At 39.4% G+C, this 57,671-nt stretch carries 46 protein-coding genes and 2 pseudogenes (1 of these 48 running past the window's edge); 7 read left to right on the forward strand and 41 right to left on the reverse strand.

Going from position 1 to position 57,671, the window contains the following annotated elements:
- Window positions 1-25: 25 nt before the first annotated feature.
- Together LFLEISCH_RS04845 and LFLEISCH_RS04850 are read right to left on the reverse strand one after the other, a co-directional pair.
- Window positions 26-2,551: a GH36-type glycosyl hydrolase domain-containing protein gene (locus LFLEISCH_RS04845; protein WP_007473610.1), complete on the reverse strand. Its 2,526-nt coding sequence runs from the start codon at window positions 2,549-2,551 to the stop codon at window positions 26-28.
- Complete coding sequence (locus LFLEISCH_RS04850; RefSeq protein ID WP_007473613.1) at window positions 2,548-4,704, reverse strand: glycoside hydrolase family 3 N-terminal domain-containing protein; 2,157 nt, start codon at window positions 4,702-4,704, stop codon at window positions 2,548-2,550. The genes LFLEISCH_RS04845 and LFLEISCH_RS04850 overlap by 4 nt, the downstream gene beginning before the upstream one ends.
- 343 nt (window positions 4,705-5,047) lie before the next feature.
- Here LFLEISCH_RS04850 and LFLEISCH_RS04855 point away from each other — a divergent pair, with 343 nt between their 5' ends.
- From LFLEISCH_RS04855 to LFLEISCH_RS04870, 4 genes are all read left to right on the forward strand, one after another.
- Window positions 5,048-6,295, forward strand: coding sequence for a sugar ABC transporter substrate-binding protein (locus LFLEISCH_RS04855; protein ID WP_007473615.1), 1,248 nt, complete (start codon window positions 5,048-5,050; stop codon window positions 6,293-6,295).
- A gap of 49 nt (window positions 6,296-6,344) precedes the next feature.
- Window positions 6,345-7,232 carry a carbohydrate ABC transporter permease gene (locus LFLEISCH_RS04860; RefSeq protein ID WP_007473617.1) on the forward strand — a complete coding sequence of 296 codons (888 nt, stop codon included), beginning with the start codon at window positions 6,345-6,347 and terminating at the stop codon, window positions 7,230-7,232.
- Between the two features lie 17 nt (window positions 7,233-7,249).
- Entirely contained in the window at window positions 7,250-8,080 is an 831-nt protein-coding gene (locus tag LFLEISCH_RS04865) for a carbohydrate ABC transporter permease (protein WP_007473619.1), read from the forward strand.
- 171 nt (window positions 8,081-8,251) lie between these two features.
- The gene (locus LFLEISCH_RS04870; protein WP_007473621.1) at window positions 8,252-8,716 is read left to right on the forward strand and encodes a hypothetical protein; all 465 of its coding nucleotides are present in this window, start codon (window positions 8,252-8,254) and stop codon (window positions 8,714-8,716) included.
- Between the two features lie 408 nt (window positions 8,717-9,124).
- Here LFLEISCH_RS04870 and LFLEISCH_RS04875 read toward each other — a convergent pair whose 3' ends face one another.
- From LFLEISCH_RS04875 to gltB, 5 genes are all read right to left on the reverse strand, one after another.
- Complete coding sequence (locus LFLEISCH_RS04875; protein WP_143211942.1) at window positions 9,125-9,805, reverse strand: HEAT repeat domain-containing protein; 681 nt, start codon at window positions 9,803-9,805, stop codon at window positions 9,125-9,127.
- Window positions 9,806-10,486: 681 nt separating this feature from the next.
- Window positions 10,487-10,777, reverse strand: coding sequence for a hypothetical protein (locus tag LFLEISCH_RS04880; RefSeq protein WP_007473626.1), 291 nt, complete (start codon window positions 10,775-10,777; stop codon window positions 10,487-10,489).
- Window positions 10,778-11,149: 372 nt separating this feature from the next.
- Window positions 11,150-11,449 carry a hypothetical protein gene (locus tag LFLEISCH_RS04885; protein ID WP_007473628.1) on the reverse strand — a complete coding sequence of 100 codons (300 nt, stop codon included), beginning with the start codon at window positions 11,447-11,449 and terminating at the stop codon, window positions 11,150-11,152.
- Window positions 11,450-12,207: 758 nt separating this feature from the next.
- Window positions 12,208-13,677, reverse strand: coding sequence for a glutamate synthase subunit beta (locus tag LFLEISCH_RS04890; RefSeq protein WP_007473630.1), 1,470 nt, complete (start codon window positions 13,675-13,677; stop codon window positions 12,208-12,210).
- 15 nt (window positions 13,678-13,692) lie between these two features.
- On the reverse strand, window positions 13,693-18,279 hold the full coding sequence (gene gltB, locus LFLEISCH_RS04895; protein WP_007473632.1) for a glutamate synthase large subunit: 4,587 nt from the start codon (window positions 18,277-18,279) through the stop codon (window positions 13,693-13,695).
- Between the two features lie 182 nt (window positions 18,280-18,461).
- Here gltB and gltC point away from each other — a divergent pair, with 182 nt between their 5' ends.
- Window positions 18,462-19,352, forward strand: coding sequence for a glutamate biosynthesis transcriptional regulator GltC (gltC, locus tag LFLEISCH_RS04900; RefSeq protein ID WP_007473634.1), 891 nt, complete (start codon window positions 18,462-18,464; stop codon window positions 19,350-19,352).
- A 34-nt stretch (window positions 19,353-19,386) separates the two neighbouring features.
- Here gltC and LFLEISCH_RS04905 read toward each other — a convergent pair whose 3' ends face one another.
- From LFLEISCH_RS04905 to LFLEISCH_RS04955, 11 genes and pseudogenes are all read right to left on the reverse strand, one after another.
- Window positions 19,387-20,757, reverse strand: coding sequence for a M24 family metallopeptidase (locus LFLEISCH_RS04905; RefSeq protein ID WP_007473636.1), 1,371 nt, complete (start codon window positions 20,755-20,757; stop codon window positions 19,387-19,389).
- A 9-nt stretch (window positions 20,758-20,766) separates the two neighbouring features.
- The gene (locus LFLEISCH_RS04910; protein WP_040504768.1) at window positions 20,767-21,282 is read right to left on the reverse strand and encodes a GNAT family N-acetyltransferase; all 516 of its coding nucleotides are present in this window, start codon (window positions 21,280-21,282) and stop codon (window positions 20,767-20,769) included.
- A gap of 1 nt (window position 21,283) precedes the next feature.
- Window positions 21,284-22,387, reverse strand: coding sequence for an iron-containing alcohol dehydrogenase family protein (locus LFLEISCH_RS04915; RefSeq protein ID WP_007473641.1), 1,104 nt, complete (start codon window positions 22,385-22,387; stop codon window positions 21,284-21,286).
- Window positions 22,388-22,408: 21 nt separating this feature from the next.
- Window positions 22,409-23,458, reverse strand: coding sequence for a sensor histidine kinase (locus LFLEISCH_RS04920; protein ID WP_007473643.1), 1,050 nt, complete (start codon window positions 23,456-23,458; stop codon window positions 22,409-22,411).
- A gap of 6 nt (window positions 23,459-23,464) precedes the next feature.
- A complete protein-coding gene (gene ade / locus LFLEISCH_RS04925) occupies window positions 23,465-25,207 on the reverse strand; it encodes an adenine deaminase (RefSeq protein WP_007473645.1) in 1,743 nt (580 codons plus the stop codon).
- A gap of 14 nt (window positions 25,208-25,221) precedes the next feature.
- Entirely contained in the window at window positions 25,222-25,683 is a 462-nt protein-coding gene (locus LFLEISCH_RS04930; protein ID WP_007473646.1) for a hypothetical protein, read from the reverse strand.
- Window positions 25,684-25,699: 16 nt separating this feature from the next.
- Window positions 25,700-26,590 (reverse strand): NAD-dependent epimerase/dehydratase family protein, encoded by an 891-nt coding sequence (locus tag LFLEISCH_RS04935; RefSeq protein ID WP_007473649.1) that lies wholly within the window; start codon window positions 26,588-26,590, stop codon window positions 25,700-25,702.
- A gap of 79 nt (window positions 26,591-26,669) precedes the next feature.
- On the reverse strand, window positions 26,670-27,347 hold the full coding sequence (locus tag LFLEISCH_RS04940; protein ID WP_007473651.1) for a response regulator transcription factor: 678 nt from the start codon (window positions 27,345-27,347) through the stop codon (window positions 26,670-26,672).
- 57 nt (window positions 27,348-27,404) lie between these two features.
- Window positions 27,405-29,387, reverse strand: coding sequence for an ABC transporter permease (locus LFLEISCH_RS04945; protein ID WP_007473654.1), 1,983 nt, complete (start codon window positions 29,385-29,387; stop codon window positions 27,405-27,407).
- Window positions 29,374-30,143 (reverse strand): annotated as a pseudogene (locus tag LFLEISCH_RS04950) (ABC transporter ATP-binding protein). Before LFLEISCH_RS04950 ends, LFLEISCH_RS04945 begins: the two are co-directional and overlap by 14 nt.
- 145 nt (window positions 30,144-30,288) lie before the next feature.
- The gene (locus LFLEISCH_RS04955; protein WP_007473658.1) at window positions 30,289-30,792 is read right to left on the reverse strand and encodes a hypothetical protein; all 504 of its coding nucleotides are present in this window, start codon (window positions 30,790-30,792) and stop codon (window positions 30,289-30,291) included.
- A 127-nt stretch (window positions 30,793-30,919) separates the two neighbouring features.
- Between LFLEISCH_RS04955 and LFLEISCH_RS04960 the strand changes: the two genes are divergently transcribed.
- Entirely contained in the window at window positions 30,920-31,423 is a 504-nt protein-coding gene (locus LFLEISCH_RS04960; protein ID WP_007473660.1) for a shikimate kinase, read from the forward strand.
- A 133-nt stretch (window positions 31,424-31,556) separates the two neighbouring features.
- Here the strand turns inward: LFLEISCH_RS04960 and LFLEISCH_RS04965 are convergent, their stop codons facing one another.
- The 13 genes from LFLEISCH_RS04965 to LFLEISCH_RS05025 form a co-directional block, all read right to left on the reverse strand.
- On the reverse strand, window positions 31,557-32,096 hold the full coding sequence (locus LFLEISCH_RS04965; RefSeq protein ID WP_394798125.1) for a molybdate metabolism regulator: 540 nt from the start codon (window positions 32,094-32,096) through the stop codon (window positions 31,557-31,559).
- 71 nt (window positions 32,097-32,167) lie between these two features.
- On the reverse strand, window positions 32,168-32,647 hold the full coding sequence (locus tag LFLEISCH_RS04970) for a GNAT family N-acetyltransferase (RefSeq protein WP_007473664.1): 480 nt from the start codon (window positions 32,645-32,647) through the stop codon (window positions 32,168-32,170).
- Between the two features lie 10 nt (window positions 32,648-32,657).
- The gene (gene rlmD / locus LFLEISCH_RS04975) at window positions 32,658-34,022 is read right to left on the reverse strand and encodes a 23S rRNA (uracil(1939)-C(5))-methyltransferase RlmD (protein ID WP_007473666.1); all 1,365 of its coding nucleotides are present in this window, start codon (window positions 34,020-34,022) and stop codon (window positions 32,658-32,660) included.
- A gap of 56 nt (window positions 34,023-34,078) precedes the next feature.
- The gene (locus tag LFLEISCH_RS04980; RefSeq protein ID WP_007473669.1) at window positions 34,079-34,834 is read right to left on the reverse strand and encodes a hypothetical protein; all 756 of its coding nucleotides are present in this window, start codon (window positions 34,832-34,834) and stop codon (window positions 34,079-34,081) included.
- A gap of 87 nt (window positions 34,835-34,921) precedes the next feature.
- The gene (locus tag LFLEISCH_RS04985) at window positions 34,922-35,878 is read right to left on the reverse strand and encodes a glycosyltransferase family 2 protein (RefSeq protein WP_007473672.1); all 957 of its coding nucleotides are present in this window, start codon (window positions 35,876-35,878) and stop codon (window positions 34,922-34,924) included.
- 34 nt (window positions 35,879-35,912) lie between these two features.
- Entirely contained in the window at window positions 35,913-36,857 is a 945-nt protein-coding gene (locus LFLEISCH_RS04990; RefSeq protein WP_007473674.1) for a diacylglycerol kinase, read from the reverse strand.
- A 133-nt stretch (window positions 36,858-36,990) separates the two neighbouring features.
- Entirely contained in the window at window positions 36,991-38,421 is a 1,431-nt protein-coding gene (gatB, locus tag LFLEISCH_RS04995) for an Asp-tRNA(Asn)/Glu-tRNA(Gln) amidotransferase subunit GatB (protein WP_007473676.1), read from the reverse strand.
- A gap of 15 nt (window positions 38,422-38,436) precedes the next feature.
- Window positions 38,437-39,888: an Asp-tRNA(Asn)/Glu-tRNA(Gln) amidotransferase subunit GatA gene (gene gatA, locus LFLEISCH_RS05000; RefSeq protein WP_007473678.1), complete on the reverse strand. Its 1,452-nt coding sequence runs from the start codon at window positions 39,886-39,888 to the stop codon at window positions 38,437-38,439.
- Window positions 39,889-39,906: 18 nt separating this feature from the next.
- A complete protein-coding gene (gene gatC, locus LFLEISCH_RS05005) occupies window positions 39,907-40,200 on the reverse strand; it encodes an Asp-tRNA(Asn)/Glu-tRNA(Gln) amidotransferase subunit GatC (RefSeq protein WP_007473679.1) in 294 nt (97 codons plus the stop codon).
- 122 nt (window positions 40,201-40,322) lie between these two features.
- Window positions 40,323-41,441 (reverse strand): CamS family sex pheromone protein, encoded by a 1,119-nt coding sequence (locus LFLEISCH_RS05010; protein WP_007473681.1) that lies wholly within the window; start codon window positions 41,439-41,441, stop codon window positions 40,323-40,325.
- 3 nt (window positions 41,442-41,444) lie between these two features.
- Entirely contained in the window at window positions 41,445-43,454 is a 2,010-nt protein-coding gene (ligA, locus tag LFLEISCH_RS05015; protein ID WP_007473683.1) for an NAD-dependent DNA ligase LigA, read from the reverse strand.
- Window positions 43,455-43,469: 15 nt separating this feature from the next.
- On the reverse strand, window positions 43,470-45,665 hold the full coding sequence (gene pcrA / locus LFLEISCH_RS05020) for a DNA helicase PcrA (RefSeq protein ID WP_007473684.1): 2,196 nt from the start codon (window positions 45,663-45,665) through the stop codon (window positions 43,470-43,472).
- A 28-nt stretch (window positions 45,666-45,693) separates the two neighbouring features.
- Window positions 45,694-46,392 (reverse strand): geranylgeranylglyceryl/heptaprenylglyceryl phosphate synthase, encoded by a 699-nt coding sequence (locus LFLEISCH_RS05025; protein ID WP_007473686.1) that lies wholly within the window; start codon window positions 46,390-46,392, stop codon window positions 45,694-45,696.
- 541 nt (window positions 46,393-46,933) lie between these two features.
- Between LFLEISCH_RS05025 and LFLEISCH_RS05030 the strand changes: the two are divergent.
- Window positions 46,934-48,284, forward strand: a pseudogene (locus LFLEISCH_RS05030) (sodium-dependent transporter).
- Window positions 48,285-48,335: 51 nt separating this feature from the next.
- Here the strand turns inward: LFLEISCH_RS05030 and LFLEISCH_RS14610 are convergent.
- The 10 genes from LFLEISCH_RS14610 to purL form a co-directional block, all read right to left on the reverse strand.
- Window positions 48,336-49,652, reverse strand: coding sequence for a toxin Cry1Ac domain D-VI-related protein (locus LFLEISCH_RS14610; protein ID WP_007473688.1), 1,317 nt, complete (start codon window positions 49,650-49,652; stop codon window positions 48,336-48,338).
- A 109-nt stretch (window positions 49,653-49,761) separates the two neighbouring features.
- The gene (locus LFLEISCH_RS05040; RefSeq protein ID WP_007473690.1) at window positions 49,762-50,016 is read right to left on the reverse strand and encodes a hypothetical protein; all 255 of its coding nucleotides are present in this window, start codon (window positions 50,014-50,016) and stop codon (window positions 49,762-49,764) included.
- 83 nt (window positions 50,017-50,099) lie between these two features.
- The gene (locus LFLEISCH_RS15830; RefSeq protein WP_040504769.1) at window positions 50,100-50,351 is read right to left on the reverse strand and encodes a hypothetical protein; all 252 of its coding nucleotides are present in this window, start codon (window positions 50,349-50,351) and stop codon (window positions 50,100-50,102) included.
- Window positions 50,348-50,656, reverse strand: coding sequence for a YerC/YecD family TrpR-related protein (locus tag LFLEISCH_RS05050; protein ID WP_007473697.1), 309 nt, complete (start codon window positions 50,654-50,656; stop codon window positions 50,348-50,350). The genes LFLEISCH_RS15830 and LFLEISCH_RS05050 overlap by 4 nt, the downstream gene beginning before the upstream one ends.
- A 229-nt stretch (window positions 50,657-50,885) precedes the next feature.
- Window positions 50,886-52,148, reverse strand: coding sequence for a phosphoribosylamine--glycine ligase (gene purD / locus LFLEISCH_RS05055; protein WP_007473699.1), 1,263 nt, complete (start codon window positions 52,146-52,148; stop codon window positions 50,886-50,888).
- A gap of 15 nt (window positions 52,149-52,163) precedes the next feature.
- The gene (purH, locus tag LFLEISCH_RS05060; RefSeq protein ID WP_007473701.1) at window positions 52,164-53,681 is read right to left on the reverse strand and encodes a bifunctional phosphoribosylaminoimidazolecarboxamide formyltransferase/IMP cyclohydrolase; all 1,518 of its coding nucleotides are present in this window, start codon (window positions 53,679-53,681) and stop codon (window positions 52,164-52,166) included.
- Window positions 53,682-54,242: a phosphoribosylglycinamide formyltransferase gene (gene purN, locus LFLEISCH_RS05065; RefSeq protein WP_007473703.1), complete on the reverse strand. Its 561-nt coding sequence runs from the start codon at window positions 54,240-54,242 to the stop codon at window positions 53,682-53,684. It lies immediately after the preceding gene.
- Window positions 54,239-55,288 carry a phosphoribosylformylglycinamidine cyclo-ligase gene (purM, locus tag LFLEISCH_RS05070; protein WP_007473705.1) on the reverse strand — a complete coding sequence of 350 codons (1,050 nt, stop codon included), beginning with the start codon at window positions 55,286-55,288 and terminating at the stop codon, window positions 54,239-54,241. The genes purN and purM overlap by 4 nt, the downstream gene beginning before the upstream one ends.
- A 14-nt stretch (window positions 55,289-55,302) precedes the next feature.
- Entirely contained in the window at window positions 55,303-56,739 is a 1,437-nt protein-coding gene (gene purF, locus LFLEISCH_RS05075; protein ID WP_007473706.1) for an amidophosphoribosyltransferase, read from the reverse strand.
- Window positions 56,724-57,671, reverse strand: the end of a protein-coding gene (gene purL, locus LFLEISCH_RS05080; protein WP_077907955.1) for a phosphoribosylformylglycinamidine synthase subunit PurL. Its footprint extends 1,215 nt past the window's final position; only the last 948 of its 2,163 coding nucleotides appear in the window; its start codon lies off the right edge, out of view; its stop codon occupies window positions 56,724-56,726. Before purL ends, purF begins: the two co-directional genes overlap by 16 nt.

Consider the following 57,671-nt stretch of genomic DNA (forward strand, 5'->3'; position numbering starts at 1 on the left):
CCCGTCTGGATGAAGTAAATGCTCTTCAATAATATTGTAAATTTTTCTTACGCTGTTTATCACTTACAAGTTCAGCAATTACGCTTCTTGTAAGCGGAATAAGACGATAATCAATTTTGGTTTCTTTATCTTTTGGATGAATCATAAATTCTGCTGTGTGTTCATCTTTCATATAAATAAAACCAGGAATCACATCTGTATCTTGTAACATATACGTTTTAAAATCTTCTTGAATGGCGCTAGCAAGTATTTCGTACCTGGCTCCTTCTGGCATTTCTTTTCCAAGTGCGGTCATTACTTGATAGGTTAAAGCGACTGTCCAGCTGGATACCATTCGTTTTTTCAGCTCGTTATTAGCCGGTTGAAGTGTATCGTCCCAATCGCCATCGCCGTAATTGGAAAGTGACGTCCCTTTCATAAAGCGACTTTCAATAGTCGAAACCGCTTTTTCGATATGGGCTTTTAATGTTTCTTTTTGGTCTGTATAACTTTTCGTTGTCACCGAAATATACGGGATGCTTTCTTCCAAAATGCTTGTATCTCCTGAATAATGGAGGTAATCACCGACCATTTTAAGTGGCCATACGATAACATCGCCGTGACTTTCTTCTTGCTGAATATTTTCGTATTTATCAAACATGAACCACTGAGGCCAGTCGCCCGTTTCTTTGTATTGGTGAGAAAATACTTTTAAAATAAGGGAACGTAGCACGTCTTTATGACCAGTGGCAAGGAAAAATTCAAATGGTCCCTGAGACACATCTCGCGTTCCCCAAGCAGCACCACTTCCTTGCTCGAGCCCGTGCGGTGAGGCATAATGAATCAACATTTGATACGCATACCAGTAGGCCGTAATATTGTATTTTTCAGCAAAAGTGGAGTCATGAGCAAGCTTAAATTTCGAAAGTAGCGCTTCGTAAAATGCTTCTGTCGTCTCTTCTTTTTCTGCAAAAAATTCTCCGTCTAGTGTTGCTTGAATGTCCAAATGGGCTACTTCTTTTTGCGTGTAAATAAAGCAATCTAAGTCCGCTGTTCCTACTGCCGATTCCGCGATAAAACGCTCATCTGTGACTTCATCAAAATCACCAGAAACATGGTAGGCTAAATTGGGATAACGTGGATTATCTTTTGGTGTATAAAATAAAGTCCCATTTTTTTCAACTCGTGAAAATTCATTTTCATATTCATTTGGCCCCATGCTAATTTGATTTGTCATCACAAAATCATATTTTTTACCTTGTTCAGAATAAATGGCAACTGACACCATTTTACTGCCATTTGAAAGCTTCGTTTCAACAACTAGCGTATCATCCGCTAACACATAAATCCATTTAGCACGATTTGTCTGCATTTCAAACGCAGTTGGCATTGTAAGTAAATGGAGCTTCTCGTTTTCGCGTAAATAAATACGCAGACCACTTGTTTGTAACAAATTAAGCGCATTTCGTTGATGCGAGCTAAACTTATTCATATTCGTATTCCCAAGTGTCACATGTGAATGGAAAACGCCACTCATATAAACCGTTGCCGCAAGCGTATTTTCAGGATGAAGCAAGTCTACTTGGTCAAGTAAAATCGTACCGTGATGACGCTCCACCAGGCGTTCTTTCTCCTTTAGAACCACATGCGTTTTTTCTGGGGTAAAAAAGCTCAACGTTTGATCGTCCGACTTCTCTTCAAACTGGCGTGCCGCATAGTGTGCATTCAGCCAGTTTTGTGATGCCGCGTTTCCCCTTACTTCACTTGAAATTTGGTAACGGCGCACCGCCTTAACGCCCGCTTTAAAAGGCTTATGCGTCAGACCTTCAAAAATGGCGTTTAGTGTTTCAACCGACGTCGCAAAGTGTGTCGCCTCCACTTGATTACGCGTTAAAAAGCCATAAAAAACCGTTTTTTCTTGGCCATGTAAAAGGTCCGTTTGAAGCCCGACCATCGCCATTTCATATTGCCATTTTCGATTTTTAAGCCCTTCGCCAATTAATCCTTGTGGTGATTCCCCCAATTTAATCCCCGTACCATAAAAATCAAATCCATCCGTTACAAATCGTTTAATGGTACGAAAACCGCCTAGTTCAACAGCCGGAAATTGATTCCCACTTTGCGGCTGATTTTGCCGCGCTAAAACCACTTTTCCGCGTTCTGTATCAAGCACATTGTAGTCAATATACTGGGCCATATAAGCCTCATTCGTCCTAACCGCGCCGACATCCGCAAGCCCTAGATCCTGAACATAAATCAAATCATAACTCGTTTCAATATCCGTTTCACATTCATAAAACCAGCCTGACTCATGAATTCGAAAAGTAACCGTATACGTCCCGATAGGTAACGTTCCCTCATAACGAAAAGCCTCTTCATGATATGAAAATGTCGCCTCTTCGTTTAACAAAGGATAAAATGCCGCCTCCGTTCGCAAGAAAATTTGCCCTAAACGTGTTTCAAGCGGATTTTGCAACACTTGATTAACTAAAACCCCATCAAACAGAAGCGCATGCATGTGCCCCGTCTCAAAAAACTTTGCTTTTACTAAACCTTTTTCCGTCGTAATCATCTAACCACCCTAACCTCAAAACTTTTCACATCGCAACTACTCGTACCCACGAAAACATGGTGGATACCTTCTTCTTGCACAACTTTTAAATCCGGTAAATAAAATGAAAAATCTTTTTCGTTTAAAATAAATGAAAGTGTTGTCTTTTCGCCCGATTCTAAATACACTTTTTGAAACGCCTTCAATTCTTTTTGCGGCCTTGAAACACTTGCCGTGACATCAAAAAGGTACACTTGAACAACTTCACTGCCGGCGCATTCGCCCGTGTTTTGAACTGTCACATCAACCGTAAGGGATTCACCCACCGCTATTTCCTTTTTCATTTTGATGTCGGTTAAGGCAAAATGTGTGTAGCTTAAGCCAAAACCAAATGGAAATAACGGTTCATTAGGTATATCCAAATACTGCGACAAATATTTTTCACCCGCATTTTGTTCTGTTTTCGGGCGACCAGTACGTAACTCATTATAAAAAATCGGAATTTGCCCTGTTGTTTGAGGAATCGTCATGGAAAGTTTCCCCGAAGGATTGACTTTTCCAGTTAATAAATCAAAAATCGCATTTCCAGCTTCCGTTCCTGGGAAAAAGACATCTAAAACGGCTTCTGAATTTTGAACTAACTCCTTTATATCAAGCGGCCTACCGTTAAATAATACGGTGACAACAGATGAATTAGCGGCGGCAATTCGTTTGCAGAGTTCATATTGCGCCTCCGGTAATCGAATGGTGGCAAGGCTTGCCGCTTCACCGCTCCACTCACTTTTCTCACCTACACATAAAACGATGACATCTGCATCTTTAGCAGCATCTTCAGCGCGTTTGTAGTCCGCCTCAGAAATCGTTTCATAGTCGGTTGTGACAAATTTTGTTTCGCTAAACTTTCCGGAAAAAGCATCATAAATGGATACAGCGTCACTTTTTTCGCCATACACCACCCATCCGCCTAGTACATCTTTACTTTCTGCAAGCGGTCCGATAAACGCGACTTTTTGGTCTGTGGAAAGTGGTAAAATGTTTTGATTATTTTTGAGAAGCACGGCTGATTCAGTCGCTACTCGTCTTGCTGCTTGGCGATTTCTAGCGGATAATATGTCCCCGGTTCGCTCACTCACCTTTAACCCTCGATAAGGGTCTTCAAAAAGGCCTAAATCATTTTTTAAAACTAGCATCCGCATGACGGCTTCATCTACTAAGCTTTCTGCTACTTCTCCGCTTTCTACGAGCTCTTTTAAGCTTGTAATGTAGCATTCGGTCATCATTTCTAGGTCTACCCCAGCGAGAACGGCGCCTTTAGCGGCTTCTTTTGTATTAGCTGCTGTCCCATGATTAATCACTTCTTTTACAGCTCCCCAATCCGAAATGAGGACGCCTGAAAACCCTAGTTCTTTCCGTAAAACGTCACGATTTAGCCATTTGTTCATAGTGGCTGGAACGCCATCAAGTACATTAAAAGATGTCATCACCATTTTCGCTCCTGCTTCTAGTGCAGCCTCATAAGCAGGTAAATAATTTTGATAAAACTCGCGCATACTCATGTCCACTGTATGATATTCACGCCCACCCTGCGGTGCCCCATATGCCGCAAAATGTTTCACACAAGCAGCGAGTCGCGTATGATCTTCTAATAAATTTTCACCTTGATAGCCCTTAACCATTGCTGCACCTAAACGGCTGTTTAAATGAGGATCTTCTCCGGTCGATTCCATCACACGCCCCCAGCGAGGATCACGAACTAAATCGACCATCGGGGAAAATGTTACATGATGACCACTTGCTGATGCTTCAAGCGCTGATACTCGGGCCATTTCACCAACTATTTCTTCACTAAAGGATGCGCCTAGTGCTAGCGGAATCGGAAAAATAGTTTTATGCCCGTGAATAATATCTGCCATAAAGATAAGTGGGATTCCTAAACGATTTGTTTCCATATGTGCTTCTTGAATTTGCAACATATCTTTTTTAGAACTCGAACCTAAAACTGAACCCGCATTTTTAATAATTTCTTCTGTTAAATGAAGTTCCTCCATTGGGCCAGTAATTTCACCTTGCATTTCTGTTCCTTTGAAAAAAATAGGTGAAAGTTGCATCATCTGACTAATTTTTTCATCAAGCGTCATTTTTAAAAGTAAGTCTTCCAAATATTTTTTATCCATAACAGCCTCCTATAACAAATGGTAAATCGAAACGTTTCTATTCAAATATAACAACAGTATAAGCGCTTTCTTTTTTATAGTCAATCTTTTTTGTTGTTTCACATTCATTAATCCTCTATTTTTTTATTTTCTACTATTAAAATGGCAAAAAAAGTTTTTTAACAAATATAATAAGTTTTTATAAAAAAGTATTATATACAGCCGTTTTACAAGCTTTTTTTTATTTTTTTTAGAAAAAAACAGTTGAAACCGATTACATTTCATATTATAATAATCCCATCGAAACGTTTCTATAAAGTTATAAGTTTGTGAAAATGCGTCATAAAAAACGGAGGTAAAAATAATGAAGAAGAAAATGAGTATTGTTTTGTCTGTTTTAGTTTTATCCTTAAGTTTAGTTTTGGCAGCTTGTGGTTCTGGGAGCGGGAGTGACTCTAGCGACAAAGATACATTAACCGTTTGGGCAATGGGAGATGAAGCAAAATCACTAAAAGACCTAGCGAAAGATTTTACTAAAGAAAGTGGTATTGATGTAAAAGTTCAAGTTATTCCTTGGGCCAATGCACATGACAAGTTACTTACAGCTGTTGCATCAAAAAGCGGACCCGATGTTCTTCAAATGGGAACTACATGGATGCCTGAATTTGTAGAAGCTGGCGCTATCCAAGATATTTCGAAGGAAGTCAAAGCGAGTGACAACATGAATCCGGATAAATTTTTCCCAGGTTCAGTAAAAACAACCGAATTTGATGGCAAATACTACGGTGTTCCTTGGTATGCTGAAACACGCGTTTTATTCTATCGTACGGACTTACTTAAACAAGTAGGCTACAATGAGCCCCCTAAAACATGGGATGAGCTTTCTGACGCTGCGCTTAAACTTTCTAAACGCGGTAAAGATATGTACGGCCTCAATGTAGATGCTAATGAACAAACTTTAGGTTTTATGTTCGGACGCCAAAACGGCTCTGAATTAATTGCAGATGACAACACAAAACCTGTTTTTAATCAAAAAGAATTTGTAGACACCGTTAAATATTTAGATTCCTTTATTGAAAATGGCTCTGCACCTAAAACAGATTTAGGAATGGATGCGGCACAAACATTTGGCGGTGACGGAATTGTTCCAATGTTTATTAGTGGACCTTGGATGGTGAATACTGTCAAAACAACAATCCCTGATATTGAAGGAAAATGGGCTACTGCTGTTCTACCTAAAAAAGAAAATAATATTTCTAGCCTAGGTGGCGCAAACTTAACTGTCTTTAAATATTCTAAGAAACAAAAACAGGCTATTCAATTTATGGAATTTATGAGTAAACCAGAAGTTCAATTAAAATGGCTAAAAGATACAAATTCAATGCCAGCAAGTAAAGCAGCATGGGAAGATAAAACGCTTAAAGAAGATCAGTTCTATCAAGTATTTGGTGAACAAATGAAAGACGCTGAACCAATGCCACTTATTCCGCAATTTGAAGAAATTGCACAAACTTATTTGAAGAGCTGGGAACAAATTTATCGCGGCGGTGCCGATCCACAAAAACAAATGGATACGTTTAACCAACAAGTCGTCGATTTACTCAAGAAATAAAATACCGCGGGGCGCAGTCTGCCCCGTTTTTTCATAAGAAAGGAGCGCCATGAAACAGTTTTTAAATCGTCATACACCTTATTTTTTTATTTCGCCAGCGCTAATTTTACTTATTCTTTTTTCACTAATCCCGATTGTTGTGGCATTCGTTATTAGCTTCACTGATATTAATTTAACGGGTCTGGCAGATTTTTCAAAGATTAATTTTATTGGTTTTGAGAACTACGTGAATATTTTACAAGATCCAATTTTTATAAAATCAATTGGAAATACCCTTTTCTATGTGATTATCGGTGTTCCTCTTGTTATCGTTTGTTCTCTTGCCATTGCGATTATGATTAATTTTTCGCAAGCCAAGATTTTTCAATTTTTCCGTTTAATTTTCTATACGCCTTCTATTACAAACGTTGTAGCGGTAGCCGTCGTTTGGAGTTATTTATATAACCCGCAATTTGGTCTATTTAACTACTTACTATCACTCATCGATCTTCCTCCAGTTCCGTGGTTACAAGACCCTACGATTGCCAAAATATCACTTATTATTCTTGCTGTTTGGCGCGCCATTGGGGTGAATATGATTATCTTTTTAGCCGCACTTCAGGGCATTCCAAAAGAATATTACGAAGCAGCTCAACTAGATGGTGCAGGTAACTTCCAACAGCTATTTAAGATTACTGTGCCCCTTCTTAGTTTCGCTATTTTCTTTGTTAGTGTGACAACTTTAATTGGTTGGCTACAATTTTTCGAGGAACCATTTGTTATGACAAAAGGTGGGCCACTTGATAGCACAAACTCGGTTGCCTTATTTATCTATCAAAATGGTTTCCAATTTAGTAAATTTGGTTATGCAGCAGCAGGATCATTTATTTTATTTATTGCCATCATTATCGTCACCCTTCTGCAATTCCGTTTACAAAGAAAAAACAATACGATGTAATTTGAGAGGAGTAAAAAATGAATCCATATACTGAGAAATCACGCATGTCAAAACTAATTGTTATTCTTATTTTAACGATTGGCGGATTTTTTATGATTTTGCCGTTCATTTGGATGGTTCTCTCCTCCTTTAAAACGGATGCGGAAATTTTAAAAATTCCTCCAACAATTTGGCCAGAATCTTTTAACTGGGAAAATTTTAAGATGCTCTTTGTAGAAATGAACTTTAGTGTGTATTTAAAAAATACACTCGTCATCGTCCTTTTCTCGTTTGTCGGCCTCTTCTTTAATGCTATGGCAGGTTATGGCTTTGCTAAATTTAAGTTTAAAGGTAAAAACAAGCTCTTTTACCTAGTCCTAGCGACCATGATGATTCCCGGACAGGTCACAATGATTCCTGTATATTTAATTTTAAATGCGATGGGGTTAACGAACACCATGACAGGGATTATCCTCCCCGGTTTAGTCGGCGCCTTTGGAATTTTCTTATTCCGCCAATTTATGTCAACCATTTCCGATGACTTACTTGAAGCAGCACGACTAGACGGCGCAAGTGAGTTCTATATTTTTTGGCGGATCATTATTCCGATTTCACGTCCCGTTCTGGCTGTGCAAGGGATTTTAACCTTTATCGCTGGATGGAACTCATTCTTATGGCCCCTCATCATCGCGAATGATGAAAAATATTACACACTTTCAGTTGGGTTGCAACTACTGAAAGGTCAGTATAGTAGTAATTATGCTTTACAAATGGCTGGTTCAACCTTCATGGTTATACCTGTTATACTTATTTTCATGATGTTCCAAAAATATATTTTAAAAGGATTCAATGTATCAGGAATGAAATAATATCAATTTTAGGACTATAGTTTGTCGTCCATGTGACAAACTATAGTTTTTTTCTTTTTTTTGTACCTTTATTTAATTGACATAAAAAATAGGCTACGTTATGATGACTTCGTTAGATTGATATTTGATTCACAAATAATAAAAATCACTTCAAGAAGGGTTGCGAAAAGTATGAAATCTATTACATTACAGGATTTAAAAGACAAACTAATCGGACTTGAAATTGAACTATTTCCATTTTCAAGAGAAAAAGTGAGCCAAAGAAAAGCTGAATTAGGTGGCATGCCCAAACAACTGGAAGACTATTTTTTAACCATTGGTTGGTTTGATGAAATAAGTGATTCTGGGATGGGCTGTCATATGGATGATTTAGACGATATTAAAATCGAAACAGCTGACTATATTAAAAAGTTTTGGAAAGTTGTTCCAGAGTCTGCGAATGAAAAAGATGATTATTTGTTAATTGGACGTGAATCTGTCAGTGTCTGCGAATTTTTCATCAAAGTGAAGGACTTCGATATGGCGGACCCAACTGTTTACACAAATATGGAAGGCTATCCTTATCAAATCGATGAAGAATGCGATACGCTATCGAAGTTTTTTGATCTAATTGCTTTAAGCGCTGAAGAAGCGTAGGAAATTTCATTACCAAAAAAGCTAACCCACTTGGGTTAGCTCAGCTTGTAGAAAAACTCAAAGTTTAAGCAAAACAAAACGCTTCTCACCAAAATCAGACTGCTGACAAATGGTGAGATTCTAGGCAGGGCCGAGTACCGGAGCGGAGCGTACTCGAGTACGTGATGACTGAAAACAGGGAAGGCGTAGTTGGCCTGACCATGTGAGAAGTTATGCGAAGCGCACCGGAACGGATGCCCTAACAACGAAGATTGCCGTTTGTCAGCAGTCTGAAGCTAACCCACTTGGGTTAGCTTATATTAATGCATAAACGGATAAAATACCCTCAAAATATGATTATCCAAATAATTAATGCACTAGTTGAAACTTTTTTATACCAATTGCTCCTTCATTTTTTGTACATATATTTTATTTTATGTTGAACGTATTATTAAGATTATCAATTACGGAATTCGCTTTTTCAAAAACAGATATCGGTACACCAGGCTTTGAAGCTAAATTTTGAGTTGCCTCCAAAATAATAGGATAATTTTTTTTATCCGAAATAGCTTCTAGCATTAATAAGGCTCTGATTATGACTCTGTGATTGTAACTTTCCAATTGATGTAGTAATTTTTCTAAAAACTGCATCTCACCCTGAGTATAAATTGCATAATATAAACCTGTAAGCACAAGCTCACTTTTTTCTGTCTTAACTTTCTCAAAAAGAAAAGCAAGTATTTTAGAACTTTTCTTATCCGCTAAAGACTCGGCTGCAAAACAACGTATGAGCTCATCACGATCAGCCAATTTACATTTTAGTGCCTCAATCACTTCAATATCATCGTAATTATTCAGTATTTCAATGCAATCTATTTGTACAATAGTATCCGAATCTTGTAAGTGTTTTAAAGCGGCTGTTCTAACATCTTTTCCAGAAAAATGCCACAAATTTTCAAAAATAAAATGTCTCACCTCTGCATTCAAAGATTCTGAGTAATGTAGTAATGTAAACTTCAATTCATCATCCTTAGTACATGCCTCTAGTAATTCTTCGGCTTTAATTATTTCAAAGTCTTCCTTCGCGGTAATACTAAGTAAATCAGACAATTGAATTAGCTCGTGTTGCCTGAACATAACACGCCTTCTTTCTTTTTTTATGTTTTATTTATTAGTTTTTTTCCAAACATACGAAAATTGCTTGTTAGATGTTTGTCTCTATTTCAAATGTATGTGAATTTTCCATCACTAGTTTCTCTTAAGTGACGAGAATGCATATGTGCTTCCTTTATTATACCAGTTTAACCTCTTTTGTACGATTCTAATATACCTCTAGTATAGTTGCTTTAATGGTAAGTATCCTGGTTTTATTTCATCTACTAAAAAATCCAGAAATCATAAACTCTAGACTTTCATAAATTAAGTTATTAAATTCTCTTTCTGCTTTTAGAAGATACCAGATTATTAAAATGCTAAATCTTTCTTTCAAAATCATCATAACCGAGAAAATTTTTTTGACGTTCTAGTTTTCATAGCTTTAATTGATAGTTTTTAAAAAGAGTTTCTTATATTGAAGAAATTACAAGGCTTATGACAGCAATTATAACTGTAATAGTGTTAATTCAAAATCCACCGATAAATCTCCTTTCTCTTGTGTTTTCTATTTGGCGTCTAATAGTAATTCTCAAACACGACTATAAAAAGAGCCTTAGATCCATCTCCAAAGCTCTCGGTTCTAGTCAACTTTTAATATTCTCTAATTGCATTATAGAGGACTCAATTAAAAACTATTTAGTTTAGCATTTCCCATGTAATTTTCTTTGCATTATCTATAGGTTCATTTAAGTCTAATCGTTTTTCAAAATTATCATCCCATACAAAAAACTCACTAATACCATCATGTGGTGGATATAAAGAAAGATTTAAATCTTTAATTCTCTTAATATCTGGAGATTCTTTATCTAGTTCCACTAATAGTTGTTCAAGGCTCTTTAGTTGCGAACTATTTGTTGAATCCCCGTACTCTCTTACAGCATAATATAAAATTAAATATTGTTTTTTCAACTCTTCAAAATCTATCATTTCATTTCCTCCTATTTAAGTGGCTTTTCAGAAATAACCTCGACTCCTTTGATTTTCCAATCTTCTACATAAGCGGTTGCTCGCAGTGTGCCGCCAATTGCGCCTGAGTATTTGGTTCTATCCATGTAGTAGACCTTTTTGCGATGAGTAAGTCTTAGAAGTAGCTCTCGTGACTTTATTTAAGTGGAAATATTAGTATAGGTATATAAAAAGAAACGATAAAAGTAAATCGCTTCTTTTTATAATAATAAATTTTTATACAATAAGTACAACTAGCTTTTGTTAACTATTGACAACTTGATTAGGGAGTTACTGCTTATTAGTCAAGGCACTATCTTTAGATTCCTGTCGAGTGATAGAGTGCCTTTTCACTTAATTTTCAATGTAACTTTCAGCAATATCAATATCTTTGGTCATATCTAACTTAGGAAATTTTTTATCAAGTTTTCTTAAATAAGTAATAAATCTTTTGCTTTGAAATTGTTCAGATATATCTTCAAAAATTTCACTGATATAATATAAATAATCTTCATTACACTCATTAAGATAATCTATTGTTTCATCTTCATTTTGAATTAATAGTATCGTCATTTCATTCCAACACTTTGCTATTCCAAAATTATCATTTATATTTAAACCTTTTCTCTTTTTTAAAATTAACCTCCATTTCATTTTTTAAATCCATGTTTCTCCTCCTAATACTCTATGGCTGTTTTATTGTATCTGAGAATATAGCGGTTTTTAGGGCATGTTGGAAAGCACGGACTTCTTGGATGTCAATTCGGCTCATGAAGTTAGCTCCTTTCCTACAAGGTACCACCGTTGCCCTAACTTAATCAATTTAAATCTAGTTTCTTTAATGTAAAGTTCTGTCATCTTCATCCCCTCTTTGTTGTATATAATAAATAAAAAATCCTATTAGTCATGGATGCTTTTATTATATCACGAAATCGCTTTCTTCGTTTCAACAATCAAATTATTAAAAACAGAAAATTCTAATTATGGATGATAACCGTTTTTAAAAGAGGTCCAAACCATATTTCAGATTGAAATCACCCCTTTCATTCGTAATACCCATTCTTTAGTCAACATAAAAAATCCAAAAAGCATAATTTTTAGATTCGAACTTTATAAAATATTTAATAACTTTATCAAAAAAACTAACTCAGGTTAATTCAAACTTAAGAAAGCCCAATGGCTCTTTTGAATAGTAAATGGCTGGCTTATTACACGATGTTTCTCATACTGCATTTTCTATGGAGAAATAAATTTACCCCCACTTAATAACCTAACCTTAAAGAGTCTGGGACATAATTAAAAAAGAACCAAAAATCATGCGAAATCCATTTATCAAAATGGCTCTATTGCTTGATTTTGGTTCTTTTATTTTTTATTTATTTGCTTGAAACTTTCTTTTTGTCCCAGCCTCTTTAAGGTAAAAATGTTTCATCCATTAAATAAAAATCGACTTCTCTTGCCGCTTCTCTTCCTTCAGCGATTGCTGTTACAACGAGGCTTTGGCCGTATCTGGCATCACCGCAAGCGAATACGGCTTCTTCATTGGTGCGATAAAATCCTTTTGCCGCATCAATCGTATGGCGATTGGTTTTAGCAACGTTAAAGTTTGTAAAAATGTCGTCCGTAGCACCAGCAAAGCCGGCTGCAATTAGAACCATATCAGCTTCAAAGAAACGTTCCGTGCCAGGGATTTCTGTATATTTATGATTTTCAATATCATGATCAACTTGGATGGTATGCAGGCCAGTTAAACGCCCGTCTTGATCTTTTTCAAAAGCTACTGTGCTAATAAGATATTCACGTGGGTCAGCGCCCAAAACAGCTTCTGCTTCAACATGCGCATAGTCCATTTGGAAAATATGGGGGTATTCAGGCCAAGGATTTTGATTTGTCCGCAGTTCCGGAAGTTTTCCTCGGTGGCCGAATTGGTGGATGGAGCTTGCTCCTTGCCGAAGAGCTGTCGCAACACAATCCGCACCGGTGTCCCCACCGCCAATGATGACTACCTTTTTCCCCTTAGCGGATAAAGTTTGTTTGCCTTCATTTTCTAAATTATCTTTGATGCTCTGGGTTAAGTACGGGACTGCGAAATGAATACCTGTTGCATCCCGGCCTTCGATATTCACATCACGCGCTTTGCTTGCGCCGGTTGCGAGTACGATGGCATCGAAATCTTGTTTTAAATCGGCCATTTTAATGTCAACGCCGGCATTTACGCCTGTTACGAATTCTACACCTTCAGCGGCCATTAAATTGACTCGGCGCGTAACGGATTCTTTTTCTAATTTCATGGTAGGTATCCCGTACATGAGAAGGCCACCAATGCGGTCACTTTTTTCAAAAACGGTCACATAATGCCCTGCTTTATTTAACTGGTCCGCACATGCAAGACCTGCTGGGCCGGAACCGATAATGGCAATCCGTTTGCCTGTTCGTTTTAAAGGTGGTTCTGGTTTGATTAGACCAGAGCGAAATCCGTAATCAATGATTTCCTTTTCAATCGATTTAATTCCTACAGCTGGTTCTGAAATGGCTACTGTACACGCCCCTTCACATGGAGCTGGACAAACGCGCCCCGTAAACTCCGGAAAATTATTTGTTTTGAGTAATAATTGGAGCGCTTCTTCCCATTCTCCGCGATAAACTGCATCATTCCACTCTGGGATTAAATTGTTTAGCGGGCAACCAGAGACGCCATTTTTAATCTCCATCCCTACACTACAAAAAGGGACGCCGCAGTCCATACAACGTGCTGCTTGAATCGTCAAATCTTTTTCCGGAAGCGGTAAACTATATTCGTTCCAGTCGCGCGTCCGCTTTTTAGGGTCGCGAACGCGTGCCGGGATTCGGTCATATTCCATAAAACCTGTAGATTTTCCCATGATTCATCGCCTCCTTTACTCGACCTGAACTTTTGGCGCTTCTGTCGTTAGTTCATAAAATGCAGCCAGTTCAGCCTCATCATGCGATTTTCCAGTTTCTTGAAGTTCTTCCATCCGCCGCAAAATCACCTCATATTCATTCGGAATAACATACACAAAATGCGCCAGTTCTTCTTCAAATTGGTTTAAAATTTGTTTCGCAGACTCACTCCCCGTATAGGCGGCGTGGCGAATCAGCATATCCTTCAAACGATTTTTTTCCCGAAGTGAAACAACCCCTCTAACCGAAACCAGTTCGTGATTTGTTTTTTTCGAAAATGCTTCCTTGTCTTTCGTATAAACATAGGCTACTCCGCCTGACATCCCGGCTGCGAAATTATCGCCTACTTCGCCTAGAATGGCAACCGCTCCCCCTGTCATATATTCACAACCGTTATCCCCGATTCCTTCTACAACAGCGGTCGCACCACTATTTCTAACGGCAAATCTGGCACCCGCTTTTCCTAACATATACGCTTCTCCGCCAGTTGCCCCGTAAAGTGTGACATTCCCAACAACAGCCGAATCGTGCGGATCAATTGGTGTTTCTTCGCCCGGTGCTACAATTAACTTCCCGCCTGACAGCCCTTTTCCAAAATAATCGTTTGCATCGCCAATGATTCGAAGCGTCATTCCTTTTGGAGTATAAGCGCCAAAGCTCTGACCTGCAGCACCCTTAAACGTTAAATCAATCGTATCTTCTGGGAGACCTTCTGCGCCGTACTTGTGACTTACAAGCGAACCAGTAATTGTTCCTACCGCCCGGTCGATGTTTCGAACTTTAAAAGTTCCTGTAACTTTTTGACCCGTTTCAAGTGCTGGTTTAATTTGAGCTAAAATCGCTCTATAATCCAGCGTTTCTTCCAATTTATGATTTTGCGTTTTTGTGCAAATTTGGGTTTGCGTTTTATAAAAATCATCCGTATAAAGCATATTGTTAAAGTCTAAATATTTGGCTTTCCAGTGAGCTTCTTTACGGTTATTTAAAGTGATATATTGTTTTTGACCAATCAGTTCGTCTAGCGTGCGAAAACCTAATTCCGCCATCATTTCACGCATTTCAGAAACGATAAACTGGAAGAAATTCACGACGTAATCTGCACTGCCAGCGAATTTTTTACGCAGTTCTGGATTTTGTGTCGCGACACCAACCGGACAGGTGTCCATATGACAAACACGCATCATGACACAGCCCAATGTGACGAGCGGTGCGGTTGCAAAACCGTATTCTTCTGCACCAAGTAATGCCGCGATGAGAACGTCTTTTCCGGTCATCATTTTGCCGTCTGTTTCTAGGACGACCTGATTTCTTAGGCCGTTTAAAAGGAGCGTTTGTTGTGTTTCGGAAAGACCAATTTCCCAAGGTAAGCCTGTATGACGAATACTGCTTCTAGCAGCAGCACCAGTTCCGCCCTCATAGCCGCTCACTAAAATGACATCGGCATTTCCTTTTGCCACACCAGACGCGATGGTACCGACCCCTGTTTTAGACACGAGTTTGACATTAATGCGTGCATTTTGATTTGCATTTTTTAAATCGAAAATGAGTTGGGCTAAATCTTCAATGGAATAAATATCATGATGCGGCGGTGGTGAAATGAGGCCCACTCCAGTTGTTGAACCACGCGTTTTAGAAATCCACGGATATACTTTTTTACCGGGTAGGTGTCCCCCTTCGCCTGGTTTTGCTCCTTGCGCCATTTTAATTTGTAATTCCTCTGCATTGACAAGATAGTGACTTGTGACTCCAAAACGTCCAGATGCTACTTGTTTAATAGCACTTCGTCTTAGATCTCCATTTGCATCTTTCGTGAAGCGTTCTGGATCTTCACCGCCTTCGCCACTATTGCTTTTGCCACCAATGCGATTCATGGCGACAGCGAGCGCTTCATGAGCTTCTTGACTAATTGAACCGTATGACATTGCCCCCGTTTTAAACCGTTTAAAAATCTCTTCAGCAGGTTCTACTTCACTAAGCGGGACGGGCGAACGGTCTGTTTGAATGTCAAACAACCCTCGTAAGAAAGCTTGATTTTGATTTTGCATTAAATCAGCATATAAATCATAAGCTTCCCGGTCATTTTCACGTGTGGCGCGCTGTAAGGAGTGAATCGCAAGTGGGTTATACACATGATACTCACCGTTTGAACGCCACTGATACTCACCGCCTGAATCGAGGGTAAAAGCTTGGTAACCGATGTCATGAAAGGCTTGTCGATGTCTAAGCCACGCTTCTTTTGCAATAATATCAAGTGGAATTCCAGATAAAACACTCGCAGTTCCTGGGAAATATATTTCGGTAACAGAAGTACTGATACCAATAGCTTCAAAAATTTGCGCACCGCGGTAGCTTTGCACGGTAGAGATTCCCATTTTCGACATCACTTTTAAAATGCCATCTGTTAAGGCTTCCGTATATCTCTCCTCAGCCTCATTCAGTGTGAAACCTTTCATTCGCCCTTGCTCAATTAGATCATGAAAAGCATGAATAGCGAGATAAGGGAAAATCGCATCCGCTCCGTAGCCGATTAAAGTCGCACACTGATGAACATCGCGTGCCTCAGCTGTCTTAATAATCAAGCTCGCTTTTGTTCTTAAACCTTTTTTAATTAAGTGCTGATGCAAGCCGCTCGTCGCCAGTAAGGAAGGGATGCCAATCCAGTCTGCGTTCGTTCCTTCATCGGTTAAGACAATTAGCTTACTGCCTGACTGAATAGCTTCTTCTACTTGGGTAAAAAGTTGTTCTAGGCGCGCGTCTAGTGAATCACATTCTTCTTTTTGGAATAGCATCGGAATAACGCTAGTTTCTACGCTAAATTTTGTTTGGTGTAAAAGGGCCGCATATTCCTTACGGTTTAAAATGGGCGTCTTCAAGCGGATTCTGTGAGCGTTTTGTGCGCTCGGGCATAAAATATTTCCTTCGTCGCCTAGAAGCGTCATCGTAGACACAACGGTTTCCTCACGAAGGCCGTCGATAGGCGGATTCGTCACCTGCGCAAATAGTTGTTTGAAGTAGTTAAACAAAAGTTGTGGTCGCTTTGAAAGCACGGCAAGTGGGGCATCATAGCCCATGGCTCCCATTGGATCTTTCTTCTCGGTCACCATTGGAATTAAAATTTTATTTAGTTCATCTTGTGTATACCCAAAGGCCTGTTCTAGCTTAAAGCAGTCTGATTTTGAAAGTGGCACGAAATCGTCCTGTTGGTCGTTCACAAGTTCCTCGATATCGCTTAAATTTTCGAGCCATTCTGCATAAGGTTCTGCCTCAACAAGCGCGCCTTTTAATTCTGAATCGGGGACGATGCGCCCTTTTTCTAAATCAATTAAAAGCATTTGACCAGCGCCAACGGTTTCTTTTTTAATCACGTCACTTTCATCTACCGGTACAACTCCCGTTTCAGACGAATAAATAATCGTGCCTTCTTTCGTCAAATAATAACGTGCCGGGCGCAAACCGTTGCGATCTAAAATCGTACCAATCACACGGCCATCTGTAAATGAAATAGAAGTCGGGCCATCCCAAGGTTCCATAAGTGTCGCGTGATACTCATAAAACGCCCGTTTCTTACCAGTCATATTTTTATTTTTATCCCACGGCTCCGGAATAAGCATCATCGCCGCATGAGGTAGTGTTCTTCCTGTTTGCACAAGGAATTCAAGCGCATTATCAAGCGTGGCCGAGTCACTCCCTGCTTCATCAATGATTGGCAAAACTTTCTCTAGCTTTTCTCCAAAAAGTGGGCTTTCTGCGCGTTTCTCACGAGCCCTCATCCAGTTGACATTTCCGCGTTGTGTGTTGATTTCACCGTTATGAATCAAGTAACGGTAAGGATGCGCCCGCTCCCAGCTGGGAAATGTATTCGTTGAAAAGCGCGAATGAACAAGCGCAAAAGCAGATGTGTATTCCGGACTTGCGAGATCCAAATAATACGCGCTAATCTGCTCTGGAAGTAACATCCCTTTATAAATAACCGTTCGCGTAGATAAGCTTGGTACATAAAAAGTCCCTTTTAAGTCTTGCGTCTTAGCGAAATTTTCGATTTGTTTGCGAATTAAATAAAGTTCCCTTTCAAATTCCTTTTCAGATAGCTTTTCTTTCTTTCCAATAAAAATTTGATAAATCTCAGGCTCCGTTTTTTTCGCGCCAACACCAATTTTACTTGCATCTGTCGGCACCTTTCTATAGCCGAGAAAATGTTGTTCAGCGTCTTTTACAATTTCTGTTAATTGATTCATCAAAAGTAAACGTTCTTCTTCCTCTTTCGGAAAATTAATCATTCCGACTGCATAAGCGAATTTTTCTGGCAATGTAATACCTTGTTCGCTGCAAACGTTTCTAAAAAATGCGTCTGAAATTTCTAATAAGATGCCCGCACCATCACCCGTATCTCCGCCAACTTCACCGCCGCGATGTTTAAGCTGACATAACATATGAATCCCTTGCATTACAATTTTATGCGAACTTTTATTTTGGACATTCGCTACAAAACCGATTCCGCAAGCATCATGTTCATTTTCTGGATTATATAAACCATGTTTTTCAGGCAATCCTACATTTCTCATTAAAATTCCTCCTTACGCATCCATATCCTTTTATTGACGGAATAAACTAAATTGATAGAAAATTCTATTCTTATCCATCATAACGTTTGGTGTAAGTTCTATTTTATTCCTTTTCATTTATCGAAACAATATATATAATAGAATAAAACAATCTCAATTTGAGAACGAAAGAAGTGTGAATCGTGGAACTACGCCAATTAAAATATTTTATGGAAGTCGCCCGAGTCGAACATATGACGCAAGCATCCGAAAATCTACACGTCGCCCAATCTGCCGTCAGTAGGCAGATAATTAAACTAGAAGAGGAGCTTGGCGTGGCACTTTTCGAACGCGTTGGTCGCAATATGCGCCTTACAAACGTTGGGAAAGATTTTCTTGCACAAGCCAAACGCGCAGTAAACGAACTTCAAAAAGCAGAGGCGATTGTAACCGAGTATACCAATCCAAAAATCGGAACCGTTCGCGTTGGTTTACCAAACTCGCTCGCAACCAAAGTCCTTCCCGCCGTCATCTCTGAATTTAGGAAAAATTATCCTGACATCTCCTATCAATTTATGGAAGGTTCTAACGCAGAACTGACAAATATGCTACTCTCAGGCGATCTCGACCTCACTTTTCTATCACCTGTCCCGACTGAAACAGAGTTTTTTTACACAACCCGCTTTTTTGATGAAAAGTTAAAAGTTATTGTCCCAAAATCGCATCCGCTGAGTAATGAGCTGACATTAACGCTTCACGATTTAAAAAATGAAAAATTCATCCTCTATCCAAATGATTTTGACTTGTTTCAAATCGTCCAAACATCTGCCAAAAAAAAAGGAATTACGCTTGATATTGCCTTTCAAAGTACCGATTTTTATACTATTCAGGGTCTGGTCGGCGCCGGGCTTGGCATTTCCATTCTCCCCGAAATGATTTTAGATGGTGCCATTTTTAAAGAAACGATTAGCATTCCTCTTCGTGATAAAGACTTACGCCGTTCTGTCGGCCTTATCACGGCCAAAAAACGCAAACTTTCCCCTTCTGAACAGCTGTTTTATGAATTTATTTTAGCGTTTTTTAAAAGCAAATAAAAAGGAAGCCTTTTAAACAAAGACTTCCTTTTCTCTATTCATTCACAAACGCCAACTCTTTATTCAATAAATACGGTCGTAAATAAGCAACTGTATTCGATAATGGTAAAATATCTTCATGAATATCAATTTGTAAAACTTCACGTAAATAACGACGGCGCTCCTTGATGCGCTCGTGTAGTTCCGGATAATCGCGGCGAATCGTTTCGCGTAACGAGGCGTCCGCAAGCGCAACACATTCCTCTGCACTCACGCCAGCATATCCTTTTACAGAAGGAATAATGTCAATTTGGAAAATCATACCGCTTTTTAAAGTATGAGGTGAATTCGGATAAATAGGGGAAGACATCCACTCTTCATCGGCCGTCAAATGGCCAGGATTTAAATGCCAGTGGTACCGTTCTTTTGGTAGTACATCCTCCACCATTTGATAAACATCAGCTGCCGGATAGCCCACCTTAACCGTTTCAAGCCATTTTACAACAGCATTAAAATAAGGGCCAGAAACTCGTTCCACATAATCTTCTTGACCATCTGGAAGCTCCTTCGCCTCACTAACAGCATATCCTGCACGACTCGATAAGCCGCCCTTAAAGCCACAAGTAAGTGAGATTTTATCGCCTAGACGCACCTTTTTATTCGTTGGGTATAAATTGGCATACTGAAAACGTTCGCCCGTTGCCATAATCGAGATGACCGTGTGCGGCTGGCCCAGGCGCGCAAGTTCGCCCGCAAGTTCCATCTCACTTTTTCCAACATCGATTTGATTCATTGCGTTTAAAATACTTGTGGAAGAAAGACTCGCACCAAATTCATAGTGCGCGACTTCGTTCGCGTTATTTAAAATACGTGCACCCATTTCGTTCCCAATCATCACGCCGGATGCCGAAATGAGTGTAGCATCCGTGGCACAATCTTGAATAGCTTTTACGATAAAATGTGGGATATCAAATAACGTTTCATTTTTTTCCGTCGTTGTGGTCCATTTTTTCCAGCCTACTAAACCAATCGTTTTCGCACCATCCAGTTTAGCCTGCGCCAATAAGTCTAGAAGCGGTACGAACGGGTCCATTGGCTGATTAGGGAGAGAAAAATGAGGAACATGGATGGCTTTATTTGGAATTCGTGCATGTGCCGCCATCTTCATGTTTTCATTTCCCAAAAGTAAAAAGGTTTCATTCGTTTGACTTAAAACGAGAAGAGCCTCTTCAAATCGCGGAATAAATCCAGTTAAATATTCAAAATTCGCGCCATGTTCTTTATCCGCATAAATCACAAGCGTATCAATTCCTGACTGAACCATGTTAGCCTTCACTTTAGCTAAACGTTCATGGATGGTCTCTTCCGTCAGCTCAACCGACATACCAAGCATTGTTTTTGGTGCTTCAATCGCTTTTAATTTCATAATAGCCTCCTACACGTTATGAAAAGCAGATGGGTAACGAATGGTACCATGAAATCCATCTAAACTTTTAGGATATAATTCCAATGCTAAAAAATTTTCAGAGGGGACAGCAAACGGCGGCAAAATTCCATAGTTTTTCGCTTCTTGAAAGCCAAATTTTGGATAATACGAAGCGTGTCCAAGTACGATAATACCAGGATAGGCTTTCTGCCTAGCTAACCGAATACCCTCTTCCATAAGTGCCGATCCTATCTTCATTCCTTGCCATTCTTTTACAACAGCAAGCGGAGCAAGGGCAAGTAAAATGCGCGTTTCTTCATCATTTTCTAAAAAGATTTCGCTAAATAATGCGTGTCCTATGATTTCCCCGTCTCCATTTTCTGCAACAAGTGATAAATCATTTATATACTCTGCGGTTTTGCGAATTTCTTCGACTAAATTTGCCTCTTCCTGCCGGCCAAATGCTTTTTCATGCACTGTAAAAATCGCTTTATTATCCGCTTTTGTTTGGATTCGTATGAACATTTTAATGTCTAACTCGCTTTTCAATTTGATAATTTTCAAGTTCTTGCATGGCGCGCTCGACTTTTTCAGCCGTGATTGGCCCCTTCATCATATGAATGGTCTCGCCTTCTTCTGTAGCGCGAATGGAAACTGCTTTTAAGCTATCCAGTGAAAGTGGTGCCTTTAGCATATCCATAAGAGAAGTTGGTAGACCAAGTGCCGAATAAAAAGGAAGTAAGCGTTCAATTTCATCCAGACGGTCTTCTAAGACGAGTTGTACGAAAACACCATAAGCAACTTTATTACCGTGTAAAATGTGATGCGTTTCAGGAATGATAGTTAAGGCATCGTGAATGGAATGGGCGCCGGCAGTACGGCCATAACGGTCCCCAAATCCGCCTACCATCCCTGCTACTAAAATGTTCGTTTCAACAACTTGAATGAATGCCTCATTTAATTCTTTTGTCTCCATGGAACGAATGGCCTGAAGACTTAGCTTTAATAAATTTTCTCGACATTTACTTGCCGCGAAATACGCAATTTCCACTTCAACAGGTGGTTTCTCAAGCTGTGAAATAATCACATCTGCCTCATACCATTTTGCTAGTGTGTCGCCGATACCTGCAATCATAAGTTCAATAGGTGAATGCAAAATAATTTCTGGCTCGATTAAAACAAGCGCATTACTTTCAGGAAAAACATCATAACGAATCATCGCACCATTTTGGTCATACATCACACTAAGTGGTGTGGCAGCCGCACATGTTGCGGCAAGCGTTGGTAAAATCAAAACAGGAATGCGTAAAATATGAGCACTTGCTTTAGCTAAATCGGTAAGTTTACCACCACCCACAACGACAATCGCTTGAAAATCATTGTCTCGCACAAGATCTACAGTCCGGTCCCGCTCTTCATACGTACATTCTCCGTTATATCGTTCAAATCTTACAAAAACATCTGGTAAATCAGGAAATTTATCTTTGGCCACTTCCCATGATTTTAAACCATGTAAAACAAGTATTCGTTTTAAATGCCGCCGTTTTAAGTGTTCCGGCAAAGTTGCCCAGGCCCCTGTATGACACTCGTATTCTTGCGGTGCTCCTCGCACTATTAATTTTTCCACCATGATGAAACTCCTCCCTAAAAACTATTTGATTTCTATATCTTTTGCGACTAATAAATAATCATCTTTTCTAGCAAAATGAATGATTAGTTCGGTAAATTCCCCTTCTACCGAACTAATTTCAATCGTATGACCTAACTTTTTGGCCATTTGTTTGGCTAAATAAAGCCCCATGCCAGTCGCTTTCTTTTCTTTCCTACCTATCATTCCAGTAAAGCCTTGCTCAAAAACACGTGATAAATCCTCATCGCTAATCCCGCGGCCTTGATCTCGAATGTGCAAATCTATTTTGTCTTTTTTCTCCTCACACCAAATCTTGATTTCATCGCCTTCTTCCGTGTATTTTAAGGCATTAGAAATAATTTGATCTAAAATAAAGCCCAACCACTTGCTATCTGTTCGAACGTCAAAATCCACTTCCTCCATCACCAGTTTTTTCCGTCCCGAAATAAACAGCTTTGAATGTCGTTTAATCGATTCACGCACAACATTACCAAGATTTTGCTCTTGGATAAAATAGTCTTTTGCAAATGTATCAAGACGCGAAAAGTACAGGGCTTGCATGACTAATTGATCCACTCGGTCAAGCTCTTCATCAACTTTCGCAAAAATCGTTTTAGTGTCATTCAAATCCGGATTTTTAATTAACATTTTACTCGCCACAAGCGGTGTCTTCACCTCATGCACCCAGTACAAGATAAAATCATGATACTCCTCTTGTTTATCTTGAAGGGCTGAAATGTTTTTTTGCTCTTCTCGGTGTTTCTTGCGCATCAGCTCATTAAAAAAAGCTTGCTCGCTTGTTCGCGGATTTGGTAAAAGTTCAATAATATTTTCATCAATCTCACCCTCGACTAGTTCTTTCATTTCCTTCCAGTAGCGGTATTTAAAAATATAGCCTAGTACGAGGTAAGCTACTAGAAACATAAAGACGAAAAAGTATAAATAGACAATATTTCCAACCGTCAATTTACTATTCGGGTCAATATAAATGAGTAGCCCGACAAAAAACATCACGATAACAAAGAAAAATAAGAAAAAGCGCTTATCACGTACATAACGCCACCAGGTCAACTAAAATCACCCTTCCTCTTCAAGTTCAAGGGGCACAAAATCAAATTTTTGAAAGTCAAATAGCCCTTGATCGGTTAGTTTATATTCCGGAATGACCGGAAGCGTTAAGAAAGATAAGGTAAGGAATGGGTCAAAACCACTCGCATCACTAATCGTTTGAAAAACTGCTAACAATTTTTCTAAGTCTTTTTGAACCTTTTCATACGGGGCAGCTGTTAGTAAACCGGCAATTTCCAGACGAAGTTCCCCGAGAATCTGTTCATCCGAGACAACAACGATACCACCACCAATTTCAGTAAGCCTTAAAATCGCCCGCTCTATATCCGTATCATTCGTACCTACAGCCACAATATTGTGCGAATCATGAGCAACCGTTGTCGCAATAGCACCGTTCTTAAGTCCAAATCCTTTTACAATCCCTAAACCAATATTTTTCGTACCTTTATGACGCTCAACCACAACCATCTTGGCTAAATCTTTGGAAGAATCAGGTATAAACACTCCGTCTTGAATTTCGACACGAGCGCTTAGTCGCTCCGTAAATAAACTATTCGGTAGCATACCCATGACGCGGACATTTTGAGATTTAAGGGCTAAGCGTAAATCGCTTTTTTGAAAATGATGTGTAATCGGTGGTGATTTGAAATCATCTTTAGCGCGCTTAAATTCAGCCTCTCGCCTCTCGCCATTTTCTACTAATAATCTGCCCTTTTTAAAAACTTTTGTAATCGCAACATCTTCTAAACGATCTAGGAAAATAAGATCTGCTTGATAACCAGCAGCCACCGCACCTAAATAAGGCAAATTATGACAGTTGGCGGCATTAATTGTGGCCATTTGAATAGCCGTAATCGGGGCAATACCATGTGAAATAGCCAGCTTAACATTATAATTAATGGATCCTTCTTGGATTAAATCCGGTATTAATTTGTCGTCCGTGCAGAAACAAAAACGATGACTGTTTTCGATTCGTACAGCTTCGATGGCTTGTTTTAAATCGCGTCCGACTGTCCCTTCGCGCAACATAACAAACATTCCTGCCTGAACGCGGTCAAGCGCTTCGTCACGCGTTGTGCTTTCATGGTCCGTTCGAATCCCGGCAGCTAAATAATTATTTAAATTATCGCGTGTTAAACCGGCGCCGTGCCCGTCAATGCGCCCACCATGTTCTTTGGCATCAATGATTTTTTGTAAAATATCTGCATCTCCGGAAGCCACAGACGGAAAATCCATCACCTCTGCAAGTCCTATTACTTTTTCATCCTGATAAAGAGGTCTTAAATCTTCAGAAAGGAGTGTTGCTCCGTTGTTTTCTTGTGGTGTTGCCGGGACAGAGGACGGGGCCATGACGAACATGTCGATTGGTGCTTCTTCTGCATCCTTAAGCATAAATTTAATGCCGGGAATGCCCGCAACGTTCGCTATTTCGTGCGGATCTGTGACAATTGTTGTGACACCGTTTGGAAGCAGTACTCGAGCGAGCTCGCTTGGTGTAATCATGGCACTTTCGACATGGACATGGGCATCAATAAAGCCTGGGGCAATATAAGCACCTTTAGCATCAATGATTTCATCTGCTTCATGAAATGATCCAATTCCGGCAATATAACCGTTTTTTATGGCGATATCGCCTTCCATAATTTCCCCGGTGAACACATTTATAATGCGACCGTTTTGGATAATACAATCTGCTTTTGCACGGTGATTGCTGACTGCAATGCGTTCACGTAAACTTTGTACGGTTTCCACGTCAACTTCCTCCTTTAATTTTCTACAAAAAAGCCTTCGTCGGCTAGATAGCTTTCGGCTGCTTCGAGTGTTTTATATACGGCTTCAACATTTCCTGCGGCATACACAATCCACATTTTATTTTCATAAATGAGTTCAAGAGTTTCTCCTGAGTCACTTTGATACGTAAATTTTTGACCTTCATCAAATATATCTCCATCACTATCCATATACGATATGGCGGCTTCAATTAGTTCTACAAGTTCAAATTCTTTTGCATTATAGATATTAAAATAGCCTTGTTTATCCAGTGTGTCGCTGTCTAAATAAGGCGCGTAGACGTAGCCATTTCCGTTTGGGTGTAAATGTTTAATGAGGATTGATTTTTCGCGCTTACTTTCTGGGTAGTGATAGTTGATGCGGCCAAGTGAAACTTCTTTTTCTTCGAGTGCGCTGAATCGTGCAATGATTTGCTTTTTTTCTTCAAAAGATAACATAGACTTCTCTTCTTTCTTATTTAAAATCTTTCATTTCCATTTGTTCTTTTGCCACAACGGGAAGCCAGTCATGGACATTTTGAAAGACAAAACCAAGCGCTTTTGCTTTACTATTGTCTAAATAATACGATTTAGGGATATCAAACGGCGATTCGTTTTCATCGTCTGCTTCTGCTAAATCTGTCACATGCGCTTTTTTCTTGGTTAATGTTTCTAACAGTTGGATAAGTTCGTAAAGCTTTAAAATGCCGTCTGATGATGCGTTAACCGGGCCTTTAAAGTCAGACTTTGTTCCGATAAAAACTAAAAACTGGGCAGCCTCATCAGCTTCGATAAAACCAATTTCTGCCTCCTCGTTTTGAATGCCGATTTCCGTTCCTTTTAAGATTCTGGATGTATGAAATTGTAGTCGTTTTGTATAATCCTGAACACCTAATACGATTGGGAAACGTACCGCTACCACATCAAAATCTGCTTTTTGAAAATAAACAGCTTCTCCTAATCTTTTTCCTTCGCCATAATCAAAATCCAGTCGGTCACCGAGAATAATTTCGTAATGTAAGCTGTCGAAATCTTTTTCCAGAAGTGCTCGACCTTTTACCCCATAAACAGAAAGAGAAGATGTATATATAAGACGCGTTTTCTGCCCTTTAAAAGCTTGAATTAAGTAAAGAGCATCTTGCGGGGAAAAACAAATATTATCGTAAATCACATCAAAATGTTCTCGTGCAAGTTGGAACATATCTTCTCGTTTCTCCCGGTTAAGCACTAAATGCCTGACGCCTTCCGGTAAATGGACATCTGCCTTACCTCGTGTTACAACTGTGACACGGTGCCCTTCTTCAAGCAACAGTTCTACTAATCGTTTTCCAAAAAAACGCGTGCCGCCTAAAACTAAAATTTTCAAAAAAAGCCCCCTCCTTCTCTTTTATGTAAAAACAGGAAGTAAACGTTTCCCGTAAGTTAGGAAATCTACTTCCAGCATTTTATTCAATCATATACCCCTGGCCTTTTTTCGTTTTAATAAAGTCATCTAAACCGATTTCGGAAAGTTTTTTCCGTATACGTACAACATTGACGGTTAAGGTATTATCATCGACAAAACTTTCATCTTCCCAAAGTGCGCGCATAATTTCATCACGACTAACGATACTTCCTTTTTGTTTCATCAATTCATATAAGATTAAAAACTCATTTTTAGTTAACTCAATCTTTTCGTCAAAATAAGTGAGTGTATTCGTATCAATGTGTAAAAACACATTATTATGCTCCATTACATTCGGTTCTTCTAATTCAGCGTATGAATAGGTGCGCCTAAGAAGTGCATTGATTCGTGCCATTAGAACATCTAAATCGACAGGTTTTTCAATATAATAATCTGCTCCCATGTTCATCCCCATAATTTGATCCATTCTTGAGTTTCGTGATGATAGGAATATGATTGGAACATTGGATACTTCGCGAATTTGATTGCACCAGTAAAAACCATCAAAATAAGGTAAATTGACATCTAAAATAACCAGTTGTGGTTCAAACTCTAAAAACTCATTTAAAATGTTATTAAAGTCACTTACAAGTTGAATTTCAAATCCCCATTTTACAAGATGTTTTTGGATGGTGTCTCGAATGACCACATCATCTTCTACAATATAAACTTTAACCATATTTTTGCCTCCAATTCCCTCATCTCTATTTTAGCCGATTCCAATCGTTTTTGCCAACTACGGCTGATAACGGGTGACGATATTCGTATAGCTATTCACGCAAATCCAGTAATACAATCCGTAGAATACACAGTAAATACTTGTCACGATAATGACAGGCATCTGTAAACTATATTCTAAATTTCTAGATAGCCCAATCATGGCAAAGATACTATGGGAGATTCCTAGGAGGAGCGGAATAACAAACATAGGCGCAATTTGTCTGGAAATAATCCCTCTAAGTTCGCGTTTCGTTAGGCCCAGCTTAAAGAGTGTTGTAAATTGATTTTGCTCTAAATAAGCATCTGTCACTTGTTTAAAATAAATTACACTGCCTGTTGCAAGGAAGAAAACAAGTCCGATAAAAATACCGATAAATAAAATGGTGCCCATCAAAATTGAAACCATATGATAGTTCGAATAATAACTTGAAAAAGTAGGTGACCAAATATTTACCTTTCCTTCTGCTGCGACTTGAATTTTATTTCCTAGATTTTCAGAATGATCCACTTCTGTCACATCATACATCGCCACTTTTTGAACTTTTAAATGTTCTTTTAAACGGTTATAAAAATCGTCATTTACAACAAGTAACGCATCCGCAAAACCTGAGTTAAAAACGGGATTTGGACGAAAATCTATCACTTGAATTTCACCAAAACCTGTTTTTTTATCGTCTGAAACAATTTGAAAAGTATGCGCTTTTAGTTCTTGTTTCCGTCTTTCATGTAAATTATTGGTTTCTCTTCCAACATAAATCGCTTCTCCGTTATTCAAATGATGGATAGGCTTATTTTTTCGGTCTTCTATTAAATTAATTCGATTAAATTCCGACTCCGGTATGAACGAAAATTTCGCCTGATTTTGATAGTAATTAAACGGCATTTTTTCAAGTTCATTTTTAACACTTGCGTTAATATAAGAAGATTTGGTGCGATAACGCAACTTATGCTCTTTATCGCGGGAAATAATCCGAACAATTTCTTCATCTTTATCGGGCGAAATATTTAAAAGTTGATAGCTACTTGGATTTTCTGTCTTTACTTGTTCAATGGTGACATAATAAAAACCGCTTATCGCGCCAATAATGGTTAAGGTTGTCGCACTCAAAATCGCAATCATCGCAAGTGTATTCGCATTTTTTCGAACGCGATAACGTAATGAAGTGATGGTAATTAAATTTGTCCCGTGGTAATAGGATGACTTTTTATTGTAGACAAATCGCAGACTAAGAGGCATTGAGTGGCGAATAAAAAGCCATGTTCCCACAATGACTGAGAAAAGCACAATCAAAACGCCTCTGCCAAACCCAATTTTAGTCCAAAGCGGAGAATTTTGAATGACCTGGATCGCTAAAAAGTAACCGAAACCGATTAAGCTGATGCCGATGATGGTTAGGATAACGGAACCTTTTGCTGCCTTTTTTTCACGTTCTTCTGTTTTAAAGAGCTTTAGTAAACTATAACGAAAGATGAGATAAATCGCGTATAGGGACGTTATGCCCATAATAATAAAGAAGGTATAGACGGTGTCTGTAATCGCACTAGCAGAGACGATTAGTTTTGTGTCTACGCGCAAATTCACAATCCAAAAAAGGAGCATAATAAATAATTTCGAAAAGAAAATACCTGTTAAAATCCCTGTGAGTAAAGCAAGTAAATAAGTTAATAGGTTCTCAAATATAATAATCATGCTGATTTGACTTTTTCTCAAGCCTAAAAGGGCATATAAACCAAACTCCCGCTTTCTCCTTTTTAAGAAATAGCTATTGGAATAAAAGATAAAGAAGCCTACAAATAAGATTAAAATGACGCCGGCAAATGAGAATAAGGAATTTCCAAGTACTTCCCAGCGCATAAAAATTTTATTAATAAGTGGGTTTTTTGCAAGTGAGATAAATGTAAAATAAATCAAAACGCTAATCGCAATACTAATAAAATAAATAACGTATTGATTGAAGTTTTTCACCATATTGGTTACGGCAATTTTAAAAAGTGTCATCCGCTTCACCACCAAGCATAGCTAAAACATCTAATATTTTTTGAAAAAAGTGTTTCCGTGTTGTCTTGCCCCGGTGAATTTCTGTATAAAGTTCCCCGTCTTTAATAAAAAGGACGCGCTCGGAATAACTGGCGGCAAAAGCATCATGCGTCACCATAAGAATCGTGGCCTGCTTATGCTCTTTCGCCTGCACAAGGCCTTCAAGCAAGTTCGTAGCGGCTTTTGAATCAAGAGCGCCCGTTGGCTCATCCGCAAAAATAAGGGCTGGATTTGTAATCATAGCCCGACAAACGGCTGTACGTTGTTTCTGACCACCTGATACTTCGCTCGGAAATTTATCGCGTATGTCGAAAATGCCAAACTGGCGGGCAATTTCTTCAAAGCGGACTTCAATTTCAAAAGGTTTCACGCGATTTAATGAAAGTGGCAAAACCACATTGTCTTTTATCGACATCGTTTCTAGTAAATTATAATCTTGGAAAATAAAGCCAAGCTGGTCACGGCGAAACATGGCCAGTTCTTTTTGCCGCATATCGGAAAGGGAATTCCCGTCAATTTCAATCTCCCCTGAAGTGGGGAATCAATTGAAGAAAGGACGTTTAGTAAGGTTGACTTCCCTGCTCCAGACGGTCCCATGACACTGACAAACTCACCCTTTCTAACCTCTAAAGAAATGCTATTTAAAGCGGGAAAAAGACTTCCTTTTGACCCGTAAACTTTTCGTACTTTATGGGCTTTTAAAATAAGATTTTCCATCGTTTTCCTCCCGACATTTCGTCATCTTTGCTATTTTACAGTATAACGAAAGAATTGAACATGGTCTATAGTTGTAGAAATTCTTTCTTTTTATTTGGCCATCTTCAGTAGTGGGCTAATAAAAAAAGTAGGAGCATGCCCCTACTTAACTTGATAAAACTGGGTTTGTTTCAAAATTTTGGTCTTGTTCGCCAAATTCTAGGACACAGGCTTGAATTAACTCTGCTAAATCACTTAGTGCCATTTCACTGTCATAGGCTGAAATATCCCAAACGAGCTCTTTTTTATCTTTAATCGTTGTATAAAGCTCTAAGCGACCGTAATAAAAAATAGCTATTCGTGGTGTTTTAAGCTCTAATTCATAAATTGCCTGCCACGTTTGAAAATCCCCGCGATAACTGATTCCTTTTGTTGAAAGCTCCATGGTCGGTTGCACATTCAACAGACGAAAAACAGGTCGCAAAACGACTGCTGAAAGGAAAATCAAGAGAATAATTTCTTCTGTACCCGTAACCCCTTTTAAATGACTAAAAACTAAATATATTAAAACGCTAAGCGCAAGTGTCATGAGCACATTTGAAAAAATAAGTCGTCTATTCACCATCAACCGAATATTTTCAAAAGACTTTAATTTTGCTAATTTATCCATCAACCTATCCTTTCTATACCTACTTAATCTTATTCTACACTATCTGGCAAGTAATAAAAAGGGGAAATTCCATTGACCGCGAATTCTAACAAGTGTTAAAATACAAATAAACTAAAGGGGGAAAAACATGGTCAAACAGCTTATTTTAACAGGTTTTATGGGCGCCGGCAAAACGACGATTGGCGAGCTTTTAGCACAGAAGATGGCCCTCCCATTTATTGATATTGATAAGATGATTGAGAAAGAACAAGGAAAATCCATACGGGCCATTTTTGATACAGAAGGCGAAGAAGCGTTTCGCAAAATGGAGCAAGCCAAACTGACAGATTTACGGGAAACCTCAGCCGTTATTTCAACAGGAGGAGGAATTGTGCTAAATGAAATGAATCAAACCCTACTCATTCAGCACCCCGCGCCTGTTTTTTACTTAAAAACGAGTCCGAAAATCTTTTTAAATCGCTTACGAAACGACAAAACAAGACCTCTTCTTCAGGCTAAAACGAGTGAGGAAGTCATCGCCATTTTCGAAAGTCGCACACCACTATATGAGAAAACTGCCAATTATGTGATCATAACCGACCATAGAGACCCTTACGAAATTGCAGATGAAATTTTAGCTCAAATCAAATAAGGCCGGGGCGTAATTCATTTCCTTGCTTGGAATAAAAAATAACGGCAAAAAAGAATCGTTTAAGATAGCCATTTTTAAAAAATGGATTTTAAACGATTCTTTTGTTATTTTGAGTTATGTCAGAGCCTCATTTTTATTGAATACAACGTTTACACCAAAGCTCCGGTAAAATGGCGGTATAATCTTTCGTAAAGGTAAGTAAATCATAAAACATTTGATCATAGTAGCCTGATTCATCTGTCTCTATTTCTTTTAAAACATGCAAAGCATCCAGCGCCTTATCACGCAAAACAGGCAAAATGTAGCCGGTTATTTTTATTTGACCAAGAGCCGCACTCACAGCAATTTGCATGGATAAACGTGTGTTTTCATCTTGGGCCTCACGCATTTTTTGAAGCGCTAGCGCATCATAGTCTTTTGGTTCCACAAATGAAATCCCTTTTTCTTCCGCAAAATGCTTCGGGAAAGCCGATAAATTTAAACCTTCATCCGACTTATCTTTAAAATAGGCAGTGAGACGTTCTAAAACTTCTTGACTTACAGCGCTACCAAAAGGCGCTTCTTTTTTTGCCGTATCATAATAAATATCTAATTTAAAGTGCTCTGTAAAATGCGGGTGGCTCGTTTCTTTTTGAATACCATTTTCATTATCAAAATACATCGTCATACTCAAAAGCCAACATTCCCTTCTATGTGAAGTTTTTCTCATGATTATTGTATCAAAATTTCAGGGAAAAAGCACGATTATTCTTGGGCTAATTCTTTTAAGCGACTTCCTTCAATACGATAAACGGTCCATTCATCCATCGGCACTGCTTCCATCTTTAAATAAAAAGCGATGCTCGGCTGATTTGAATCTAAACACCACCATTCTAACCTTCCGCAACCTCTTGCAACTCCAATCTTAGCTAGCTCGGTTAAAAACGCCTTACCAAATCCACGACCACGATAATTTTCCCGAACATACAAATCTTCTAAATAAATACCTGATCGTCCTAAAAATGTAGAGAAATTATGGAAAAACAAAGCAAAACCAACAATTTGATTTTCATATACGCCAAAAATAACTTCTGCCGTTTTCTTTTCGAATAGCCATTCTTGTAAAAGTTCTTCTGTTGCTACAACTTCTTCTAATAAACCTTCATATTCTGCTAGTTCACGTATAAATTGCAAAATAAGGGGCACTTCTGTTTTTTTAGCAAAGCGAAATTGTATCGCTGTCATTTGATCCCTCCTACTTGAGCTCTAACGCAACCACGTTTTCAACATGCGTCGTCATTGGAAACATATCAACGGGTTGGACAGTCGAAACGCCGTAACCACCTTCATTTAAAATGCGTAAATCGCGGGCAAGTGTGGCCGGATCACAGGAAACATAAACGACTTTTTTAGGTTGCATTTTTAAAATGGTCGCTAGCAATTTTTCGTCGCAACCTTTTCTCGGGGGATCGACAACAAGGACGTCTGCGCGAATCCCTTTTTTATACCAAGCAGGAATAACTTCTTCGGCTTTTCCGGTTTCAAATGTCACGTTTTCAATTTGGTTTAATTTGGCATTTTTTCGTGCGTCATGAATCGCTTGGTCGACGATTTCAACGCCATAAACATGTTTGGCTTTTTGAGCTAAGCAAAGCGAGATGGAACCAATACCGCAATAGGCATCAATCACCGTTTCATTTCCTGTTAAATCGGCTGCATCAAGAGCTTTTTGGTAGAGAATTTCCGTTTGCTCTGGGTTAACCTGATAAAAACTGCGCGCAGAAATTGCAAATTGGATGCCATGAATGCTGTCTGTAATTGTATCCGGACCAAAAAGTGTCACCGTTTTATCACCTAAAATCACATTCGTTTTGTTTGGATTGACATTTTGCACAATAGAGGTAACACCTGAAACGCGTTTTTTTAGTTGCTCAACAATCGCCTCTTTATTTGGAAAATCAAGTGTACGTGTAATTAAAACGAGCATCAGCTCACCAGAAGATTTTCCAACACGCGTCATAATGTGCCGCAAATCGCCGTGATGAGTCACTTCATTATAAGGCTCCGTATAAAATTCCGCGAAAACCTCACGCGCCTCCTGAATAGCCGCATCACTTTTTTCATCTTGAATCAGGCACGTCTCCATATCAATAATATCATGGCTTCTTTTTTGGTAAAAACCTGCGCCAAGTTTTCCGTTCACATACCCAACAGGGACTTGCGATTTATTTCGATAGCGAAATGGTTTTGCCATCCCAATTGTTGGCAGGACTTCCGTTTCAAGTTTTCCAACTCGGCGGATTAACTGCTCCACTTGATTTTTTTTAAACAAAAGTTGCCCCTCGTAAGATAAATGTTGCAACTGACAGCCACCGCATTTGTGATACACCGGACAAGGTGGTGTGACGCGATTTGGGCTCTCTTTTTCAATCTTTTCTATTCTGGCAAAACCAAATTTTTTATTTACCTTAACCACTTTCACACGCACTTCTTCGCCTGGTAGTCCATCTTTTATAAAGAGCGGATATCCATCTATTTTGGCGACCCCGCTTCCGTCATGCGTCAGGTCTTCAATTGTAACTGTAAGCATCTGATTTTTTTCTAAGTGAACCTCTCTCATCTTTGTGCCCCTTTCTTTCGCCATTTAAAAAGCAGAGCCTACTAGGGTCCCTGCTTTTATTTCATAATATATTCCATACCAACCGGGCTATATACATGCACTTGTTTAGAGCTTGATAAAATTAGCCAAGAATTTTTAGTAACATTAAAATCATAAAATAATTCTTTTGAAAAAGCACGAACTGATTTTGCCTTCGTTTGAAAAGAATCATCAAGCGCCAAACTATTTGACGAGACATCCATTTGAAGAGCGTCCATACTATCTTTAGCTAAATCATCCGAAAAACGAACTTGAACGGTTGATTTTGTGTGCACTTGATTATTTTCGCGTGTTAAACGAATCGCATTACTTCCAGTTTCAATACTTCTTGTACCACTTTCAATTTGATAATTTGAAATTCCAGTATATGCATGATCCATTGGATATTTAAATTTAGCGTTATTAATGTATTCCGCAACATTTGGTGCTGTTATGACTAATCGATAAGCCTTTATCCCGTCGTAAATGGAATTTTCAAGAGCTAGTTGCTTTAAAAGTTTTGCATCTGTCACTTCCACAACAAGATTACCATTTTTTAAAATTTTAACATCTGTATTTTTTTCAAATGGTGTAACGAAAATGTCGTTGGTTAAAGGAATTGGCGTTTTTGAATCTATCCACACACGATTACTCGCAATTAAATCCGCTTCATTCTGATCCGGTGTCACTTCATCTGCCTGTACATTCCATACAACAAAAAGAACAAGTAAGGCTAGCAGGATGAAAAGAGTACTTAGAAATAAAGTTTTTTTAAATCTGGCTACTTTTTCCAAGTATTCACCCACTTTCTATTTTTTTGACTCTACCATTATACTGGCAAATACAAAATAATACAATAGCATGACAAAAAAGACAAAAAATTATCTTTGATGATGAAATTGGTCAATTTTCTCTTCATTATGTTCATCTACAAAGTAAAGTGGCCGTTGTTTTGTTTCATTAAAAATACGTCCCAAATATTCCCCAATAATACCCAGTGAAAGTAATTGAATGCCTCCTAAAAATAAGATAACAATCATAAGTGAAGGATAACCGCTCACATGTTCACCAAATAGCAGTGTCTTAATAAAAGTCCAAATCATAAATAAAAAGGCAATAATAGAAACAACAATTCCACCAATGGCCGAAAGTCGAAGTGGAACAGTGGTAAAAGAGGTAATTCCTTCCATTGCTAAATTGGCTAACTGAAAATAATTCCATTTAGATTTCCCGGCTCCACGTTTCTCACGATCGAATAAAATTTCTTTTTTTTGAAAACCAATCCAACTAAACATACCTTTTGTATAGCGCTGTGACTCTCGAAATTCACAAAGAGCATTCACAGCACGCCGGTCTAGTAATCTAAAGTCACCCGTATCTTCTTGAATAGGCACTTTGGCGATATGTTTTAACAACCTATAAAATTCTTTTGATGTTAATTTTTTGAGTCTGCTTTCACCATCACGTGATCTCCGTTTAGCATAGACATCATCATATCCTTCCTCCCAGTACTTAATCATTTCCGGAATCAGTTCAGGCGGATCTTGTAAATCAGCATCCATGATGATAACCGCATCCCCGTCAGAATAATCCAGGCCTGCAATCATGGCAATTTCTTTACCAAAATTACGACTTAAATTGATGTAGCTAATACGCGAATCATTTGTACGTAGTTCCTTTAAAATTGTAAGTGTTTTATCCTTACTTCCATCATTGATAAATAGAATCTCAAACTGATGCGTCTTTATAGTGTCAATAACGTGTGTGACATGTTCATAAAACATGTGTAATACCTGCTCCTCGTTATAAGCAGGTACTAAAAGAGTTATTTTTTTCATTTCCGTTATCTCCTATTTCCTTTTTCAAATACATTTAGATTTGAGCATCAAGTTGTTTTTCACTAGCTAAATCCGAAGCAGGAATGGCATGGATATCTGCAAAAAATTCAATATGACGGTTTAAATTTTCAAACGTCATCGGTGTTTCCCCGCCCAGTTCCCCGTCTAAATTAATAAGCATTTTATCTTCAGATGTCACAATCACTTTTTTGGATTTCACATAAATAATATTCGGTTCTTTAATATGATCGCCTCGAAGGGCAAGTGTGACTAAACGAATAAATTCCGCTAAATTCACTTTTTTTAGAATGATAAGTGAAAATTTGCCATCGTCTAGTTTGGCATCTGGCGCAATTTTTTCAAATCCTCCGATTGAGTTTGTCAGTCCGAGTAAAAAGAACATCGCTTTTCCTTCAAAAACGCCATCATCATATTCTACACGCACATCCGTAGCTTTTAAAGACGGGAGCATTTCAATACCCTTTAAATAATAGGCAAGTTGCCCAAGCATCGTTTTTAACTTACTTGGCACGTCATAGGTGAGTTCGGTAATTCGACCCCCACCGCCAATATTAATAAAATAGGTATCGTTCGCTTTTCCAATATCCATTGCAACACTTTCACCACGTGCGATAATTTCTGTCGCTTTCATCACATCACGAGGAACATGAAGAGCTCTTGCAAAATCATTCGTCGTACCCGTTGGAATAATTCCCACTTTTGGACGATATTCTTGTTCTGCTATACCATTTATAACTTCATTGATTGTTCCATCTCCACCTGCAGCAACGACTAGATCGTATTTTTCTTGTACAGCACATCTAGCCTCTCGTTCGGCATCACCAGGTTCTGGTGTCGTCGCATGAGCTGATGTGACGTAGCCGGCATTTTCTAATACCATGAGCACATCTGCTAAATTCTTCTTTATGATTTCTCGTCCTGAAGTTGGATTATAGATGACGCGGGCGCGCTTCACCATGGAATTCATCCTCTCTTACATAAAACATATTCGTTTTATCAACAAATTTTCATTAACATTTTCATTATAGCAAATTGGGCCTTTTTTTCCCATAAAAAAGAAGGGAGCTCATTTAATCCCCCTTCTTTTTAGCTTAGCGTTTATTCATTTCTTCGATGAGTAGTTGGTTAACCATTTGTGGGTTGGCTTGACCTTTTGTGGCTTTCATCACTTGGCCCACGAGGAAACCTACGGCACGGTCTTTGCCGTTTTTATAGTCTTCGATTGATTGGGCATTTTCATCCAAAATTCCTGAAATAATTGTGCGGAGTTCGCCCTCATCAGAGATTTGAACAAGGCCTTTTGCTTTTACGACTTCTTCTGCATCTCCGCCGTTTGTAGCTAGTTCGCGGAAAACTTTTTTAGCGATTTTGGAAGAAATCGTGCCTTTTTCGATAAGGCCAATCATGCCAGCAAGATTAGCTGGTGTTAAGCCTGTTTCGTGTAATTCTTTTTGTTCGGCGTTAAGATATGCGGATACTTCGCCCATTAGCCAATTAGAAGCTTGTTTGGCGTCAGCTCCGGCAGCTAATGTTTCTTCAAAGAAATCGGACATTTCTTTTGTTAATGTTAGTACCATCGCATCGTAGGTTGGTAATCCTAATTCGCTCACATAACGCGCTTGACGTTTGTCTGGCAGTTCTGGGATTTCAGCGCGAATACGTTCCATCCAAGCATCATCAATAAATAAATCAACGAGGTCTGGTTCTGGGAAGTAACGATAGTCATCAGAACCTTCTTTTACACGCATAAGCGATGTTTTACCCGTTGCTTCATCAAAACGTCGTGTTTCTTGTTCGATGATGCCACCTGCCATAAGCACTTCTGCTTGGCGTTTTTCTTCATATTCAATACCTTTACGTACATTATTAAAGGAGTTTAAATTTTTAAGCTCTGTTTTCACACCAAACGCTTCTTGCCCAACTGGACGAATGGAGATATTGGCATCACAACGCATAGAGCCTTCCTCCATTTTCACATCAGAAACGCCTGTATATTGAATAATGGATTTTAATTTTTCAAGATACGCATACGCTTCTTCTGCAGAGCGGATATCTGGCTCTGAAACGATTTCAATCAGCGGGGTACCTTGGCGATTAATATCGACGAGTGAATACCCTTTATTTGTATGTGTATTTTTACCGGCATCTTCTTCTAAATGAAGACGTGTGATACCGATTTTCTTTTTACGACCGCCTACTTCGATTTCAATATGACCGTGTTCCCCAATTGGTTTATCGAATTGCGAGATTTGATAGGCTTTTGGATTATCTGGATAAAAATAGTTTTTGCGATCAAATTTAGTATGTTTGGCAATTTCACAATTAATCGCCATAGCTGCCTTCATGCCAAATTCAACAGCACGTTTATTTAAAACAGGTAATACGCCTGGCATTCCTAAATCGACTACGGTTGTATTTGTATTCGGTTCTGCACCAAAATGCGCCGGAGCAGAAGAGAAAATTTTGGATTCCGTTTTTAATTCAACATGGACTTCAAGCCCGATAATAGTTTCAAAATTCATGACTGCACCGCCTTTTTATAATGATGGTTTTCTTTTATGAAAATCTGTTGCTTGTTCAAATGCATGAGCAACTTGGTAAATTTGACCTTCTTTAAAATGATTCCCGATAATTTGAAGGCCAACTGGCAGACCCTCGCTTAACCCGCAAGGAACAGAAATCGCTGGAAGTCCTGCCAAATTAATTGGAATCGTGAGTAAGTCATTTTGATACATCGTAATCGGATCATGAATCATACCATCAATATCAAAAGCCGTTGTTGGCGTACTAGGACCAATAATCACATCATAGTTTTCAAAAACTTTCTCAAAATCTTGTTTAATTAATGTTCTTGCTTGTTGTGCTTTTTTATAATACGCATCATAATAGCCTGAACTTAGGGAATACGTACCGAGCATAATACGGCGCTTCACTTCGTCACCAAAGCCCTCCGACCGCGTTTTTTTGTAAAGTTCTTCAAGCGAATTCGCATTTTCCGTGCGGTAACCATAACGCACTCCATCAAAACGCGCTAGATTTGACGATGCTTCACTGGATGCTAAAATATAGTAACTTGCAACCCCGTACTCAGAATGCGGCAAGGAAACTTCTTCCCACGTCGCGCCAAGTTTTTCGAGTGTTTTTAAAGCATCCATAACAGCGGTTTTAACACCAGGCTGTACACCCTCGCCTAGGTACTCTTTTGGAACACCAATTTTAAGACCTTTTACATCACCCGTTAAGTATTTTGAAAAGTCTTCAACAGGGGCATCAATGGATGTCGAGTCATTTTCATCCACGCCAGAAATGGCTTGCAGCAAGTAAGCATTATCCTCAACTGTCCGAGTGATAGGACCAATTTGATCTAGCGAGGAGGCAAAAGCAATGAGCCCAAACCGAGAAATCCGTCCGTATGTAGGTTTCATTCCCACGACCCCGCAAAAAGCAGCCGGTTGGCGAATGGAACCACCCGTATCAGATCCAAGTGAAAAGAGGACTTCAGACGCTGCTACTGAAGCAGCACTGCCGCCTGATGATCCACCGGGTACTTTTGATAAGTCCCAAGGGTTATAGGTTTTATGGAAGTGAGACGTTTCCGTTGAGGAGCCCATCGCAAATTCATCCATATTTAATTTTCCGATATTAATAACTTGTGCTTGTTTTAATTTTTGTATAACGGTCGCATCGTAAATTGGGTCAAAGTTATATAAAATCTTACTTGCCGCTGTTGTTCGCAAGTTTTTTGTGACAATATTATCTTTCACCGCGATGGGTAGACCTGCCAGCATATTTTTTGGATCAATCCCTGAATCGCCAAGTTCTTCTGCGATATCGAGTGCTGTTTCTTTATTTAAAGTTATAAAAGATTGTACTTTATCTTCAACTGCATCAATACGGTCAAATGATTCTTTCACTAAGTCAAATGGCGAAATTTCTTTTTTGACTAATTTATCATGCAGATTTTTCACTGAGTGTTCAAATAATCCCAAAACTAATTCCCTCCTAGTCTAGTCTTCTAAAATCGTTGGTACTTTAAACATACCATCCTGTGTTTCAGGTGCGTTACGAAGTACTTTTTCACGTTTTAATCCAGGGTGAGAAACATCTTCCCGTAAAACGTTTGATACCTCTATGGCGTGAGAAGTTGGCTCCACATTCGCTGTATCAAGCTGGTCTAATTTTTCCACCATTTCAATAATATTGCCTAGTTGGCTTGCAAAAGCAACTGCTTCCTCACTAGAAACATCTAGTTTTGCTAAATTAGCCACTTTTAAAACGGTCTCTTTGGATATGTTTGTCAAGACGCCATCCTCCTTTTCGTTTTTTCCACTAATGCTAAAATTATATCATAGAAGCGCTTATTGCGATATAAAAATTGTGTAAAACGTAGAAAAGTTCCAAGCTTCTCGCTTGGAACTTTTCATTAGTTATAAATATGGGCCGTTGCGGCACTATCGCTAGGTTTTCGCGTAATAAGGGCAGCTGGTCCATCTGATGTAGAAATATTAACTTGGAGACTCGCTTCTTTTGGTAAATGTTTACCCACTAAATCTGTGACATATTGGGTAAATCCAATGATTTCAGCTTCTCCGTAAAATTGTAACGGAATATCAACGGCAAGTTCTCTCATTTGGCCGTCTTCATAACGGGCACGTCCAACTACACCGGTGAAATTAGGATAATATTTTTCAATATCTGCTTTAAAATTGAGGAAGGAATCATTATCTGACTTATGGTCACTTGCTGCTTCTGTAGAAGGCAAGATATAATTTTTCTCTTTTACAGTTTTAAAATTACCTAATTCATTTCCATTTGCAGTCGCATAGGCAACATAATTACCTGGTGCAACGGCATCCCTACGACCTTGTTTATAAATCGCAATTGTAACCGGTACATTTTCTAAACCTTTTGTTTGGCGGATACGCGTTAAGATGGTTTGTGACATTGCTTTTCCTTCCGCTAGCAATTTGTCATCGCTAATATCTTGTTCAAATGTGTCACCATATTGTTCTTTTTGATAGTAGTCCACAGAATTCATAGCAAGCGCTATTGAAACGCCACCAAGTGAGACTGTATCTTTATCCGTTTTCTTCAAATAATCTTGCTCTAGAATGTGTGCTAAATAAATTGGATTACGATTTTCCCCAAATCCATTGTCAACTGGATTTAAGCCCTCTTTATTTTTATCACTTTTCCTGCCAAGCCAAGAAGTTAATAAATCTTTGTCTAAATACTGACCTTCTTGGAACAGATAATTATCTGATGAATATTCATTTTGTGAAATACGCATTAGGCCCGCTTCGAGCTCATTAATATCATAGCGGGAATAAATATTGGAAACGACTAGGCCTCTGGATTTACTAGCCTTATAAGGTAAGACTGTTTTATAGTAATTCTCAGAAATTTGGTTTTTCGTCATAATGCCTGTTTCACTTTTTTTCTCTTCGTCTTTTGTGACCACTTTCTCATCTGATGTCAGTTTAGGCGCACATCCTGTTAACACAAGCAGGGAGGCCAAAACGAGTATTAAATATTTTTTCATTATTTATAATTCACCCTCATCTGGTAAGTATTCCATAAGCTCTTCTTCCGACCAAACAGGTATACCAAGTTCATTTGCTTTTTCTAGCTTAGAACCCGCATCACTGCCTGCTACAACAATATCCGTTTTTTTGCTGACGCTACTTGAAACATCGCCACCAAGTTTCATTATGAGCGATTTCGCCTCATCGCGCGTAAGTTTTTCCAATTTTCCTGTTAAAACTACCTTTTTCCCGGAAAAAACAAGGTCTTCCGTATCTTCTTCAGAAAGACGTGGACCTGTGTAGGCCATATTTACGCCATATGATTTAAGTTCGGCTAGTAACTCATGCACTTCTTCATTTTCAAAGTAAGTGACAATACTATCTGCCATTTTTTCGCCAATATCGGCTGTGTTTTGAAGGGTTTCTTTATCTGCTTGTCTAAGAGCATCCATCGTATCAAACTCAAGTGCGAGTGTTCTTGCCGCTTTTTCCCCCACGTGACGAATCCCAAGTCCAAATAACAAGCGTTCAAGAGAATTTTGTTTACTGGCTTCGATGCTTGCTAATAAATTGGAAACAGATTTTTCTCCCATTCTTTCTAATTCTAACAGTTTTTCTTTCGAAAGGGAAAACAAATCTGCTACATCACTGATAAGTTGATGGGAAAAAAGTTGGGTTATGACTTTTTCGCCTAGTCCGTCAATATTCATGGCATTACGTGATACGAAATGAATGAGTCCTTCTTTAATCTGCGCTTTACATTTTGGATTAATGCACCGAAGCGCCACTTCATCTTCTAGACGGACAAGTTCACTTCCACAATCCGGACACACTTTTGGCATTTGGAAAGGTTCTTCGCTTCCTGTCCTGTTCTCTTTTATGCTGCGAATAACTTCCGGGATAATATCCCCTGCTTTTTTGATGACAACGGTATCACCGATGCGAATATCTTTTTCATGAATTAAATCTTCATTATGAAGGGAAGCACGGCCGACTGTTGTCCCCGCTACTTGAACAGGATTTAAAATAGCTGTTGGGGTTACAACACCTGTTCTACCAACGCTTAGTTCAATATCAAGTAAAGTTGTTTCGACTTCCTCAGCTGGAAATTTATAGGCGATGGCCCAGCGCGGCGTTTTAACACGGGCACCGAGTTCATTTTGCTGCGCTAAATCATTGACTTTAATTACAATACCGTCAATATCATAACTTAGGGATGTTCGTTTTTCCGTCCATTTTTTAATATAAGCAAATACTTCATCCATTGTCCGGCAAACTTCACGCTCTTTATTTGTTCGTAAGCCAAGTTCCCCGAGCATATCGAGACCTTCACTATGTTTTGCCACGCCCATTTCTCCAAAATCAGCTACTGCATAAAGAAAAATATCTAAATTACGTGATGCTGCAATTTTAGTATCTAGTTGTCTAAGTGATCCAGCCGCAGCATTACGCGGGTTAGCAAATAAAACAAGACCTTCTTCTTCACGCTTTTCATTTAATTTTTTAAAGGATTCTTTTGGCATAAACGCTTCACCGCGAACCTCAATTGAAAAATCACGTTTTAGCTTCATAGGAACGGAACGTATTGTACGTAAATTGGCGGTAATATCTTCCCCGACAGTTCCGTCACCACGAGTAGCACCGCGTTTATAGCGCCCAGCGTCATATTCAAGTGAGACGGCAAGGCCATCAATTTTAAGTTCGCACATATATTCCCGGTCATCTCCGACTTTTTCGCGGACACGACGGTCAAAATCGAGCAAATCTTGTTCATTAAAAGCATTCGCTAAACTTAACATGGGTGTTTTATGTGCCACTTTTGTAAACCCTTCTAATACTTCACCGCCGATGCGTTGTGATGGTGAATCGCTCGTGACCCAATCAGGGTGTTTTTCCTCCAAAGCGATTAACTCATGTAGAAGTTTATCATATACGGCATCTTCGACAGTTGGCATATCTAGGGCGTAATATTCATAACTATATTGCTCTAACTTCGCGATTATTTCATCATATCTGTTTCTCTCACTCATGCTTTCCACCTACCTTTACACTTTTTCAATTGGCGCAAATTCGGCCAGCAATCGTTTAATTCCAGTTGGACTAGGAAAAGCGATATCAAGTTCCATATTGCTTCCTTCTCCTTTTACGCTAACAACTGTTCCTGTGCCCCATTTTTTATGAGCGGCCTTATCACCGACAGCCCAGCCTAGATTCTCTGCTCCGCTTGACTGATAAGTGGCAATAGGTTTTGTATTTAGAACCGAGCGTTTAAATGGTACTTCTTTCAGCTTGTTTTCATTTCCCGTCTCCAGCAAATCTTGCGGAATTTCGCCAATAAAACGTGATTCGGCATTTGCGGTTGAGCGTCCAAATAGCATGCGGGAATAAGCACTTGTGATAAACAGTTCTTCTTCAGCACGCGTGATGCCCACATAAGCAAGACGGCGTTCTTCTTCCATTTCATCTTCTTCAAAAAGGGCACGTGAATGCGGGAAAATTCCTTCTTCAAGGCCAACTAAAAAGACAACCGGGAACTCTAAACCTTTTGCTGAATGAAGTGTCATGAGTGTGACAGCGCCCGTTTGCTCTAAGTCGTCCTCTAATTGATCCACGTCTGCTACAAGTGCTAAGTCCGTTAAAAAGGCGAGCAGTGACTTATCCTCACTTTCTTTTTCGAAGTTTTGCGTAACAGAAAGGAACTCGTCAATATTTTCAAGTCGTGTCTGGGCTTCAATCGTTCTTTCATTTTTCAGCATGTCGCGGTAACCCGTTTTCTCCAAAACTTGCTCGACAAGCTCTGTAACTGAAAGAAATTCCTGCATTTGGCTAAATCCGCGGATTAAATCGTGGAATTCGACCAATTGTTTGCTTGTTTTCGCGGGTATGCCGGCGAGTTCAATACGATTTAAAACTTCAAATAATGTTAAATCATAGGCATTTGCAGTATTGGCCATTTTATCTAATGAGCCAGCGCCAACACCACGTTTGGGTACATTAATGATACGCGCTAAACTAATATCATCTTCGTTATTCGAAATAAGACGCAAATACGCTAAAATATCTTTAATTTCTTTACGGTCATAGAATTTAGTGCCACCAACCATGGTATAGGCCATATTGGATTTCATGAAAAATTCCTCCATGACACGGGACTGAGCATTTGTTCGGTAAAGAATTGCAAAATCAGATAATGGTCGATTTTTATTTGCGACTTCTTCTTGAATTTTGCTCACAACATAAGACGCTTCTTCTTTTTCCGTTAAGGCTTTATGATAGAAAATTTTTGCGCCTTCGTCATTACTGGTCCACAAATTTTTCGGCTTACGATTTCGATTATTTTCGATAACGTGGTTTGCGGCTTCTAAAATTCGTTTTGTGGATCTGTAGTTTTCCTCAAGCATAATCATTTTCGCATTAGGATAATCCTTTTCAAACGATAAAATGTTGGAAATATCCGCACCGCGCCATCCGTAAATGGACTGATCGGAGTCGCCGACAACACAAAGATTGCGTAGTTTAGCCGCGAAAAGTTTCACGAGCAAGTACTGCGCATGGTTCGTATCTTGATATTCATCAACATGAATGTATTGAAATTTTCGCTGATAGTATTCTAAAACTTCAGGTACACGTTCAAAAAGCTGGATTGTCACCATAATTAAATCATCAAAATCTAGCGCCTGATTTTTTTTCAGCTTCTTCTCGTATGCCTCATACACTTCCGCCACCATCTTATCGTAGTAGCCGCTTGCCTCGCGCTTATAAAGTGCTGCGTCCATTAACTCATTTTTAGCATTGCTAATGGAAGCTAGGATGCCACGTGGCTCATATTTTTTAGAATCAATATTTTTATCTTTTAAAATACCTTTAATGACGGAAAGCTGGTCACTGCTGTCTAAAATCGTAAAATTGCGCTCATAACCGATTCGGTCAATGTCACGTCTTAAAATACGCACGCACATAGAGTGGAAAGTAGACATCCAAATGGACTCTGCTATCCCGCCAAGTAGGCCCGTAACACGCGCTTTCATTTCGCGCGCCGCTTTATTTGTAAAGGTAATTGCTAAAATATTATAGGGATTCACTTCACGCTCTTTAATTAAATAGGCAATTCGGTGTGTTAAAACGCGCGTCTTCCCACTACCCGCTCCTGCCATAATTAAAAGCGGTCCCTCCGTTGTTTGTACCGCTCGTTTTTGTTCACTATTAAGTCCTTTTACTAGTTCTTCACTGTTTAATTGCATTTTTATCCACCACCACAAACATTTGTTCTTATTTTATCATATTATCCCCGCGCCCGCTAGCCCTAGCCGAGACGCGTGTTGTTGCTAGTGCTTCCTCTAAATTTTCATAAATTAAGTTACCCACAATAATGACATCCGCCACTTCTGCCATTTTTTTAGCATCTATAAGCGAGCGAATTCCTCCACCGTACCACAATTTTGTCTCGCTTAGAACCGCTTTTGCAGCCTTTAAAATCGTGACATCCCCGAATATACCACTATATTCCACATAAAAAATCGGCAGGTGGAAAAAATGTTCTGCCAGTTCAGCATACGCCGCAACAGTTTCTGCTTCCAAATTGGTCTCTGCCCCGGTTTTAATCGCCGCTTTTGCATCTTTGTTTAAAATCACATAACCAACTGGCGAAAGTCGCCTAAACGGTACATGAGGGGCATATTTGCGTAAAATTTCCACATGCAACCCATGCGACCAAGTGGTGTCACGTGTATTTAATACCATCGGAATTAAAAATTGGTCAGCTAACGGTAAAATCATGTCCGGTGTACTCACCTCTAAATAAAGAGGCAAATCAGTTTCCATAAAGCATTCATAAGTTTCTGTGACATTTTCTAATGTAATTTCATCGGTGCCACCAATAATAAAGCCATCCGTTTCGCTTTGTAACAACCGCTTAATGGCTTCTTCTGAGAGTGGCTTTGCTGGATCTATTTTAAATAAATGCCGCACATACACTAACTCCCTTACTAAAATTCCAATTTTGAATAGCTAGACTCATCTATTATAGCATTTGTTGGTTTTTCATTCATCTGTTCCAGCCAGAATTTAACTTTTTTTGAACTTTTTTTAATATCCATAGAAATTTAGCATGTTATAGATACAAAAAAACTTGTCATGAAACCTCTTAAAAAGAGTTTTCATGACAAGTTTAGGTTGCGGAATGTTTTGTTTCTTGACTAATAAAATAGCCAAAAAGCGCTGAGGTTAAAACAAATGAATCCCATTTTAACAAACAAAGAATATAGATGATGGTTAAAATAGTTATACGTATGTAAAATACTTCCTCCTAAATCCAACTAAACCTCTTTTTCCTTTTAAGTATACTAAAAATCAGGCGGTTTATACTGGCATGATTAAGCAGATCAATTTTCGCGAAACTTGTCTTGAATAGATTTTTTATGTATGAAATGTAATTTTTTATGAAAATATATCCAAAACAAGCGAATTATTTGGTATGATAAACTTTACTTCATCTCGAAAGGGGAATTTTATGCAACAAAAAGAAAAATGGGGTTCTAAAATTGGATTTATATTAGCATCTGCTGGTTCAGCCATTGGAATTGGAGCCATTTGGAAATTACCATATGTGGCCGCAACAGCAGGCGGGGGTGCTTTCTTTTTACTTTTTCTCGTCATTACTTTATTCGTTGTTATGCCTATTTTAATTGCAGAATTTATTATCGGGCGCAGTTCTGGCGGAGATGCCATTTTAGCATACAAGACGCTTGCACCAAACACAAAATGGGATTTACTTGGGAAATTAGGCGTTATTGGTGCGAGTATTTTATTTTCATTTTATAGTGTTGTTGGTGGATGGATTATTACTTACCTATTTAAAGCCTTATCCATGAGTTTAGCGGGGGCAAAGCAGGCAGAATTACTACAAGAATTCAGTAATACGACAGCAAATCCTTATCTATCGCTTGGCGCCACCTTTATTTTTATCCTACTTAATGTCTTAGTGATTAACCGCGGCGTTGTTTCCGGGATTGAGAAAATGAGCAAATTTATGATGCCAGCTCTTTTTTATTTTATTTTTAGTTTTAATTATTCGTTCATTAACGCTTGACGGTGCGATGAGTGGCGTGCAGTTTTTCTTAAAACCTGATTTCACGCATATGACAGCAAACACAATTTTAATTACACTTGGTCAAGCCTTTTTCTCACTCAGTGTTGGGATTTCAGTTATGGTAACATACAGCTCTTATCTTGATAAATCTGTCAGCTTACCACAGTCCGCCATTTCCGTCGCCCTCATGAACGTCGGAGTCTCTCTTCTAGCCGGACTCGCGATTTTCCCAGCCGCCTTTTCATTTGGTATTACACCAGATGCTGGGCCGGGCTTATTATTTGTCATCTTACCATCCATTTTCAATCAATTACCGTTTGGAACGCTATTCTTTGTCATTTTTCTACTTTTATTCCTTTTCGCAGCCCTTACGTCAAGCTTCTCCATGCTCGAGGCAACGGTTGCACCGATTATGTCTAGCGGCGTTTCTCGTAAAAAAGCGAGTACGTGGATGGGTATACTAATCATGATTATGGCCGTTCCGTCGGCGCTTAGTTTCGGCGTATGGAATGACATCCACATTTTCGGCCTAACCTTCTTTGAATTCGCAGACTATCTCGTTTCAAATATCATCCTCCCAATTGGCGCCCTATTCATCTCCATTTTTGTCGGCTACAGACTGCCAAGACAACTTTTACAAGATGAATTTACCGCAAGCAGCCATTTTGGCAAAAAAATGTTTATCATTTGGCTATTCATCATCAAATATATCGCCCCTATCGCGATTATATTCGTCTTTTTAAGCGCAACAGGAATTTTAAAATTATTTTAAACACAAAAAAACACTTTTCAAGTAGCCACGGCTACCTGAAAAGTGTTTTTTCTAATAATTTAAAAGCTCTTGTTCACTTGTCACATTAACAATATACGCGCTCCCGTGCAGTTTTTGAAGAACCATTTTCATTTGACTAGTCGGAATCGAAACACAACCAGCAGTAGGCGCCCCGTTACTACAATGCAAGAAAAACCCTGATCCCGCACCTTTTGTTCGGGCCGTATTGTAATTAATCACAACCCCGTACTGATATTGGGTAGGAAAGCTCGCCATATGCTCATCTGAACCACTCGATGACTCGCGCTCCTGCCAAGTATTATACTGGCTATCGTTCACGTTTGAAATCCAGTAACTGTTATTCGTAATTTGTCTAAAAGAAAGTGATGTTCCCGGATTACTCGTTCCAAAGGCAAACCCTAAAGAATAAGCCCCTCTAGGCGTACGACTATGGTATTCATCTGCAGATCCAACGCCTTCCGCCCCCACTTGCCCGTAAGTTTTGAATACTTGATTCCACGCCCCACCTGATTTCTCCCAAAAACTCACTTGTGCACTAGTACCACTCGCAACAACTGTAATGATTTGGCTTGTACGCGCAGCTAAGTTCATTTTCGCTACAATTGGTTGCGGTGCTTTACTGCTTGGGCTCTCTTTTTGTTCTGACTCATTTTGCTTCAGTACAGGACTTTTCTCTTGGGACGAAAAAGTTCGATTTTTTTCTTGCCTATTTGAATCCCCAGAAGAAGGCTCCACTTTTCGACTCGCTACCGATTGTTCTTGTTTTTTGGCTGCCATTTTTTCCTGTGCTTTTTTAATAGCCACTTTACGTGCCTTCTCTTGACTCGCTAACAATTGATAAGCTTTTTCGACATCTCGTTTAAGCTCCAATTTTGTTTTAGCTTGCGGCGTTGAATTCAGCACAGCTTGTTTCACTCCATCCAATTTATCTTTTGTAACATGCTGGGCTAATGACCGCTTCGTTTCATCTGTGAACAATGCGGCCACGTTTTGCTTACTTAATTCGACTTCCTTTTCAAATTTTTCTGCGCGAAGTCGCTTTTTTTCCAAATCCGCTTTCATCTTTTTATTTTTTAATTGCCCAATTAATTGTTGTGCTTTTTTATTTAAATCTTCCGAATAATTATCATTTAACATAAGCAGTTTATCCGATGCAAACAAACGATTGACGGCTGAACGAGCATTTTGTTCTAGTGATTGCTCTCTTTCTAAAGCCACTTTTCGCGCCTCTTCCTGCTCTTCCTTGGCCTTCACAGTTTCATGGTGCTTGATTCCAATAACTGAAACAATCATGATTAAAACTAAAAAGCTAGTGGTAGCAAACCAAAACGTTTTTTTCCCCTTCAAATTAAAACCTCCCCATTTTAAATATATAGATTATTTTACTAAATTATCTATAAATATTAAAATATTTAACTTATAGACAAAAAAAAAGAACCATTTCTGGTTCTTTTGATTAATACGCTTCACGCCACTTCCAGTCTTTCATTTCCTCTGAAATATGTCTGAATAAGTAATTTTCTGAAAAACTGTATACAACTGCACAACGCTTAGCAATTTCTAAACTTTTTGTCATACCGTGATCATTTTCGGCAAAATAAGCATAGCCGTTTTTTACCTTTTCAATGGTTACGCTAAGTCCTGATGAATGTTCGCCAATAATTTTCATATTTTCACCTGCTTCGCTTATAAAATCAATGTTTATAAACATAGTGTATGCCTCGCATATGAAATTTTCATGAAAACTTCTTAATAAAAAAGAAGAAAACCTGTTAAGATTTTCTTCTCTCATAATTAAAAGGCCATTAAAATTAAACTTAGTACACAAATAAACATGCCAGATAGGCCAATCGCAATACCAATATAACTTTTCGACCGGAGATTCATAAGTGTTGTAAAAGAAAAACAAATAATAAAAATCCAATGCCAAAAAAGGTTAAAATCAAGCCCTATTCCTGTTTGAATCATATTAAATGCAAAATAGATGACCGCTAATATTAAAATAGCGATGATGGTAATTTGAAAACGATTGCTTCCTTTTTTTATTCATTAACATCCTCTTGCTTTTTCATGCGTCCAAAGACCACTTCATACATATCATTGCCGTAGTTAAGCGAGCGCTTTACACGAGAAATCGTAGCTGTACTTGCACCAGTTTCTGCTTCAATAACATTATATGTTTTTCCTTCTGAAAGCATCTTGGCTACTTGAAAACGCTGTGTCATAGACTGAATTTCATTCACTGTACAGACATCATCAAAAAAAGCGTAGCATTCTTCAAGCGTTTCAAGCGTTAAAATACCCTTAAAAAAAGCATCTAAACCTTCCCCACGAATCTTTTCGATTTGCATTTTATCTTACCTCCGTTTATCTACTTATACTTTCATATTTTAACGTACCAACGCGTAAAAAAGCAACTACTTTATTTCTGTAAAAGAAAAATCAAGCTTGTAGAAAAACTAAAAGTTTACGCAAAACAAAACGATTCTCACCAAAACCAGACTGCTGACACTCGGTGATCTTCGTTGTTATCGCCGTGTGTCAGCAGTCTGAAAAGCAAGCTTGTGCTCGCTTTATATTCTATTCGGCTTTTAGGCCAATGTCAATTCGGTAGAAGAAATCTGGATTATCTAATTTCTTCATTTCTTCATATAGGTGCAAACGAGCTTCTTTCATCGTGGCACCGGAAGTCTCAAGAAGTAAAACCCGACCGCCATTTGAAATAAAATTCGAAGCCTCATCTCGTTTTGTTCCAGCATGATAAATTCCAATTTCCGGGCTAATTTGTTCTAGTCCAGTTAATATATGGCCTTTTTCATAAGCATCTGGATAGCCTTTTGCCGCTAGAACGACACCTAAATTCAGGCCTTCTTTTTGAAAACGGACATCTGGTTTTTCATTATGGAGTAGTGCTAGAATGAGCGCCGCAAAATCACTCTCTAGGCGAGGGAGGACGACTTGTGTTTCCGGGTCCCCGAAACGCGCATTAAATTCAATGACTTTTGGACCCGATTCGGTTGCAATTAATCCGGCATACAAAACGCCGCGGAACGGGCGACCTTCTATTTTCATGCCTTTTGCTGTCGGAATTAAAATCGTTTCGATGGCTTCCTTTTCAATCGCGGAAGAAATACTTGAAACGGGCGAATAAGCACCCATACCACCTGTATTTGGCCCCTTGTCACCATCATAAGCCCGCTTATGATCTTTTGCTATGGCCATTGGATAGACTTCATCGCCGTTTACAAAGGCCATTAAAGAAAATTCTTCCCCTTCTAGAAATTCTTCGATGACTACTTTTTCTGAGGCTTCGCCAAATCGTTTTTGAAGCATCATTTCTTTTAGCGCAAGCGTAGCTTCTGGCATTGTCATGGCGACAGCAACGCCTTTTCCGGCTGCAAGCCCGTCCGCCTTAATCACAATGGGAACTCCTTTTTCATCCAAATAGGCTTTTGCTTTGTTATAGTCAGTGAAGGTTTCTGACTTTGCGGTTGGAATTTGGTACTTTTTCATGAACTGTTTGGCGTAATCTTTGCTGCCTTCGATGAGCGCGGCTTTTTTGCTGGGACCAAAAGCGAGCAATCCTGCGTTTTCGAATTCATCCACAATACCTTCTAAAAGGGGGATTTCTGGTCCTACTATGGTATAGCTTATGTCTTCTTTTTGGGCAAACTGGATAAGTGCTTTGGCATCTGTTTCTGGGATAGCGATACAATTTATTCCACTTTGAGCCATGCCATCGTTGCCTGGTGCACAAAATACATTTGTGACGCCACGCGAATGAAGGAGTTTTTGGCAAATGGCATGTTCTCTACCACCGCTACCAATGACAAGTAAATTCATCTTTTCACTTCCTTTTTAATGTTTAAAATGACGAACATGTGTCATGACCATCGCGATTCCATACTTATTCGCCATTTCGATAGAATCTGTATCTTTGATTGATCCGCCTGGTTGAATAATGGCTGTGATTCCTGCTTCTGCTGCCGCAAGCACAGTATCATCCATCGGAAAGAAAGCATCACTTGCAAGAACTGCTCCCTTAGCCTTTTCACCCGCTTGTTTTAGCGCAATCTGAGCTGAGCCGATGCGATTCATTTGACCCGCGCCAATCCCAAGCGTTTGCACATCATTCCCTACCACAATCGCATTAGATTTTACATGCTTCACAATTTTCCACTGGATAAGAAGCGCACGCATTTCCGCATCTGTTGGTTTTTTCTCCGTAACAACCGTAAACGTTTCAGGATTTTCCAAAAGCGAATCACTATCTTGAACAAGCAGACCGAAACCTACAGACACCTTCTCAAGGCTCGGCGCAAAATTCGAAAAATCTACAGTCAATAAGCGAATATTTTTCTTTTTGGTTAAAATCGCTAAAGCGGGTTCAGAAAAACTTGGCGCCACAATGATTTCCAGAAAAATTTCACTCAAACGTTGCGCTGTTTTCGCGTCGACTTCCCGGTTTAACGCTACAATCCCGCCAAAAATGGACGTTTTATCAGCCTCATAAGCCTTTTCATATGCATCAAAAATAGTCTCTCCGATGCCGACACCGCACGGATTCATGTGCTTCACTGCAACAGCAGCTGGCTCGGTAAATTCTGCCGCTAATTTAAGCGCAGCGTCTGTATCACGAATATTATTGTAGGACAATTCTTTCCCGTGTAGCTGATTCGCATTTGAAATGCCTGATGCCTGAGATAGCGGCTCCTTGTAAAACGCGGCTTTCTGATGAGGATTTTCACCATAACGCAAACTTTGCTTTAAATCATAAGGAATCGTTAATTTCTCAGGAAATTCATCTTCTGTTAGAAAGCCTGCGATAAGGGCATCATAAAAGGCTGTATGACGGAAAACTTTAGCCGCCAGTTTCGCGCGCGTAGCACCCTTCACTTCCCCTTCTTCCAGTTCGGCTAAAACAGGTTTGTAATCTGCCTCATCTACTAAAACCGTGACGGATTGATAGTTTTTAGCCGCTGAGCGAAGCATAGAGGGACCGCCAATATCAATGTTTTCGATGGCTTCAGAAAGTGTCGCATCGGGTTTTTGAATCGTCTCTTGAAAAGGATATAAATTGACACATACTAAATCAATGGGCTTAATGCCGTGAAGTTTGGCTTCCTTAACGTGCGTTCCCAAATCGCGCCTGAAAAGTAGACCGCCGTGAATCATCGGATGGAGCGTTTTGACGCGTCCGTCTAGCATTTCAGGAAACTCTGTCACCTCTTCAATTCCGATTGTCACAACCCCGTTTTCTTCCAGTATTTTCTTTGTGCCGCCCGTTGAAATAATTTCAAAGTCCAGTTTAACGAGTGCCTTCGCAAACTCCACAACACCGGCCTTGTCCGACACACTAATGAGTGCTCTTTTCATTTATTTTAACTTCCCCTCTACTAATTTTTTCACCACTTTGGGGTAAAAGATATGTTCGATTTCGTGAATTTTTGCCGTGAGTGTCTCCTCCGTCTCATGCGGTTCAATTGGAATACTTTCGCTCGCAATAACTGGCCCCGTATCCATTCCCGCATCTACAAAATGTGCGGTGACACCCGTCTCATGCGCCCCGTCTGAAAGTGCCTGTAAAATGGCATCTTTGCCCGGGTATTTGGGTAATAGTGATGGATGTAAATTGATAATGTGATTAGGATACGAGAGAAGGAGTGTCTCCCCAATTAAACGCATATAGCCAGCAAGCACAATCCATTCCACATCATTCGCTCGTAGTTCGGCTAAAATCGCGGTTTCAAAATCGGCTTTACTCGGATAGTCTTGTGGGCGAAACAAAAATGCTGGTACTCCTAATTTTGAGGCTTTGTCTAACACTTTGGCGCCCGCTTTATCACAAATAACTAGTGCAATTTTTGGGCCAATCTCACTTTTTACGAGGGCTTCGAAATTTGTTCCGGTTCCAGATGCAAAGACGGTGATTTTCATTGTTCATCCCCGCGAACAAAAGTAACCGGCTCCGCTTGCTTTTCTGTCACACGACCAATTTGATAGGCTTCTTCATTTTGCTCTTTAAAGGCTAGTAAAACCTTCTCCGCCTCATTTTCCGGGACAGCAAGGACTAACCCAATACCCATATTAAAAATATTAAACATTTCCATTTCATCTAATTGCCCACGCATTTTTAAACTGTTAAAAATAGGTAATTCCGGCCAAGAACCTAACGCTATTTCGGCTGCTAAATGTTCGCCTAGCATTCTCGGTAGATTTTCAATAAAACCGCCACCAGTAATATGGGCAATGCCGTTTACTTTTGTTTGTTTTAAAATATTTAAAACGGGTTTGACGTAAATTTTAGTCGGTTCAAGAAGATAATCGCCTAGCTTCCCTTCTGGTAGTTCAGGTAAGGTATCTTCTAATTGAAAACGGCCATCTTTTAAGTAAATTTTCCTTACGAGCGAATAACCGTTACTATGAATACCGCTAGAAGGGAGTCCAATGAGGATATCACCATTTTGTACGGCATCTTTATGAATGAGTTGGCTTTTTTCAACGGCTCCCACGGTAAAGCCGGCTAAATCGTAGTCATCTGCCGCATACATATCTGGCATTTCAGCTGTTTCTCCGCCAATAAGCGCACAACCTGCCATTTCGCAGCCAGTCGCAACCCCTTGAACAATTTGCTCCATTTTAGACGGATTGTTTTTTCCAGTAGCGATGTAGTCTAAGAAGAAAAGTGGTTCTGCACCTTGTGCGAGTATGTCGTTTACACACATGGCTACGCAGTCAATTCCGATTGTATCGTGTTTATTCATGGCAATGGCAAGCATCAGTTTTGTACCTACACCGTCCGTGCCTGAAACTAAAACGGGTTCTTTTAAGGCGAGTGCACTTAAATCAAACATGCCACCAAATGAGCCGAGTGCGCCCATAACGCCTAAGCGCTTTGTTTTTTCCACATGTTTTTGAATGCGTTCTACGACTTCATATCCTGCATGAACATCAACGCCCGCTTTGCTGTATGCATTTTCCACTTTTTAACACTTCCTTATTTTAATTTTTTTTGCTCGATTAGGCTTGCTAGATAATCTGCTTCATAGTCATATAAATCGGTCGGATAATCGCCGTTAAAATAAGCCATACATAGACCGCCATAAGGTTCGTTTGGATAAGGTTTGCCAATAGCCTGAACGAGGCCATCTTCACTAAGATAGGTGAGGGAATCTGCCCCGATAATTTGGCAAATTTCATCTACACTATGATTAGCGGCAATAAGTTCGTTGCGCGTTTGAATATCAATCCCATAAAAACACGGATAAGCAAGCGGTGGGGATGCAATTCGAACGTGCACTTCCTTGGCGCCTGCCTCGCGCAGTAAGCTCACAATTCGTTTACTAGTTGTACCGCGCACGATAGAATCGTCAATCATGACGACACGCTTACCTTGGACGACACCTCGGACGGCCGACAATTTCATCCGCACACCTTGTTCTCTTAGCTCCTGTGAAGGCTCAATAAACGTTCTGGCCACGTACCTATTTTTAATCAAGCCTAGCTCATAAGGTAATCCGGCCTCTTCTGCATAACCTATCGCTGCAGAAATGCTTGAATCAGGCACGCCTGTTACGACATCCGCCTCGACAAATGCTTCTTGCGCCAGTCGTTTTCCGCTACGTTTTCTAGCTGAGTGGACATTAATTCCTGCAATATTTGAGTCTGGGCGTGCAAAGTAAATATATTCCATACTACAAATGGAATGCTTCACTTCTTTTGTAAAAGTATCGATATGAAGCCCGTCATCATCAATAATAACGAGCTCGCCTGGTTCCACGTCACGAACAAATTCGGCTCCAACTGTTTCAAATGCGCACGTTTCCGAGGCAATGACATAGCTATCGCCAATGCGGCCAATCGAAAGCGGCCTAAACCCGTTTGGATCAAGTGCTGCAATCATTTGTTTCTCCGTAAGTAGCATGTATGCAAAGCCGCCTTTCACACGGTTTAAAGCTACTTTTAGATCCTGAATAAAATCACCCGTTTGGCTTCGCTTAATCAAATGGGCAAGCACTTCTGTGTCTGAACTTGTTTGAAAAATAGCACCTTGTTTTTCAAGCTCTGCCCGAAGCGAGGAAGCATTAATTAAATTCCCATTATGACAAAGCGCAAGTGACGACTCTTGAAAGTGAAATAAAAACGGCTGCACATTTCCTAAACTTTTCCCGCCGGCAGTCGCATATCGCACATGCCCAATTGCCCCCGTTCCTTTTAACCCGTCAAGCTCTCCGTGTTTAAAAACATCAGCAAGTAGCCCTAAATTCCGGTGACCACGTAATACTGCGCCGTCCGTCGACACAATCCCTGCGCCTTCCTGACCGCGATGCTGCAAACTGTGTAAGCCGTAATACGTGATATTAGCTGCAGCTGGGTGATTCCAAACGCCAAAAATGCCGCATTCTTCGTTTAATCCTTTTATTTCAGCAAGCATGGCAGTGCTCCTTCCCAAATTTCAGACAGACGTTCTGTAGAAACCACTACTTTCTCTTTTTCTGAGGAAATAATAAGCTCCGCGTCTTCTGTCACCATTCCAACTTCATGCAGATTTTCTAGTCCGAAAAACGCCTCGAACTGAGCCTTGTCCGTTTGTTTCACAGACACAATAAAACGAGATTGTGACTCACTAAAAATCATTGGAAGATCAAACGGGACGGTCACATGCGCGCCGTATTTCCCTTTTGCCGCCGATTCAAAAAGTGCCACCGCAAAACCGCCCTCTGAAATATCATGCGCACTTTGGACAAGTCCAGCTTGAATGGCACGAAGAACACTCGCTTGATTCGCTCGTTCTATTTCTAAATCCAGTTTTGGCGCCCGCCCAGAAATCTTACCTTGCAAGAGTTTTTGCAGTTCAGAGCCATTAAATTCAGCGAAAGTGTCACCGACTAAATAAATCGCATCCCCACTCATCTTAAAGTCTTGCGTCGTAATATCTTCTATATTTTCAACTAAACCAACCATCCCAATGACAGGTGTCGGGTAAATTCCAGTCCCATCCGTCTCATTATAAAGCGAGACATTTCCGGAAATCACAGGGGTTTGAAGCGCTCTACATGCCTCACTAATGCCGTCCGCTGCCTTTTCGATTTCCCAAAAAATTTCTGGCTTTTCCGGGTTACCAAAATTAAGACCATCCGTAATCGCAAGAGGCTTCGCGCCACTCGCTACAATATTTCGAGCCGCTTCACTTACCGCAATTGCACCCCCAAGCTCTGGATCCAGATACAAATACCTTGAGTTACAGTCCGTCGTCATAGCAATCGCCTTATTTGTCCCACGCACGCGCACAACAGCCGCATCACTTCCGGGCACAACGACCGTACTTGTACGAACTTGATAATCATACTGCTCATAAATATGCCG

This window comes from Listeria fleischmannii subsp. fleischmannii LU2006-1 (genome assembly GCF_000344175.1).
GTDB lineage: Bacteria > Bacillota > Bacilli > Lactobacillales > Listeriaceae > Listeria > Listeria fleischmannii.

Excerpts from the sequence above, each read along its gene's own strand:
- gltB (WP_007473632.1), bottom strand. The coding sequence starts at position 18,279 with ATGAGAAATGTAGGATTGCCTGAAAAACATGGTTTATATAATCCAGAA.
- LFLEISCH_RS04850 (WP_007473613.1), bottom strand. The coding sequence starts at position 4,704 with ATGGATAAAAAATATTTGGAAGACTTACTTTTAAAAATGACGCTTGAT.
- purF (WP_007473706.1), bottom strand. The coding sequence starts at position 56,739 with ATGCTTGCTGAAATAAAAGGATTAAACGAAGAATGCGGCATTTTTGGC.
- pcrA (WP_007473684.1), bottom strand. The coding sequence starts at position 45,665 with ATGCAATTAAACAGTGAAGAACTAGTAAAAGGACTTAATAGTGAACAA.
- LFLEISCH_RS04955 (WP_007473658.1), bottom strand. The coding sequence starts at position 30,792 with ATGGATAAATTAGCAAAATTAAAGTCTTTTGAAAATATTCGGTTGATG.
- LFLEISCH_RS05040 (WP_007473690.1), bottom strand. The coding sequence starts at position 50,016 with ATGTTTATAAACATTGATTTTATAAGCGAAGCAGGTGAAAATATGAAA.
- LFLEISCH_RS05010 (WP_007473681.1), bottom strand. The coding sequence starts at position 41,441 with ATGAAAAAATATTTAATACTCGTTTTGGCCTCCCTGCTTGTGTTAACA.
- gatB (WP_007473676.1), bottom strand. The coding sequence starts at position 38,421 with ATGAATTTTGAAACTATTATCGGGCTTGAAGTCCATGTTGAATTAAAA.
- LFLEISCH_RS04970 (WP_007473664.1), bottom strand. The coding sequence starts at position 32,647 with ATGACAGCGATACAATTTCGCTTTGCTAAAAAAACAGAAGTGCCCCTT.
- LFLEISCH_RS04985 (WP_007473672.1), bottom strand. The coding sequence starts at position 35,878 with ATGAAAAAAATAACTCTTTTAGTACCTGCTTATAACGAGGAGCAGGTA.
- LFLEISCH_RS04870 (WP_007473621.1), top strand. The coding sequence starts at position 8,252 with ATGAAATCTATTACATTACAGGATTTAAAAGACAAACTAATCGGACTT.
- LFLEISCH_RS04910 (WP_040504768.1), bottom strand. The coding sequence starts at position 21,282 with ATGTTCATACGAATCCAAACAAAAGCGGATAATAAAGCGATTTTTACA.
- purH (WP_007473701.1), bottom strand. The coding sequence starts at position 53,681 with ATGAAAAGAGCACTCATTAGTGTGTCGGACAAGGCCGGTGTTGTGGAG.
- purD (WP_007473699.1), bottom strand. The coding sequence starts at position 52,148 with ATGAATTTACTTGTCATTGGTAGCGGTGGTAGAGAACATGCCATTTGC.
- LFLEISCH_RS04860 (WP_007473617.1), top strand. The coding sequence starts at position 6,345 with ATGAAACAGTTTTTAAATCGTCATACACCTTATTTTTTTATTTCGCCA.
- LFLEISCH_RS04905 (WP_007473636.1), bottom strand. The coding sequence starts at position 20,757 with ATGAAATTAAAAGCGATTGAAGCACCAAAAACAATGCTTGGTATGTCG.
- LFLEISCH_RS04845 (WP_007473610.1), bottom strand. The coding sequence starts at position 2,551 with ATGATTACGACGGAAAAAGGTTTAGTAAAAGCAAAGTTTTTTGAGACG.
- LFLEISCH_RS04885 (WP_007473628.1), bottom strand. The coding sequence starts at position 11,449 with ATGAAATGGAGGTTAATTTTAAAAAAGAGAAAAGGTTTAAATATAAAT.
- LFLEISCH_RS04930 (WP_007473646.1), bottom strand. The coding sequence starts at position 25,683 with ATGTTATCTTTTGAAGAAAAAAAGCAAATCATTGCACGATTCAGCGCA.
- LFLEISCH_RS04915 (WP_007473641.1), bottom strand. The coding sequence starts at position 22,387 with ATGGTGGAAAAATTAATAGTGCGAGGAGCACCGCAAGAATACGAGTGT.
- LFLEISCH_RS05050 (WP_007473697.1), bottom strand. The coding sequence starts at position 50,656 with ATGCAAATCGAAAAGATTCGTGGGGAAGGTTTAGATGCTTTTTTTAAG.
- LFLEISCH_RS04865 (WP_007473619.1), top strand. The coding sequence starts at position 7,250 with ATGAATCCATATACTGAGAAATCACGCATGTCAAAACTAATTGTTATT.
- LFLEISCH_RS04960 (WP_007473660.1), top strand. The coding sequence starts at position 30,920 with ATGGTCAAACAGCTTATTTTAACAGGTTTTATGGGCGCCGGCAAAACG.
- LFLEISCH_RS04855 (WP_007473615.1), top strand. The coding sequence starts at position 5,048 with ATGAAGAAGAAAATGAGTATTGTTTTGTCTGTTTTAGTTTTATCCTTA.
- LFLEISCH_RS04940 (WP_007473651.1), bottom strand. The coding sequence starts at position 27,347 with ATGGTTAAAGTTTATATTGTAGAAGATGATGTGGTCATTCGAGACACC.
- ligA (WP_007473683.1), bottom strand. The coding sequence starts at position 43,454 with ATGAGTGAGAGAAACAGATATGATGAAATAATCGCGAAGTTAGAGCAA.
- LFLEISCH_RS04945 (WP_007473654.1), bottom strand. The coding sequence starts at position 29,387 with ATGACACTTTTTAAAATTGCCGTAACCAATATGGTGAAAAACTTCAAT.
- LFLEISCH_RS04880 (WP_007473626.1), bottom strand. The coding sequence starts at position 10,777 with ATGATAGATTTTGAAGAGTTGAAAAAACAATATTTAATTTTATATTAT.
- LFLEISCH_RS04990 (WP_007473674.1), bottom strand. The coding sequence starts at position 36,857 with ATGGTGAAGCGCGCCCGCGTCATCTATAATCCAACTTCAGGACGAGAA.
- LFLEISCH_RS04890 (WP_007473630.1), bottom strand. The coding sequence starts at position 13,677 with ATGGGAAAATCTACAGGTTTTATGGAATATGACCGAATCCCGGCACGC.
- rlmD (WP_007473666.1), bottom strand. The coding sequence starts at position 34,022 with ATGAGAGAGGTTCACTTAGAAAAAAATCAGATGCTTACAGTTACAATT.
- purN (WP_007473703.1), bottom strand. The coding sequence starts at position 54,242 with ATGAAAATCACCGTCTTTGCATCTGGAACCGGAACAAATTTCGAAGCC.